The organism is Bradyrhizobium sp. FW305-F6 (assembly GCF_058782905.1).
Genome location: NZ_JBYSYD010000003.1, coordinates 496,994 through 554,664, shown reverse-complemented (window position 1 = coordinate 554,664; position 57,671 = coordinate 496,994). Strand labels below are relative to the sequence as shown.

General features: G+C 63.7%; 40 protein-coding genes and 1 tRNA gene (2 of these 41 running past the window's edge). 17 read left to right on the top strand and 24 right to left on the bottom strand.

Annotated elements, in window-relative coordinates:
* The 3 genes from AC3WLX_RS23015 to AC3WLX_RS23005 form a co-directional block, all read right to left on the bottom strand.
* Positions 1–9,641, bottom strand: the 5' portion of a protein-coding gene (locus AC3WLX_RS23015; protein ID WP_492337702.1) for a filamentous hemagglutinin family protein. 3,466 nt of this gene lie to the left of the window's left edge; only the first 9,641 of its 13,107 coding nucleotides appear in the window; the start codon lies at positions 9,639–9,641; its stop codon lies off the left edge, out of view.
* A gap of 251 nt (positions 9,642–9,892) precedes the next feature.
* Positions 9,893–10,681, bottom strand: coding sequence for a hypothetical protein (locus tag AC3WLX_RS23010; RefSeq protein WP_492337701.1), 789 nt, complete (start codon positions 10,679–10,681; stop codon positions 9,893–9,895).
* Between the two features lie 189 nt (positions 10,682–10,870).
* On the bottom strand, positions 10,871–12,370 hold the full coding sequence (locus AC3WLX_RS23005) for a substrate-binding domain-containing protein (RefSeq protein ID WP_291622335.1): 1,500 nt from the start codon (positions 12,368–12,370) through the stop codon (positions 10,871–10,873).
* A gap of 509 nt (positions 12,371–12,879) precedes the next feature.
* On the opposite strand from AC3WLX_RS23005, the gene AC3WLX_RS23000 reads away from it, so the two are divergent.
* The 3 genes from AC3WLX_RS23000 to AC3WLX_RS22990 all read left to right on the top strand — a co-directional run bounded on the left by AC3WLX_RS23000 (position 12,880) and on the right by AC3WLX_RS22990 (position 17,974).
* The gene (locus AC3WLX_RS23000) at positions 12,880–13,809 is read left to right on the top strand and encodes a peptidylprolyl isomerase (RefSeq protein WP_492337700.1); all 930 of its coding nucleotides are present in this window, start codon (positions 12,880–12,882) and stop codon (positions 13,807–13,809) included.
* Positions 13,810–13,875: 66 nt separating this feature from the next.
* The gene (locus tag AC3WLX_RS22995) at positions 13,876–16,062 is read left to right on the top strand and encodes a glycosyl hydrolase family 28-related protein (protein WP_492337699.1); all 2,187 of its coding nucleotides are present in this window, start codon (positions 13,876–13,878) and stop codon (positions 16,060–16,062) included.
* Between the two features lie 142 nt (positions 16,063–16,204).
* The gene (locus AC3WLX_RS22990; RefSeq protein WP_492337698.1) at positions 16,205–17,974 is read left to right on the top strand and encodes a carbamoyltransferase family protein; all 1,770 of its coding nucleotides are present in this window, start codon (positions 16,205–16,207) and stop codon (positions 17,972–17,974) included.
* Between the two features lie 65 nt (positions 17,975–18,039).
* Here the strand turns inward: AC3WLX_RS22990 and fcl are convergent, their stop codons facing one another.
* The 4 genes from fcl to AC3WLX_RS22970 form a co-directional block, all read right to left on the bottom strand.
* The gene (gene fcl, locus AC3WLX_RS22985; protein ID WP_492337697.1) at positions 18,040–18,984 is read right to left on the bottom strand and encodes a GDP-L-fucose synthase; all 945 of its coding nucleotides are present in this window, start codon (positions 18,982–18,984) and stop codon (positions 18,040–18,042) included.
* The gene (gene gmd, locus AC3WLX_RS22980; protein WP_492337696.1) at positions 18,965–20,035 is read right to left on the bottom strand and encodes a GDP-mannose 4,6-dehydratase; all 1,071 of its coding nucleotides are present in this window, start codon (positions 20,033–20,035) and stop codon (positions 18,965–18,967) included. Before gmd ends, fcl begins: the two co-directional genes overlap by 20 nt.
* Before the next feature lie 127 nt (positions 20,036–20,162).
* Positions 20,163–21,596, bottom strand: coding sequence for an MBOAT family O-acyltransferase (locus AC3WLX_RS22975; RefSeq protein ID WP_492337695.1), 1,434 nt, complete (start codon positions 21,594–21,596; stop codon positions 20,163–20,165).
* On the bottom strand, positions 21,596–22,633 hold the full coding sequence (locus AC3WLX_RS22970; protein WP_492337694.1) for a hypothetical protein: 1,038 nt from the start codon (positions 22,631–22,633) through the stop codon (positions 21,596–21,598). The genes AC3WLX_RS22975 and AC3WLX_RS22970 overlap by 1 nt, the downstream gene beginning before the upstream one ends.
* Positions 22,634–23,250: 617 nt before the next feature.
* Here AC3WLX_RS22970 and asnB point away from each other — a divergent pair.
* The 3 genes from asnB (at position 23,251) to AC3WLX_RS22955 (ending at position 27,928) form a co-directional block, all read left to right on the top strand.
* A complete protein-coding gene (asnB, locus tag AC3WLX_RS22965) occupies positions 23,251–25,035 on the top strand; it encodes an asparagine synthase (glutamine-hydrolyzing) (RefSeq protein ID WP_492337693.1) in 1,785 nt (594 codons plus the stop codon).
* Positions 25,036–25,045: 10 nt separating this feature from the next.
* A complete protein-coding gene (locus AC3WLX_RS22960) occupies positions 25,046–26,215 on the top strand; it encodes a glycosyltransferase (protein ID WP_492337692.1) in 1,170 nt (389 codons plus the stop codon).
* A gap of 318 nt (positions 26,216–26,533) precedes the next feature.
* Positions 26,534–27,928 carry a WcaI family glycosyltransferase gene (locus tag AC3WLX_RS22955; protein ID WP_492337691.1) on the top strand — a complete coding sequence of 465 codons (1,395 nt, stop codon included), beginning with the start codon at positions 26,534–26,536 and terminating at the stop codon, positions 27,926–27,928.
* A 2-nt stretch (positions 27,929–27,930) separates the two neighbouring features.
* On the opposite strand, the gene AC3WLX_RS22950 is transcribed toward AC3WLX_RS22955, so the two are convergent.
* Positions 27,931–29,358 (bottom strand): hypothetical protein, encoded by a 1,428-nt coding sequence (locus AC3WLX_RS22950; protein ID WP_492337690.1) that lies wholly within the window; start codon positions 29,356–29,358, stop codon positions 27,931–27,933.
* Between the two features lie 138 nt (positions 29,359–29,496).
* Here AC3WLX_RS22950 and AC3WLX_RS22945 point away from each other — a divergent pair, with 138 nt between their 5' ends.
* The 3 genes from AC3WLX_RS22945 (at position 29,497) to AC3WLX_RS22935 (ending at position 34,327) form a co-directional block, all read left to right on the top strand.
* Complete coding sequence (locus AC3WLX_RS22945; RefSeq protein WP_492337689.1) at positions 29,497–30,426, top strand: glycosyltransferase family 2 protein; 930 nt, start codon at positions 29,497–29,499, stop codon at positions 30,424–30,426.
* A gap of 170 nt (positions 30,427–30,596) precedes the next feature.
* On the top strand, positions 30,597–33,152 hold the full coding sequence (locus tag AC3WLX_RS22940; RefSeq protein WP_492337688.1) for a tetratricopeptide repeat protein: 2,556 nt from the start codon (positions 30,597–30,599) through the stop codon (positions 33,150–33,152).
* A complete protein-coding gene (locus AC3WLX_RS22935) occupies positions 33,149–34,327 on the top strand; it encodes an O-antigen ligase family protein (protein WP_492337687.1) in 1,179 nt (392 codons plus the stop codon). Before AC3WLX_RS22940 ends, AC3WLX_RS22935 begins: the two co-directional genes overlap by 4 nt.
* A 71-nt stretch (positions 34,328–34,398) precedes the next feature.
* On the opposite strand, the gene AC3WLX_RS22930 is transcribed toward AC3WLX_RS22935, so the two are convergent.
* From AC3WLX_RS22930 to AC3WLX_RS22885, 10 genes are read right to left on the bottom strand one after another with little or no spacing between them, the layout of a single operon-like run.
* Complete coding sequence (locus AC3WLX_RS22930; RefSeq protein ID WP_492337686.1) at positions 34,399–35,733, bottom strand: acyltransferase family protein; 1,335 nt, start codon at positions 35,731–35,733, stop codon at positions 34,399–34,401.
* A 59-nt stretch (positions 35,734–35,792) separates the two neighbouring features.
* Positions 35,793–36,344 (bottom strand): type II secretion system protein GspM, encoded by a 552-nt coding sequence (gene gspM / locus AC3WLX_RS22925; RefSeq protein WP_492337685.1) that lies wholly within the window; start codon positions 36,342–36,344, stop codon positions 35,793–35,795.
* The gene (locus tag AC3WLX_RS22920; protein WP_492337684.1) at positions 36,341–37,408 is read right to left on the bottom strand and encodes a PilN domain-containing protein; all 1,068 of its coding nucleotides are present in this window, start codon (positions 37,406–37,408) and stop codon (positions 36,341–36,343) included. The genes gspM and AC3WLX_RS22920 overlap by 4 nt, the downstream gene beginning before the upstream one ends.
* Entirely contained in the window at positions 37,405–38,361 is a 957-nt protein-coding gene (locus AC3WLX_RS22915) for a type II secretion system minor pseudopilin (protein ID WP_492337683.1), read from the bottom strand. Before AC3WLX_RS22915 ends, AC3WLX_RS22920 begins: the two co-directional genes overlap by 4 nt.
* Positions 38,358–39,032, bottom strand: a complete 675-nt coding sequence (locus AC3WLX_RS22910) for a PulJ/GspJ family protein (protein WP_492337682.1) — start codon at positions 39,030–39,032, stop codon at positions 38,358–38,360. Before AC3WLX_RS22910 ends, AC3WLX_RS22915 begins: the two co-directional genes overlap by 4 nt.
* Positions 39,029–39,436, bottom strand: coding sequence for a prepilin-type N-terminal cleavage/methylation domain-containing protein (locus AC3WLX_RS22905; RefSeq protein WP_492337681.1), 408 nt, complete (start codon positions 39,434–39,436; stop codon positions 39,029–39,031). The genes AC3WLX_RS22910 and AC3WLX_RS22905 overlap by 4 nt, the downstream gene beginning before the upstream one ends.
* A complete protein-coding gene (locus AC3WLX_RS22900; protein WP_492337680.1) occupies positions 39,414–39,920 on the bottom strand; it encodes a prepilin-type N-terminal cleavage/methylation domain-containing protein in 507 nt (168 codons plus the stop codon). Before AC3WLX_RS22900 ends, AC3WLX_RS22905 begins: the two co-directional genes overlap by 23 nt.
* Positions 39,865–40,302: a type II secretion system major pseudopilin GspG gene (gene gspG, locus AC3WLX_RS22895; protein ID WP_492337907.1), complete on the bottom strand. Its 438-nt coding sequence runs from the start codon at positions 40,300–40,302 to the stop codon at positions 39,865–39,867. The genes AC3WLX_RS22900 and gspG overlap by 56 nt, the downstream gene beginning before the upstream one ends.
* Before the next feature lie 48 nt (positions 40,303–40,350).
* Positions 40,351–41,559 (bottom strand): type II secretion system F family protein, encoded by a 1,209-nt coding sequence (locus AC3WLX_RS22890; protein ID WP_492337679.1) that lies wholly within the window; start codon positions 41,557–41,559, stop codon positions 40,351–40,353.
* Between the two features lie 4 nt (positions 41,560–41,563).
* Positions 41,564–43,243, bottom strand: coding sequence for a GspE/PulE family protein (locus AC3WLX_RS22885; protein WP_492337678.1), 1,680 nt, complete (start codon positions 43,241–43,243; stop codon positions 41,564–41,566).
* A gap of 314 nt (positions 43,244–43,557) precedes the next feature.
* Here AC3WLX_RS22885 and gspD point away from each other — a divergent pair, with 314 nt between their 5' ends.
* From gspD to AC3WLX_RS22855, 6 genes are all read left to right on the top strand, one after another.
* Positions 43,558–45,915 carry a type II secretion system secretin GspD gene (gene gspD / locus AC3WLX_RS22880; RefSeq protein WP_492337677.1) on the top strand — a complete coding sequence of 786 codons (2,358 nt, stop codon included), beginning with the start codon at positions 43,558–43,560 and terminating at the stop codon, positions 45,913–45,915.
* Positions 45,916–45,947: 32 nt separating this feature from the next.
* The gene (locus tag AC3WLX_RS22875) at positions 45,948–46,445 is read left to right on the top strand and encodes a tetratricopeptide repeat protein (RefSeq protein WP_291620228.1); all 498 of its coding nucleotides are present in this window, start codon (positions 45,948–45,950) and stop codon (positions 46,443–46,445) included.
* A gap of 420 nt (positions 46,446–46,865) precedes the next feature.
* Complete coding sequence (locus AC3WLX_RS22870; protein ID WP_492337676.1) at positions 46,866–47,498, top strand: transglutaminase-like cysteine peptidase; 633 nt, start codon at positions 46,866–46,868, stop codon at positions 47,496–47,498.
* 214 nt (positions 47,499–47,712) lie between these two features.
* On the top strand, positions 47,713–49,101 hold the full coding sequence (locus tag AC3WLX_RS22865) for a hypothetical protein (protein ID WP_492337675.1): 1,389 nt from the start codon (positions 47,713–47,715) through the stop codon (positions 49,099–49,101).
* 223 nt (positions 49,102–49,324) lie between these two features.
* Positions 49,325–51,511, top strand: a complete 2,187-nt coding sequence (locus AC3WLX_RS22860; protein ID WP_492337674.1) for a type I secretion system permease/ATPase — start codon at positions 49,325–49,327, stop codon at positions 51,509–51,511.
* A gap of 4 nt (positions 51,512–51,515) precedes the next feature.
* The gene (locus tag AC3WLX_RS22855; protein ID WP_492337673.1) at positions 51,516–52,919 is read left to right on the top strand and encodes an HlyD family type I secretion periplasmic adaptor subunit; all 1,404 of its coding nucleotides are present in this window, start codon (positions 51,516–51,518) and stop codon (positions 52,917–52,919) included.
* A gap of 90 nt (positions 52,920–53,009) precedes the next feature.
* On the opposite strand, the gene AC3WLX_RS22850 is transcribed toward AC3WLX_RS22855, so the two are convergent.
* Together AC3WLX_RS22850 and AC3WLX_RS22845 are read right to left on the bottom strand one after the other, a co-directional pair.
* Positions 53,010–53,094, bottom strand: a tRNA-Leu gene (locus AC3WLX_RS22850).
* A 184-nt stretch (positions 53,095–53,278) separates the two neighbouring features.
* Positions 53,279–53,521 (bottom strand): FliM/FliN family flagellar motor switch protein, encoded by a 243-nt coding sequence (locus AC3WLX_RS22845; protein ID WP_028177375.1) that lies wholly within the window; start codon positions 53,519–53,521, stop codon positions 53,279–53,281.
* A gap of 96 nt (positions 53,522–53,617) precedes the next feature.
* Between AC3WLX_RS22845 and lipB the strand changes: the two genes are divergently transcribed.
* On the top strand, positions 53,618–54,355 hold the full coding sequence (gene lipB / locus AC3WLX_RS22840) for a lipoyl(octanoyl) transferase LipB (protein WP_492337672.1): 738 nt from the start codon (positions 53,618–53,620) through the stop codon (positions 54,353–54,355).
* A 13-nt stretch (positions 54,356–54,368) separates the two neighbouring features.
* Here the strand turns inward: lipB and AC3WLX_RS22835 are convergent, their stop codons facing one another.
* Positions 54,369–54,809, bottom strand: coding sequence for a tautomerase family protein (locus AC3WLX_RS22835; RefSeq protein ID WP_492337671.1), 441 nt, complete (start codon positions 54,807–54,809; stop codon positions 54,369–54,371).
* A gap of 109 nt (positions 54,810–54,918) precedes the next feature.
* Between AC3WLX_RS22835 and AC3WLX_RS22830 the strand changes: the two genes are divergently transcribed.
* A complete protein-coding gene (locus AC3WLX_RS22830) occupies positions 54,919–55,770 on the top strand; it encodes a LysR family transcriptional regulator (protein WP_492337670.1) in 852 nt (283 codons plus the stop codon).
* 18 nt (positions 55,771–55,788) lie between these two features.
* Here the strand turns inward: AC3WLX_RS22830 and AC3WLX_RS22825 are convergent, their stop codons facing one another.
* The 3 genes in view from AC3WLX_RS22825 to AC3WLX_RS22815 are tightly spaced (at most 9 nt apart) and all read right to left on the bottom strand, a layout consistent with a single transcriptional unit that may run on beyond the window.
* Complete coding sequence (locus tag AC3WLX_RS22825) at positions 55,789–56,202, bottom strand: hypothetical protein (RefSeq protein WP_492337669.1); 414 nt, start codon at positions 56,200–56,202, stop codon at positions 55,789–55,791.
* Positions 56,203–56,211: 9 nt separating this feature from the next.
* Positions 56,212–57,648, bottom strand: coding sequence for a TIGR01777 family oxidoreductase (locus AC3WLX_RS22820; protein ID WP_492337668.1), 1,437 nt, complete (start codon positions 57,646–57,648; stop codon positions 56,212–56,214).
* A protein-coding gene (locus AC3WLX_RS22815) for a DUF4166 domain-containing protein (RefSeq protein WP_492337667.1) crosses the window boundary here: on the bottom strand, positions 57,645–57,671 show its 3' portion. It continues 639 nt past the right edge of the window; 27 of the gene's 666 nt are visible here — the last part of the coding sequence; its start codon lies off the right edge, out of view; it ends in the stop codon at positions 57,645–57,647. The genes AC3WLX_RS22820 and AC3WLX_RS22815 overlap by 4 nt, the downstream gene beginning before the upstream one ends.

Sequence of the window (57,671 nt, the reverse complement as noted above, 5' to 3'; positions counted from 1 at the left end):
ATCGAGGCGTTGACGTTGATGTTCCCGGCTGCGCGCAGCGTCAGCGCGCCCGCGTCGAAGCCGCCCCAAGGCGTCAGAAGACGGTATTTGAAATCGATATAGCTCGAAGTCGGGTCGAACTCGCCATCCTTGAGTCCGCCTACGGTGCCGGCGGCCAGATTCCAGTTGCTGCTGACGGTGATGTCGCCCTTCGAATTGACGAGATCGACCCCGGGCTGCACATGCACGACATCGGCGCCGAGGCTGGCGGCGAGCGGCGCAAGGCGCGTGAACAAGTTGCTGAAGCCGTAGCTCTGTCCGTTATAGCTCCAGGTGCCCTTGGTGATCTGCGAGACGGTGTCGCCGAAGAACGCGCTCCCGGTGCCGGCGCCCCCGGTAAAGGTTGCGATGCCCGGCTTACCCTGATTTGCCGGATCGAACTTGTCCAAGACTCCGCTCGAACTCAACGGAATGAAATCCTTGGTCTGGCCAATGAAGGTGACCGAACCGTCCGCATTGAGCGTCGAACTGCCGGCCAACGTGTTCGATTGCGAGAATCTGAAGGTGGCGCTGCCGCCGGCCCAAGAGATCAGGGCAGTCGGTTGCGCGTTGCTGGCTCCACCCGGTCCGAGCACCACTTCCGCCGAGACGACGGTCAAGAACGACACAACCGCGCCAGTAAATGGGTTCCTGGTGGGCAGCACCTCTATTCCGCCGACAAACGCGCGGGTCGGAGAACTCGTGTAGCCGCTTCCCGGGTTGGTAATCGTGATCGAGAGAACTCCGTTTGCGTTAACGCTCGCTACGCCTTGCGCCGCGACCCCGCCAGCCGGTGGTGGATCGAATGTTACAGGAATGTTCGTTTGGCCAGCCGCGAAACCAGGATTACTGGCAGGCGAGAATTGGTAGACGCCCATGACGAAGTTCCTGAGAACTGCGCCATTCCCATTGGATATCGCCACCGTGTAGCCGGGATTGCCGCCGCCAACGACGCTGGTGAATCCGTTGTTGGTCGTGACCCCGGAAATCTGCCAGCCAGCGACGTTCGTCCACGAACCGTCGGTCGCGGGGATGAGATTCCCATTGGGATCCACGCCCCTGTACCAGCCGGCCGTGTCGATCGTGCCGAACCAGCCGAGATTCGACCCATCGATGCCGTTCTTGCCGGCCGTGGTGTCGAACGCGATGTAGCCGTTGACGGCGACCGAGCGCGCGCCGACGATGCTGGTCCTGGCGCGATCGTTGACGTTGTTGGTTGCATCGAGCACGGGCAGTTCGTCGAATGTCTGGTTGCCGTCGGCGTAGAACTCGGCGCCGTGCGCGCCGGACGTGTTAGCCACATTGCTGATGGCCGCGATCTTGACGTCGTTATTGCCGTCGAGCGGCGCGCGGAACGTCACCGTGCCGCCGCTGAGGCCGCCCCTGGTGCCGCCGGAGACGTTGATCTGCGTGCCCTGCTGCAGGTAGATTTTCGACTTCGCATCCCAGCCGATCCCGATCGTGACGTCGCCGCCCCGCTCGTCGGCATGCGTCGTCGAGGCGTCGATTACGCCGCTGCTGGCGAGGAGCACCGCGTTGGCGCCGTAGAGTGCAACCTGTCCGCCGGCCTGTCCGGTGCCGTCGGCGGTCTTGCCGCTACGGCCGGTCGCGTCGATCAAGCCGCGGATCTTCACCTGGCCGAACTGCTTGCTCGCGTCGCTGCTGTCCCACGCGGCATCGTCCGCGGTCAGCATGACGGCATTGGCCTTGAGGATATGGCCGGCTGCCAGTTCGAGATTGCCCGTGCGCGTACGGATGTCAACCGAACCGGTGAGACCGCCCGCGAGCAGATTGTCGGCGAGCGAGGTCAGGTCCGCGCTGCCCAGCGTATCGAGCTTGAAACGACCGCCGAGTCCCGGGGCGCCGGCCCCGCGCAGTTCCCCCGCGATCGTGGCGCTGCCGCGGACGGCATTGACTTCGATCTGGCCGCCAAAGCCGAGACCACCTGCAGGCTGCGCCACGTCGACGATACTGCCGGTGTCGACCTTGACCTTGCCCTCGCCGGTGAACGGCAGGAACGCGGTGCCGGTATCGGCATTGAGCACGACCTTGCCGCCGGGGGCGTAGGTATCAATATCGACGAGCGTCTTCTTGTAGCCGGCCGCCGACAGATAGGCGCCCTTCTCGAGCTCGAGATTGCCGGCGATCGCGCTCAGCGTGATCGTGCCGCCCTGCGCCTGGATCGTGCTGGCGACGGTGACGTTGGCGGCCGTGATCTGCAGGTTGCCCCCGACCTCGGTGCTGTCCGCCGGACGCTCGACCGCGCCGGTGCGGGTGCTGCTGTCCCGGATCGTGACGTTGCCGGCATAGCCCGTGATCGAGAAGTTCTGCGACTTCGCACCGCTCGCGCCGGCGACCAGCACGCTCGGCGTCGTGATCGCAAGATCGACCTTGTCGGTGTTGTTGACCCCGAGGGCCAGGGCACCCGGTCCCTTGATGAGAACGCGCCCGCTCGCGGACATGCCGACACTGGAATAGCCGGCGATCGTCATGTAGGCGGCGGGTGTGATGCCGTTGACCGGAGCGTTGCCGAACTCGATGTCCTCAGCGACGAGCTGCAGGCTGTTGCCGCCGGCGGTCGCACCGCCGCTCAAGGCCGGTCCGACCGTGTTCGTCAGCGTAATGGTTTCGCTGGCGGTGATGGTGGCATTTCGGGCGACGCCGCCATCGAGGCCCTGTGCGAGGCCATTTGCGTCGAGGATCAGCTTGCGCGTTCCCGAATTGAAGCTGCCGTAAACCGTGATCGGTGCCGACAAGGCGCGCAGCGCGAGCGTTTGGACGTCGGCAAACTGCGCGCTATTGGCCGGCAGCATCAGGCTCACGCCGGCAACCGGGTTGACGGCGCCGATCCCGATGCTCGGAGCGACCAGGTTGACGCGGCTGGCGTGCAGATCGGCCGTATTGACGGTGATGGCGCTGTTCGCAGCGGTGCCTTGCAGCGTCAGCGTATCGGTCTTGATTGTGACGCCGTCAGCGACCACGACCTTGCCGCTGTCAGCGGTGTTGCCTCCCGGCAGCGTCAGGCTTCCGCTGACCTGCCCGGCCGCAACGTCCCTGAAGCTGATCGTGAGCGACGGCGCGGAAACGCCTGTCTTGGACGGGCCGGTGATCTGGAGGGTCGGATCGTTGCTGGCGGCGAACAATGCGCCACGCCCCGGCTGTTGCGGACCGCCATTGGCATAATAACCCAGGATCGACTGCCCGGCCGCGGTGAGAAGCGGCAGCTTGGTCAGGTCTGCGCCCGTGATCGTCGTGCCCGACAGCGTGCCTCCCAGGGCCGTCGCGATGCTTTCGGCGGTGACGGCGGGCTGCCCGTCGGAGACGACGATGTAGCTGCGCCCGAGCCCGGCATGAACGCTGCCCCTGGTTTCGATGACGCTGCCCGATTTGACCGCGACCGTTCCGCTGCCGTCGACCGGAACATAGACCGGCACATCCAGCAGGACTGAGCTGGATCCGATCGTCACGTATTGCTGGACCTGCTGCCACTCTCCGGTTTGCTGCGCGACGAGCAGGATTTCCGGCGCGGTCAAGGCCTCGCCACGGGTGTCGACCACCACATTGCTCGCCGTCGGCGTGATCAGCGTGCCGGTGGCAACGTCGCTGCGGCTGCCGCCGATCAGGACACTCTCGAAACCGTAGATCTGGCCGACATCCAGCGCGACATAGCCGGCAGGCACGTCTTTGGCCTGGTAGGCGGCGCGGCTGAGCACGGCGAGCTTCGGCGCGCTGATATCCAGCTCGCCGCCCCGCCCGATATTGCCCTTGCCGTCGATGCCGGGCTGGGTCAGCGCAATTCCGTTGAGGATGATGGCCTGCAGGGCCGATACCGAAAGACGGCCGGCGTCCATCGGCAGTCGCGGCGGGATCTTGTTTTGCTTTGTCGCCGCCTGGGTGAAATAGCTGTTGGCACCATTGAAGCTGTACTCGCTGTACTGCTGCCATACCGAGTTGGTCTGCACGGCGAAGACGGTCTGCCCGGACGACTGCTTTCCTGGCGCCGTCGACTGCGTGTAATTGCCCGTGACCAACACGGTGCCGTCGGTCAGTTTGGTGCCGGTCGGGATGTTCTTGCCGGTGTTGTCCTGGGCGTAGACGACGACGCGCATCGCGCCGGGCAGCGTCGCATAGTGCGCGGGATAGAGCGTGTAGGTGCCGGCCGGGATGCCGTTGCCGCCATCGATCGTGATCTGCTGGCCCGCCAGCGGCACGCTGTCCCCGGCCGTGATCGTGGCACCCTTGTCGGCGCTGCGCGCGCTGGCGAAATGGATGTCGTAAGCCGCGACGGAATCGTTGCGCGAAGGCACCAGCGCATAGACGGTCTGGCCCGAGGGCGTCGTCGTCAGCACGTCGCGCGAACCTCCCTTGCCCTGGATCCATTCCGCAGCCTGGAGATCGCCGCCACCGCGCAGATCGATGGTGGAGCCGTCTGCGCGCGTCACCGTCGAACCCGACAGGATGAGTCCCTTGGAGGGCGGCGCCGTCAGCGGATAGAGACTGGCGTTGTAGTACCAATCCGTGCCGTCCGAGGTGGCGCCATAGGGCACGGTTGTGTCGGCCAGGGTGACCGAGGTGAGGCTTCCCGGCGCCAGCACCACCGATTGGGTGATGATCGGCGATACGGCCGCATCGGTATTGCCGAGCGTGATGGTGCCGAGCGGCGCAAACAGATTGCCTGCCTGCTCGATGGTCGCCGCGCGCACGGTGATGCCGCCGCCCGCCGATAGCGGAACGGTAGTGCCGCTGCCTTCAGGCGCGGAGAACTTGACGCTGTCCGGCGCTTCGATGCCGAACGTGACGGCGGTGACGGGATAGATGCGCTGGGCTGAGAGCAGCAGATCGCCTGCCGTCACGAGATTGCCGGTAAAGCTCGACTGCTCGGCGGTCGGGCTGGTGTCCGTCGCCGGGTTAGTCTTGAGCCCGTTGGCGACCTTGAGCGTACCGAGCCGGATGTCCTGGCGGGCGATCAGATTGACCTGGCCGAAGCCTGAGAAATCGAGGCCCCTCGTCGGAGTTCCGCTCTTCGCAACCCCTTGCGCGCCCTGAAGGTCGATGGTGCGCGCGTCGACGGTCAGCGTGCTGCTTCCGCTGGCCGGCTCGCTTCCGCTTCCGGCGAGGAGAACATAAGGCGCGGAGAAGCGGACATCGGCCGCACTCGCGGGCGCGCTGATAACCCCCGCCGCGATTTCGAGACGGCCGTTCACGCTCCAGTTCAGTGGACCCGAGATCGACAGGGTGCTCCATGAGGGCGCAGCGATGCCATAGATGTTGCCGGGGCGGTCGGTGAAGATGCGGCTCGCCCCACCCTGAGCGCCCGCCGCGTAGAGATAGACGTTGTCGAATTGGGCAAGTTGATCTGCCGCTACGAGCAAAGCTCCAGGCTGAGATCCCGCGGCGTAGGCATTCACCGCAGCCATCACCTCCGACGTGTCCTGGCGAAGTTTGATCGCGCCGCCACCGATCAGGACGGTACCACCGCTCGCTCGCGCGTCCGACTTCACGCTGCCATCGCTGGCGGCATATCGGCCGCCAGCCGCTGCAAAGCTGCCACCCCAGGCCAACCCGGTAACATTCGCGCTGACGGTGCCGGCATCGCTCCACGCCCATTGCGTGGTCGGCGAATTCCGGCCATTGGCCACCTGGATGCTGCCGGCCGCCCCGGAGACGTCGACCACGGCGCCGGCGTCGGCAACGAGAAACCCCGCCCCGGCGGCGTAAGCGTAATAGGCCTGACCGAACACCAAGCTGAGGTCACCGGTTTCGACCGCGAACGTTCCGCCTGCGATGTAGCTCCCGCTGGTGAGCGGGCCGTTGACCGTCCCGAACAGCGAATTGGCAACGATCGTTCCCGACAAATCGACCGCAGCGCCGGACGAGAGATGCGTGCTCTTTGAATTGATGAAGACGGATCCGCCGTGATTGATGATGGCCCCGCGCAGTTCGACCGATTGCGCAGCAACGGTCCAAAGCGGATCCGACGGCTTGAGGTCTGCGCGGCTGTCGTTAACAGCCGCCAACACGATGTTCGCCTTGGGATCGGTGGCGATCACCGACCCGGTATCAAGCGTAATATGGTCGGCCTTGAGCGTCAGATCGACGGACTTGCGCTGATTGTCCGGCAGCAGCGCAAGCTGTGTCGCGCCTGACTGGCCGAGCTTGGTGCCGGTCGGCGTCGTGGAATAATCGAACAGACTTGCGAGGTTTCTTTGCTGCAGAGTCAGGTCGGTTCCGCTTGAAACGACGATACTCGCCTTCGCGCCGGACCACTGGTCTTCAACCGATTCGATCGTATACGAGCCGAAGCCGCCGCTCGTGAGCAGCGCAGCAGGCAGCGTCGTCGCAACCCCTCCAATGCGGATCGACGATGTCTCGCCCTGCTGCAATGTGCCGCCGATCCGGATCGTGTTCGCCGCGGCGATCCTCAAGCTCCCGTTGCTCTCGAAGCCGTAGCCACGCAAGGTACCATCGAGAGCAATGAAAGCTTGCGTCGCGACATTCGCGGTTGGTGGTGGCGGGCCAGGATCGACCGTGTAAGGCTTTCCGTTGTAGACGCTGAGAGAGATGCTCCCTGCCCGCCCCTTCATCACCCCGGTTGCAACGGTCTGCGCCTTGCCCGATCCGTCGATGTATCCGCCGCTTGACACATCGAGCAGGCTACCCTGACCGAGCAATATGCTGCCGGTCGTGTCTATAACGCCACCGGTGACACCAAGGCTGTCCTTGGTCGTGCTGATCGTGATCGAACCGCCGTTGATGAAAGCCGGACCAGTTGCATCGATACCGGCCCTGCGCCCGGTGTCGTTGACGAAACGACCGCTGACATCGATCGTGCCCCCGACGAATACATTCGCGGCAATCGTATTGCCCGATGCGTCCTTGGGGGCTTTGAACAAAGATGTCGTGAAATCTTTGCTGACTGCCTCTCGGTCAGTCATGAGGTTGACGTTTCCTCCAGCTGCCGAAACGGTTCCGGCAATATCGATAGCCCCGCCCGCAACGACGGAAAGGCTGCCGCCCGCGGCCAGGTCGAGCGCGCTGCCGGCCGAAAGAACAAAATCGTTCGCCTTCACGGACAAGGAACTCAGGCCGTAGCTCGACAGGATCTCGGCCGAGAGATTTGTGGTGTAGGCGCTCTGCGTGGCGTAGTTGGCCGATGCCGCGGCGCCGATCTGGACGTTCGACGGGATGGTCAGCGACAGGGAGCCCTGCGCCGGCAACTGGCCGCTGCTGATCTGCCGTTCGCCTGCCGCCGAGCCGAAATAAAGGGTGCCCTTGTCGAGCGGTGCAAGATTGACCGTCACGACGCTGACACCGCCGGCGGCATGGCCCTCGCTATAGCCCGGCGAATAGACCTGACTCTGCGTCGACCAGTATTCGGTGACGCCCCACCGCTCATGCTTGCGGATGAACTGCCCGGCAACGCCGAGATAGGTCATGTTCGGGTCGGCTTTGGAGATGTCGTAGATGCGCCCGTCGCTGCCGATCAGACGCGTCGTGTTCACCATGCCAGGCAGGAACTTGACGCTGCCGCCGGCGACGTTCATCACCGAGCCCGTGGTGGTGACACCCGATGCTGCCCCGTTCTCGACCTTCAAATCCGTGTTGAGGCTGATGCTGCCGCCGACCGTCATCAGCTGATAGATGCTGCGCGGCACCTTGTCGACGTAACCGCTGGCATCGGCGATCGGCGTGCCGACCCAGGTCGTGCCGTCGCTGCGCGTGCCGGTCTTGCGGATGTCAATCCACAGCCTCTGCCCATAGACCACGCCGCTGCCGTCCGCCGACACGGTCGCGTAAGGCGGTCGCTGCAGCGGCATGTCGGCGAATTCGGCGAGCAGATTCACGGGGATGACGTTGTAGCCGGCCGGCAACTCGACGTTCTGGAGCCCCGCCACGTCGATGGTCGCACCGGGTGCGAGCAGGACAGACTGGGCATCCTGAGAATTGGGACCAACGCCCGGTATGTTGCCCGACTGACTCCCCGCGCTCGACATCCCCTGCTGAAACAGCCCGGGCGGCAGGTTGTTCGCCCCGTTCGCCAACTCGAATCTTTTGGCGTTGAGCGAGACGCGCGCCGAGGGTGCCGAGATCAGACCGTTCGCGCCAATGGTCACGTTCGCCTGGGCCGAGGCCTCGATGTAGGTCGGTACGAAGCTCTGCGAGCCAGGCAGGCCTGCCGACTCGTCATCTACCGGCAGGCTCGAGATCACGCCGTCCATGGTGACGCTCGTGGCGGCGCGCAGCAGCACGAAGCTGTTGCGGCTGATGCTGGTGTCGGCGGAGACCACGCCCTGGAGCAGATGCCCGGCGCTGTCTGTCAGTGCGCGGCCATTCGCATCGGTTGGATTGGCGATGCTGACCTTGTCGCCGTTCATGACGAGCACGCCGCGGCCGATGTCGATCACGCCGTCGTGGACCGACGCACCGGTGCCCGGGAGATAGCGGTTGTCGATTGGGTAGCCGTCAGGACCATACGCGGGTTGATCGGTTGAACGAGGCGCCGCAAATTGCGACAGCCTGAACTCCGTGCCGGGGAACTTGTTGGCGTTGCCCTTGTCGTCCTTGCCGAGCACGTCCTTGGGAAACACGGAATAACCGTTGGGGATGACGTCGATGGTGCGCGCGGCAACCATCGCCACCTCACCAGTGGTGGCCGCGATGGACCCGGAATTATGGACATTGGCGCCGAACAGGAAGACCGAACCGGGGGAGCCCTGTGCGACCTGATCGTAGCGGATGTTGCCCGTGATCGAGGCGCCGCGCTCGACCTTGATGTCGCCCGCAATCAGATTGGTCGCCGCGCCGCCGTCCTTGTCGTAGATCGAGAAGGAGTTCAGGTTGGCGATGCCCTGGTCCCTGAAGAACTTGTCGCGCTCCTCGAGCGAAGTACCCAGCTTGCCGACGTCGAGGCTGGAGGCGATCAGGGTGTGAACGTTCACCTGCGATCCCGCGCCGAACACGATGCCGTTGCGGTTGATGAGATAGACGCCGCCGAGCGCGTTGATCTGGCCGAGGATGCGGCTGGGCGACGCACTCGAGTCCTGCACCCGGTTAAGCGCAATCCAGTCGGAGGCGGGTTGCTGGAAATTGACGGTGGTGTTAGCGCCGACGTTGAAGCTGTCCCAATAGAGGATGGCCTTCTTCTGGGTCTGCTGGATGTCGACGTCGACCTTCGTGACGCCATTCACATCCTTGGCGATCTGCTTGGGCGCGTTGGCACCGGTCCATTTCGACGGATCGAGCTTGATCCCGGCCAAAGGATCGTTGTCGGTGCCGCCGGTGGGCATCAAGCCTCCCGTGACCAGCCCGTTCGGAACCGACCCGCCGGCGGCCCGCGCTGCAGCGGCAGCATCGACCTGCAGCTTCCGTGCGACCGCGAGCGCGGCTGCCGCGCGGGCCAGCGAGGCCTGAGCCTGCGTCGCCGCTCCCGCTGCCTGCTGCGCGGCCTGGATCGCCGCCTGCTGTGCTCCCTGCGTCGGCGCGACCGTATTGGCGTCCGGAGTGAGGCTGCGCGCGTGGACGAAGCCGCTCGCCAGCGACAAGGCTACCAGACTGACACCGCACAGCAGCGAACGTTCGAAGGCACGGCGAGAGCCACGAGCAGTCGCGCCCGGGGACGGCATAACATTGTCGGGATGAGGCACGCCGCGGCACTTTCAAGTTGAATGGTTCCAGCCGAGCCACCGCGCAGGCAGGCCCGTGCGCCGGATTTACCTTCCGTTTACTAACATTGATATGTCAAATTTGTAGCATTGACTATCTCTCGCCGCACCGATCGTTATGATATTGAATAACACGACAAATCAGCCCGCCCGGCCGGTCCGCGCGCGGATCGGTCGCAGGTACGGACGTCCCAGGACGGCGGCTTGAGGCGTCAGCGCGGCCCCGGATTCGACAGCGGGCTGACCATGCCCGGCGGCAGACGCATGTTGACCGGCGCTCCGCGGCCGATCGGCAGGTTCATGTTGGCGCCCGGGTGCACATAGGTGCCGCCGTTCGCGCCTGTGGGCGGCGCGGCCGCCATCGCCGCGGGAGGCGCGGACGGTATCGGCGGCGGCACCGCCAGCAGCGGCGCGGCCGGCGCCCCGCCGCTCTTCATGTCGGGTGCCGGCAGATCGAGCACGGCCTGGTCGAGGCCCTTTGCCATCTCGACACGACGCCGCTCGACGGCGCGCAACGTCCAACCATCGTGATTTTCGCCGGCCCTGAGTCGGACCACGGACTTGCTCGTGGGATCCACGAACAACCCGATCCTTTCGGGGCCGATGATGGTCCCGACCAGGGACAAGCGCGGCGTCTCCGGCTCAGGCGGCCTGGGCGGCGGCCCAGGCGGAGGCGCGGGCATTGCGACCGGTACGACCGCGGGCGGTCGCCGGGTCGGCGCAAACAACGGCCGTTCGCGCGTCGCGGTCAGCCGCGACAGCGGGATGGCCCAAAGCGGATTGTCGTACCCACGCTGCGACGCCGGCTTGTCGGCAGTCGCGGCCGGGACCACGGGGCCCGGCACCGGCACGGCCGGCGGCAGATTGGCGGGCTTGGGGGCGAACAGGTCCTCGGCCGGCTCGGACGCCAGCGTCTCCATCGGCGCCGACGCACCGATCGCGGGCGTGCCCGCCGCGATGAGGGCACCTCCAAGCAGAATAACGAGGCCGCGCATCGGCATGGCAGGGAAGGTCCTTGGTCAGGTCCGAGCGGTAGCGTTATGTCTTATCAGTGATGTGACATCTGCACAAAAGGCATCACACCGGACGACGGACGATGCCGTAAGGCAAGGCTGGCCAAAAAAAGGCACCCGGCTGACGCCGGGTGCACATAGTCTAGATCGTTGACCGGGCCGGAGCCCGAGCAGTGATCAGTAGGCGCCGACCTTGCCGGAGCAGCCGCTGCCCTGCGGTCCGTTGGCGGGATCGTTGAGCAGGGTGTAGACTTCGCCCACCCACACGTTCGGGACCTGGGCGAAACCGTTCTCGTTGAAGATGCCGGCCGCGCCCGAGCCGTACACGAAGTCGAGCCAGGTCTTGAACCAGAGATAGGCGTTGTTGCCGTTCGCGTGGGGCTGGTAGCACTGGTACATGAAGATCCACGAGAAACCGGAGATCGGGTACGCACCGGCGACGACCGGGTTCGGACTCACGCCCTGAAGGCTCCAGGTCAGCGGGTTGGGGCGGCTCGTGGCGTCCATCTGCGGGATGGCGGTTGCCATTGCCTTCTGCGCGGCAGCCGGGGTCGGCGGCTGGAACTGGCCGGTCGAAGCGGTGATGTCCCACTGCGACTGCACGTTCGCGGTCTTCAGACCCCCGACGCGGACGGGCAGCCAGAAGTCGGACGAGGCGTAACCGATCGCACCGTTGGTGTTGGTGACGAGGGTGACGAGCGCGCCGCTGCCCGAAGCGTTAGCGAAGGTGCCGCCGCCCGGGTTGGCATTCGCGGTGCCGCACTGGTTGGTCGCGAACTGATCGGGCCAGTTGACCTGGTTCGCGCCGCGCGGGACCAGCGGGGAGGAGCAGGACTGCGCGCGATCGGTCCAGGGGAAGGCGTAAGATACGACGGTCGAGTCGGTCTCGTTGTTCGGACCGAACTCGTAACGGCACTGCTCAACCAGGGCATTGGTGAAAAGGAAGGTGGTGCCGCTGCCGTCCGTGCGATGCACGAAGGTGATGTTGCCGGTGCCGAGCACGCCGCCGTTGAGAGCGGTCAGGATCGGGTTGTTCCACTTGGTGATGTGACCCGACGCGATGCCGCAGAGCGCGTTGCGCGACAGGTTGAGACCGGAGCTGCCGCCAGCCGGGGTGGCGGGCAGGATGTTCAGCGTTGCACCGGTTCCGTCCTTGCCGTTGAAGCCCAGCGCGACCGGGCCGACCACGGCCGGAAGAGTGATCATGTTGCCGAACTTCGCCTGCGGGCTGTTGGCGCCGCCGGTGTTCCACGCCGCCATGTCGGCCGCGTTGACGACGTCGTCGCTGCCGACGAACTGAACGCCGTCATAGTCGGCGGTGCTGTTCACGTTCCAGTTCGCGCTGGTGTAGGCCGGGGCGGACGAGGAAGGCGTGCCGATCTGGGTCTTGTCGTTGGTGCGCAGCACGGTCTTGCCGTTGCCGGAGCCCGTCGCGGCGTACAGCATCACGCCGCCGAAGCCGCTGGTGTTGAAGCCAATGCAGTTCGCCGCTTTGGCCATCGGACCCGGCCTGCCGGGGCTGCCCTGGGCCTGGGTGTACATGCAGTCCATCAGCTGACGATAGACGATCTGCGGGAACGTCGCGCCAGCGCCGAACGCAAGCGACTGCGCCTGTGCGGATTCGGAAGCGACGCCCATCGCGGCGAACGCAACCGATCCCATAAGTAGAGCCTTCATGTTTCGCATAGCCTTGCTCTCCCTGTTCGGATCCCCTGGCCTGCCAACCCCGGCAGCCGGGTCCCGGAGCGCGGCGGAAGCTAGTCGCGATATGTGAGACTTTCATTGTTATTTTGTGAATTATGTTATTGCAGTCTCATTGCGATGAGAAACAGGGAATGATCGCATCAACGAACGGCTGGAAAACACGCGAGAAATCGCGGCGCGATCTCGCAACCAAAAATGTTATTCACAGGCAGCATCGTCGCCTTGCAAATGCTCCGACGAAAACCTGCGAGACCTGACGATCGCTGCGCACAACCGGCACTTGCGAGAATCGAGCTTCCGTGGGCGGCTGTGCGAAGAACGTGACTTCACACACATGTCTTGGCGCCATCACATCACCGTCAATGTCATGCCGCTAAAAAGCGGCCCCGCCAAGTGATCGCACCTCGGCATGCAGCCTCGACGAGATTGGACGCATGACGAGTCGCGTGAGTTGCAACGAATGCCCTACGAGAGGAAGTGACATGAGCGTCTCGTCCGCCATCTTCATGGCTCGCCCCTTCGACAAGACACGTGCGGGTGCTGCCTGCGTCTGGTTCGCCTTTCTGCTCGGTGCCGCAACACCGGTGTCCGCCCAGGCTCAAACGCCCGAGACCGTCGTAGCCGTCGTGAACGGCCAGAAGATTCTCGAAAGCGATATCCAGACGGCCGACGACATTCTCGGCCGTAACCTTCTCGCGCGCGAGCCGGCCGAGCGTCGCGAGACGCTCGTCAAAATACTGATCGATGGCGTTCTGCTGTCACAGGCCGCCAAGGATCGCAACATCGTGGACGAGGCGGACCTGCAGCGTCGTGCGACGTTTACGCGCAACCAGGGGCTCGCCAATCATTTCCTGACGGTCATCGGGCAGCAAGCGGTGACTGAGGAGGCGATGCGGAGAGCCTACGAGGACGTCGTGGTGAAGGGAGCGCCGACCGAGCCGGAGCTGCATCTGCGGCATATCGTTTTCATGATTGCACCTCCTGCCGATGATGCCGCGGTGAAGGCGGCGGAGCAGAAGGCGCAGGCGGCAATTGCGCGTATCAACAAGGGCGAGGACTTCGCCCTCGTGGTCGCGGAAATGTCCGAAGATCCGGTGACCAAGAGCCGAGGCGGAGACTACGACTGGCGTGCGCGCGGCGAGATGGGCAAGGAATACGCCGAGATTGCCTTCAAGCTGAAGAAGGGCGAGGTATCCGCACCATTCAAGACGGCTGTAGGCTGGCATATCCTCAAGCTCGATGACATGCGAACCCGGCAGCCTGTCGCCTATGACAGGATCCGTGACCGCCTCGCCGCACTCGTCGCGAGCGCCGCACAGCTCGAGCTCGTCGACAAGATTCGCGCCGAGGCCAAAATCGAGCACGTAAATCCGCCGCATGGAGCAGACAAGGAAACGGTCGGCCGCAACTAGCGTGTGGCGATGACCTGCCCTTCCGTCTCAGGCATGCCCGTCGAGCAGCGCCGCGGGGCATCCGCAATGACGAAGATCCGGTTGGGCATCCTGCTGCACTGTCTGTGGGGCGGGACCGCAGTTGCGCAGCCGGTTGTGTTCTGGTTCAACGACCCCGTTGGCCCGGACGAGACTGTCATGGTCACCGGGGCGGGTCTCGACCAGATCACCTCGGCGACCGTGACGCAGATGACCGGCCTGTCCGATCGCGGCACCGGACGGGAAACGACCATCCCAATTCTCCAGTCCAATCCCCTCTCCGTCAAATTCGTGATCCCGAAGGACTTCAGCCCCGGCCTGTACCGGTTCGCGTTGAGGCATGCGGAAGGCTCGATCGACGGGCGGATCAATCTGCCAACTCTCTATTGGCGGCAGGGAGATCTCGGCGATCATGCATCGCCGGACGGTTGGCTTCAGGTGTTTGGGCGCAACATTGTCCGCGATGCCGGACGGGCACACCTGTGGCTGATCGGGCAAGAAAACCCGCGCCGGATCGATGCTCCTCTGGTCAAGGGCGACATGTGGCGTGGCATCTTCCGCATTCCGAAGGACGTCAGGCCCGGACGCTATGCCTTGCGGCTCACGAACGGAGACGGAGGCGAGAGCGAATCTGTCGACGCCGGAATTCTCACTGTCCAGACGCCACAGGGGCCGGCGCAGCAGCAGTACGATGTCAGAGCTTACGGCGCAAACGGCGATGGGCGCTTCGACAACACGCGAGCGATCAAGGCTACGATCGACGCAGCAAAGGAAGCCGGCGGCGGCACGGTCTATTTCCCGCGAGGACGATATTTCGTCTCCGGTATGATCAGCATCCCGCCCGGCGTGAAGCTCAGGGGAGAGCGCACCGATCTCGTCAATCTCCTGTGGCCGGACTTCGAAAGCCTGCCGGCGGCCCTGATACACGGAACTTCGCGATTTTCCATCGAGGATCTCACGATCTACGCTTCGAATCACCCGCACGTGATTTCGGGTGGATTCCAGTTCGGCGAGCAACAGGCACCCGGCGCCGGCGAGATTGCCATCAGACGCGTTCGCATTCGAGCCTCGGCATTTTTCGGCTTGATGGAGCCAGATGCCGCTTTGCGCCGCATGAACGACTTTCAGCGCATCTACGCAGCCGCGGCACCGGACAGCATTCGGCTGAGCGGCGACCGGATCGAGGTCACGGATTGCGATGTCCTGGGGTCGGGACACTCGTTGAGATTATTCAAGGCAAGCAATGCCGTCATTACCGGCAACATCCTGACCAACGGGCGGTACGGCTCGTATTCGCTGGTCGGATCGCGGCAGATCATCTTCGAGAACAACACCGTGACCTCGGCCGATCTGCAGGGTACCGGTGGCGGCATCACGACCCTGTCGAAATCGGTGAGCGCGTCCGAGAACATCTTCATCGGCGGCAACACGTTCAAGGCCATCTACGGGCACGACCGTGAAGCGATGACGACGGACGGGCCTGGTGGCTATTATTTCGGGCACGCCCGGAGCACGATGCCCGACCGCCTTTCGCTTCAGGATCGCGCAAATCCGTATCCCGCTGCGCTCGATTGGACGGATGCCGCGGTCATGGTGGTGAACGGTCGCGGCACCGGCCAATACGCCCGCCTCAAGGCGCGGGACGGCAAGCCCGGCGATCTGTCGATCACCCTCGACCGGCCGCTTGCGGTAGCGCTCGACGAAACCTCGGAGATCACGGTCACCCAAGCCCAGCAAAACTACCTCGTCGTCGGCAATTCCTTCGAGGACACAGGCGTCGCGGCCCAGGCATACGGAACGGCTGTGGGCCATGTCATCGCCGGCAATCGCTCCAACAGGACCAGCGGCTTTGCCGCCTTTGGCCTGTCCTACGAGCAATTCCAGCCGGTCTGGCGAACGCAGTTCCTGGGCAATCATATCCTCGAAGGCAATGTCTATCGCGCAGGCCCCGAACGCGCGATCTTCTCCAACGAGGCCTCCATCCTGGTACGCGGAAACCAAACTGCGACGAGCGCCAACCGCCCTCCGATGGTCCAGGCGATCGTCATCCGCGGCAATCGTCTCGATCAGGACGCGCATATCGAGATCAAGGGGTTTGCTCCCGCCTCCCCCGGCGTCCGCGATGTCATCATCGAAGACAATATCACCGGCTCATCGCGTGAAGGACTTATCATCGACCGCGGCGTCTCATGGTGGATCGCACGCAAGAACGAGGAGCGCCGCATCCAGAAGTAGCGCAGAGCACCCAGCGCCTGCTAGTCACCTAAATGATAAGTTCCGTTGTTAGTTACCATTCCGATCGTCTTGTTGCCCCCGGTTCTGATGCCGGCAACAGCGCTTTCGTTCCGTCCTGACGAATCATCGAAAGACCGCCCTGATGACCGCAATCCTCGGCCTGAACCTCAACCATCCCGATGCCTCCGCAGCGCTCGTCCTTGACGGCAAAGTGGTCGCAGCCGCAGCCGAGGAACGCTTCGGTCGGCGCATCAAGCATGACCCGTCGTTTCCGCAGCACGCGATCCGCACGGTTCTGTGCATGGGCGGCATCTCGGCCAAGGATTTGGACTTCATTGCGGTCGCCCGCGACCCTTCACAGAACCGGACGGCACAGGTCTCCTACGTGCTGCGCAACCCGATCTCTGGCGGAATGGCAGCCATGGAGCACATGCGCCGCGCGAGAGTCGATCTCGGCATCAGCGACATGGTGGCAGAGGCCTGCGGACAGGCACCCGACGCGGTCAATGCGAAGCTGGTGAATGTCGAACATCATCTCTCGCACATCGCCAGTTCCTATTATTGTTCGCCGTTCGAAGGCCTGACCGCCGGATTTTCCTATGACGGCAGCGGCGACTTCACCAGCATGATGGCGGCCCGCTGCGAGGGCAACCGGATCGAAGTGGTCGACCGCGTCCACCTGCCGCACAGCCTCGGCTTCTTCTACACCGCCTGCTGCCAGTTCATCGGCTTCGACGGCTTTGGGGAGGAGTACAAGGTGATGGGCCTCGCTCCCTACGGCACCGACAAGTATCTGGGCGAGATGCGGGACCTCGTGCAGACAAGGCCCGATGGCTGGTTCAAGCTTGCCGACGGCTATTTCGGAATGCATCGCGGCGGTGAAGGCGGCAAACTGGATGACAACCACCGCATCGACATGTTGCGCCTGTTCACCGACAAATGGACTTCAAGGTTCGGCGATCCACGGGAGCGGAGCGCGGAGATGACGCAGCGGGAGAAGGATATCGCCCGCTCCTGCCAGATGCGATTCGAGGAGATCGCGCTTCATTGCTTCAAGCGGTTGCACGACCTCTTACCGACCCACCAGGTCGCCTATGCCGGCGGCTGTGCGCTCAATGGCGTGATGAATGCGCGCTTGCTGCGCGATACGCGCTTTCAGCAGGCCTACATGCAACCTGCCTCGGCCGATGATGGCTTGTGCGTCGGTGCAGCTCTGTGGGCCTGGCACAACGCCGCAGGCGGACGTGAGCGGTTTCACATGACACACGCTTATTGGGGCCCTTCGCATGCCGACGAGACCATGCGGCGTGCCGCCGAAGATGCCCGATGTCCGATGCGGGAGCTGGAAGATGGACAGGCGCCCAAGGCCGTTGCCGCACTGCTGCACGCCGGCCTGGTCGTCGGCTGGTATCAGGGCCGCTCCGAATGGGGGCCGCGTGCGCTGGGCAATCGCTCCATCCTCGCCGACCCGACGCGTCCCGACATGAAGGACGTGATCAACGCAAAAATCAAGCGGCGCGAGAGCTTCCGTCCGTTTGCCCCGAGCATCCTGCAGCCCGCAGTCGCGACCTATTTCGAGCAGGACATCTTCAGCCCCTTCATGATGCACGTCGTCAAGCTGCGGCGGGAGTGGCGGGAGAAGCTGCCTGCGATCACCCATGTCGACGGGACAGGACGTCTCCAGAGCATCGCGCGTGACACAAATCCGCTTTACTACGAGCTGATCGAGAGCTTCGGCGCGCTGTCGGGCGTCCCGATCGTTCTCAACACCAGCTTCAACGAGAACGAGCCGATCGTCGATACGCCGGAACAGGCGATGAGCTGCTTCCTGAGGACCGGCCTCGACGCGATCTGTCTCGGTCGCTATCTCGTGGTCAAAGCCGAGCACGCACATCTCCTGCCCAAGGCGTGAGACGGATTTACGGGCATCACAAGGGCTGACCGATCTGTCGTAACGCTGCGCGTCGATCGGGCAGCCTATGCCACCGTCTTCCGGTACGCTTCATACGCGCACCGCAGGCCCTGCTCCAGCGAGGTGCTGGCGCGCCAGCCGAACGAGGCGAGCCGGGTGACGTCGAGCAGCTTGCGCGGCGTGCCGTCGGGCCGCGAGGCGTCGAACGAGATCTCGCCGCGATAACCGACGATTTCGGCCACAACGCGCGCAAATGCGGCGATGCTGATGTCCTCGCCGGTACCGATGTTGACGAGATCGGGGGCCGAATAAGTCTTCATCAGATGTACGCAGGCATCCGCCATGTCATCGACGTAGAGAAACTCGCGCCGCGGCGTGCCGGTGCCCCACACAACCACACGGTCAGCGTCCGCGACCCTCGCCTCGTGAAAGCGCCGGATCAGCGCGGCGACGACGTGGCTGTACTCGGGGTGGTAATTGTCGCCGGGCCCGTACAGATTGGTCGGCATGACGCTGATGAAGTCGCTGCCGTACTGGCTGCGGTAGGCCTCGGTCATCTTGATGCCGGCGATCTTGGCGATCGCATAGGGTTCGTTGGTCGGTTCCAACGGGCCGGTCAGCATCGACTGCTCGCGCAGCGGCTGGGCGGCGCACTTCGGATAGATGCAGGACGACCCGAGAAACATCAGCTTTTCCGCGCCATTGAGATGCGCGGCGTGGATCACATTGGAAGCGATCGCGATGTTGTCGTAGATGAACTCGGCGCGCAACGTATCGTTGGCGACAATGCCGCCGACCTTTGCAGCGGCGAGGAATACCACCTGCGGCCGCACCTTCGCGAACCAGTCGAACACGGCGGCCTGGTTGCACAGATCGAGCCCACTGCGGTCGGCGGTGACGAGATCGACGTCCTCTTGCGCCAGCCGCCGCGAGATCGCGCTGCCGACCATACCGCGATGACCGGCGACATAGACGCGTTTGCCCTTCAGCTCAAATGTCACGCTTGCCATTGGCCGCATCCCGTTTCGCCTCGGCGAGATCGCTCGCAACCATCTCCTCGACCAGCTGGGCAAAAGTGCGCGTCGGCTTCCAGCCGAGCACCGCATGCGCCTTGCTGGCGTCGCCGACCAGGATATCCACCTCGGTCGGTCGGAAGTAGGCAGGATCGATCTTGACCACGGTCTTTCCGTTTCGGGCATCGACGCCGGTCTCGTCGACGCCATGACCTCGCCATTCTATGCGGCGGCCGACCTGCGCGAACGCGAGCTCGACCATCTCCCGCACCGAGCGCGTCTCGCCGGTCGCGAGCACGAAATCGCCGGGCTTCTCGGCCTGCAAGATCCTGTGCATGCCTTCGACATAGTCGCGCGCATGACCCCAGTCGCGCTTGGCCTCGAGATTGCCGAGATAGAGTGTCCGGTCCAGCCCCACCTCGATACGGGCAACGCCGCGGGTGATCTTGCGGGTGACGAAGGTCTCGCCGCGGATCGGGCTTTCGTGATTGAACAGGATGCCGTTCGACGCAAACATGCCGTAGGCCTCGCGGTAGTTCACCGTGATCCAATAGCCGTAGAGTTTGGCGACGCCGTAGGGCGAGCGCGGATAGAACGGCGTTGTCTCTTTCTGCGGAATCTCCTGGACGAGACCGTAGAGCTCGGAGGTCGAAGCCTGGTAGAACCGGGCGTCTTTCTCCATACCCAGTATGCGGATCGCCTCCAGGAGCCGTAGCACGCCGACAGCGTCGGCATTGGCAGTATATTCCGGGCTCTCGAATGAGACCGCCACATGGCTCTGGGCGGCGAGATTGTAGATCTCGGTCGGCCGGATCTGCTGCACCAGCCTGATCAGATTGGTTGAGTCGGTCATGTCGCCGTAATGCATCAGGAACGGCACGTCGCCCGCGTGCGGATCCCGATAGAGATGATCGACCCGCGCCGTGTTGAATGAGGACGAGCGCCGCTTTATGCCGTGCACGACATAGCCGCGGGACAACAGATACTCGGCGAGATATGCGCCGTCCTGCCCGGTCACGCCGGTGATGAGAGCGATCCGCTTGCTCATTTCTCACGCCTTACTGCTGCAAATTCGCGATAACGGATGCCGTCGACACCCCCGGACCTGCTTGGCCCACTTGCCAATCCGATCCGCACGCTATCGCTTCCCAAGTGCCGCACATCCGCCTCCCTGCTCAGAACTGGAAGTAGATGAACTCGGCATGACCGAAGATGCCGAAAAGTATGATGTAGTATGCGAGCGCCACCCCCGCGCCCGTTGGAAGCCAGCGCATTTCACCCAGCGCCTCGAGCCGCCGCGGGCGGAATGCGAGGTGAAAGTCGACCACGAACAGAATGAGAAGTGAGACCCCCAGCATCAACAATTCCACGCTCGCGAGCCCAAGCATCTTGAGCGTGCCGTACGACACCGGACCGAACTCGCCCAGACTTCGGAACACGACAAATGCATTCGCGAGGCTGGTCGACCGAAAGAAGACCCAACCTGCCAGTACGATCGCCATCATCCAGAACCAGCCGAACACCCGCCGGGTCGTCGGGTTCAACCAAAGCTCCACCCTGGCCGTTCTCGCGAATGCGCGCTCGAGCACCAGGCCGGTTCCGTGCAGCACGCCCCAGGCGGCGAAGGTCCACGCAGCGCCGTGCCATATCCCGCTGACTGCGAACACGATCATCAGATTGCGCGCGGTCCTCCACTCGCTGCCGCGACTGCCGCCGAGAGGAATGAACAGGTAGTCGCGGAACCAACTCGACAGAGATATATGCCAGCAGCGCCAAAACTCGTTCAGGCTGCAGGTGAAATACGGCTGTCGAAAGTTGATCATGAGATCGAAGCCCATGATGCGGGCCGTTCCGCGGGCAATGTCGGAATATCCGGAGAAATCGCAATAGATCTGGATGGCGAAGAGAATGGCGGCCAGCAGTTGGTAGCTTCCGGAATATTGTTCGGGGGCCGCATAGATCCCATTGACCACCGGCCCGACCACGTCGGCGATGCACATCTTTTTGAACAATCCAAAGCCGATCAAGAACAGGCCGGCATTCAGATCCGGAAATGACAACCGGTGAACCGTGCGAAACTGCGGCAACATGTGCGCGGCACGCTCGATTGGGCCGGCAATCAGCTGCGGAAAGAAGCTCACATATTGAGCGTAGGTGAGGAAGTCGCGCTCGGCCTCGACCTTTCGGTAGTAGACGTCCAGGGTGTAACCGATCGACTGAAACGTGTAGAAGGAGATGCCGAGCGGCAGCGCGAGCCCCAGCGCGTAATCCGGGATGACATAGCCGAACAGTCCGGCCGCACCGATCACATTCGCGATGAAGAAATCCAGATACTTCACCGTTGCGAGAATGCCGAGATTGATGGTCAGCGCCAGGACCATCGCCGCCTTGCGGCCGCCATCGGTCCGGAAACGAGCCATCATCAGCGCGGTCGTGTAATCCACCGCCGTGGTCAGTGCGAGCAAGAGCCCGAAAGACGGACGCCAACTCATGTAAAACACGTAGCTTGCGATCAACAACACGATCGGCTGTGTTCGCTTCCGCAGGCCGAAGAACATCGCAAGAAATGTCGCGAAGAACGCCAGGAACTCGAACGAATTGAAGAGCATCAGTCGAATGCTCCGCTCGCCTTCAGCAGCCTGGCCAGCTCAGACGTATAAACCCTTGCACCGGTCGGATTCATGTGCTGGGGATCGGCAAAGAGTGTGGGCGGATAGACGAAATAGTCCGGCCCGAACACGCGGATGAGTGGCCGCTCGGACATGGTCGTCAGCCGGAACTGGTCGGACGAAGGGCACGGCGCCACCTCGCCTTCACGAAAAAGCCCCGGAACAAATCCCACCTGAAACCCGTGCTGGCGGGCCAGATGTTCGAGGCGATCACGCGCGCGGGATCTTTCGGAAATGAACCGCGGTTGGCTTCGCGCGGCATTGTCGGTCGGCAACGAGTAGTCGGCCGGCAGCCGGTCATCGGGATAATGGCTCTGCGACTTGATGAAGTACCATCCCCTATCGTCGATCATGGCCGACCGTTGCGCTTCGACGTCACGAACTGCTTCCGCAAGTCGCTCCTGATTCTGAAAGAGAAACAGCGCGGCATCGCGAGGCAACGTGCGGAACGGAAAAAGCGTACCGGCAAGCCAGTTGTCGTCGCGCAGCAGTGCTGCAGGCCCGTCGACTTCGGCCTTGTCATCCCATGGTATCGTCAGAAGCACGTGCGTCGGGGTGTTACCCGCGGCCAACGCGGCCTCCAGGATCGGAAGAAAGCGCACTTCCCCGGGCAGTGCCAGATTGTACGAACGAAAATGCGGGCCCATCTCGGCGTCGAGGTCGCGCGCCCGAAAGGCAGACAGGATCTTGCTGTGACCGAACACCATGATGCGATACCGGTCCTGCGGTTCGAACATTGGCATCTTCACCAGCGTGTCGAACTTCGCGTCTGCAATGACCACCGAGCCCGGCTTGAGGAAAGGAAGCAGGACGTAGGCCGCGGCCAGCGCAGCCCAGACGGCGCTGAAGACCAGGACAAATATCCCCGCACGCGCGATCCAGATCCTTGTCTGAGCTGTGCTCGAGCGATTGGCGCGCTCTCCCGAGCCGCCAAGCGCCTCTGTCGCGTCAACTGCCGGCCGCGGCAGGTTCGACACGAGCGATAATCCTTCGGAAGCTGGCTGCCGGCGCGGCTTGGACATTTCCGAGACAACTCACGGGAGACCCTGCAGCAGGACGACGCCGGGCGGTCTTGCCATCTGAGGCGCAGCCGATATCAAAGAAACATTACAGTTTGACGATACCAGATACCGAACATCACATGGTCTCGATGTATTGCGGCAATGAATAACATTGGCTAGATAGGCGCGCCTTTGCTTGTGCAACGGGACGACCGCTGAAAGCGGGTATCGCGCAAATTCGGGGTAGAGCATGGCGATGGGGGCCACGACCTCCGTGGTGTCGGACGGGGCACAAGGGATGCTGACCTCATCGCGCGTCGGGACATATCGTTCTGGTATGACGTTGCCGCCGTTTCCTCGGTATCGGCCCTGCCCGCCTCAGGCATTCCACCCTCATCGAGGTCGTGCTGGGTGCGACCATGAATCCGAGCGCCGAAACCTCAACACCCAGCTTCTCAACGCGGACAGGTCTCATGCCGCCTTGCGCCCGCTTTGCGGGAAGCGCTCAACCCAGCCCCCTCCCATGCGGGCTTAACTTGATGGACCGTCCTGACGCCCCCGCACGACATTTCCCGGCCTGGAAACACTGAGTCATGTGCGCAATCAACGGCTCCTTTGCCTACGGCACCGACGCCCTCCCGGTCGAAAGGTCCGAACTTCTGCGCGTCCGCGATGCGATGACCGCACGCGGCCCCGACGCCGCCGGCCTCTGGTTGTCGGAGGACGCGCGCGTAGGATTCGCGCATCGGCGCCTCGCCATCATCGACCTGAGTGAAGGCGGCGCGCAACCGATGCGTGATCCCGACACCGGCAACTGGATCTGCTTCAACGGCGAGATATACAATCATCAGTCGCTGCGAGCGCGCTTGAACAGCCAGGGCATCACCACGCGCACGCAGTCCGACACCGAAGTCCTGCTCAAGCTCTATGCCCGGGAAGGTACCGGCATGTTCGCGGATCTGCGCGGCATGTATGCCTTTGCGCTCTGGGACGCTGGGCGACGGGAGTTGCTGCTGGCCCGCGACCCGTTCGGCATAAAGCCGCTTTATGTTGCGGACGACGGCCGCACGGTCCGCTTCGCATCGCAGGTCAAGCCGCTTCTGCAAACGCCGATCGACCGCCGGCCCGAAGCGGCCGGCCACGCCGGCTTCCTGCTCTGGGGATCGGTGCCCGAGCCTTACACGTTCTATCGCGGAATTCGCGCGTTGCCACCCGGCCATTGGCAGCGCTTCGCAAACGGTTGTGCCACGCCAGCGGTATGCTTTGCCAATGTGCTCGATACGCTCCGCCAGCTGCCGTCGGCGGCCCAAGGCCACCGGGAGAACGCGCTCGATCAGATCGCCGCTGCGGTCAAGGACAGCGTCGCGGCTCACATGGTCGCGGACGTGCCGGTCGGGGTGTTCCTGTCGGCGGGCCTCGACTCCACCATGCTTGCGGCCTGTGCGGCGCACGCGGGTGAACTGCGCACCCTCACCCTCGGCTTCAACGAATATGCCGGCACGCCGCACGACGAGGCGGAACTGGCCGACGAGGTCGCGCGCCTGCTCAACGCGAAACACGCGCTGAACCGGATCTCCGCCCATGACTTTGAGTGCGACCGAGAAAAGTTGATCGCCGCGATGGACCAGCCCTCGATCGACGGCGTCAACGTCTGGTTCGTGTCAAAGGCCGCGGCCGCGCAAGGTCTCAAGGTTGCCATCTCCGGCCTCGGCGGTGACGAACTGTTCGGCTCCTATCCCAGCTTCGATCAGGTGCCGAAGCTGGTGAAGCTGATGCAGAGAACGCCGATCAGCGAGCGCACCGGCGTTCTCCTGCGCAATCTCGCCCAACCATTTGCATCCCTGATGCCCTCCCCCAAATATGCCGGCTTGGCCGAATACGGCCATACGCTTGCGGGGGCCTATCTGCTCCGGCGAGCCCTCCACATGCCGTGGGAACTCGCTCGCCTGATGGACCCTGCAATGGCGAAGGCGGGCTTGGAGGAGCTGGAGTCAGTGAAACGCCTCGATGGGAGCATCGAGGGGCTCGATAGCGATCGGCTCGCGGTCTCGGCGCTCGAAATGCAATGGTACATGCGCAATCAGTTGCTCCGTGACGCCGACTGGGCAGGCATGGCTCACTCACTCGAAATCCGCGTGCCATTGGTCGACCTGCAGCTGCTTCGCGACTTCGTCGAGCTGCCAGATTTGGATGCAGCCAACGAAAAGCGCACCATCGTTTGCCGGGTGGCGCCGCACCTGCCGGACGCGATCCTCAACCGCCCCAAAACCGGGTTCTCCGTGCCAATTCATCAATGGCTCAATCCCGGGGCGCGCCGCGGAATCATGCAGTACCGCGACTGGGCAAAGCATCTTTACGAACGCTTTGCTGCGGCATGAGGTCTCGGTCATGAAACTGCTGCACGTCATCTCCAGCGTCGATCGGCGATTTGGCGGGCCGATCGAAGGCGTGCTCCAGCGCGGGCTTCGCTTGCGGGAAATGGGCCACGAGGTCGAAGTGGCTTCGTGTGATGATCCCGGGGCAGCGCATGTCGACGCCTTCCCGCTTCCGGTGCACGCTCTTGGCCCGCCGCGCCGCGGCCGGTATTCTTACGCGGCGTCGCTACGCCCTTGGCTGCGCGCCCATGCGGCGGGCTTCGACGCCGTTGTGGTCAATGGCCTCTGGCAATATCACAGCTTTGCCGCCTGGCAGGTGATGCGTGAATTGGGGCGCCCCTATGTGATCTTCACGCATGGCATGCTGGATCCGTGGTTCAACCGGACCTACCCGCTCAAACGCCTCAAGAAGCTCGCTTACTGGCGGTTCGCCGAATACCGGGTGTTGCGCGATGCCGCCGCGGTCCTGTTCACCAGCGAGGACGAGCGGCTGCTGGCGCGTCAATCGTTCTGGCCGTACCGGGCACGCGAGCGTGTCGTCTCCTATGGAACGCGCCTTCCCCCTCAGGACGCGGATCGGCTGCGCGAGTCCTTCCTTGCCGGTCATCCCGAGTTGCGCGGGAAACGCGTGCTGCTGTTCCTCGGACGGCTTCATGTCAAAAAGGGCTGCGACCTCATCATCAACGCCTTTGCGCAGGTCGCCGTCCAGGAACCGCGCCTGCATCTGCTGATGGCGGGGCCAGACCAGACCGGCTTGGTTGCGGATCTCAAGGCCCGCGCGCAAGCGCTTGGCGTTGCCGATAGAATTACGTGGCCCGGCATGCTGGCCGGCGACGCAAAATGGGGCGCATTTTACGCCAGCGAAGCGTTCATGTTGCCATCACATCAGGAGAACTTCGGCATTTCCGTTGCCGAGGCGCTGGGCTGCGGACTGCCGGTGCTGGTCTCGAACAAGGTCAACATCTGGCGAGAGGTCGTCGCAGCGCAGGCCGGGCTCGTCGGCGAGGATTCCGCGGCAGGCACCCTCGATACGCTCCGCTCATGGCTTGCCATGTCGCAGGACGACCGCGCGGCCATGACCCGGCGCACGCGTCCGCTGTTCGATGAGCAATTCAGCGTCGATCGGATGGCGACGGCATTGATCGACGTGATCAGCGACCTGAAGGCCGCGCCACGCAGCTGACGCGCGTATCACGGCAGCGAAATTGTCCCGGCGATCCCCAGCGTCGCGGGCTGACCTGATGCAACGCACCCGCCTCTCCCTAATTGTTATCTGTCTTATCGTTATAGTGATATTGTCACATGATGAATGATATCAGAAGCACCAGGATGCAGGCGGGAACAAGCTGACGTCGAGCAGGACCGGGCGATAGCCCGCTCTGTTTCACGTCCGGCGTGCTTCGCCCTGCAGGCGCCATGCCCGATTGCCCAACTGGTTCGGCAGGCCGGGATTCGAGGCCGGTCGAAGCCAGGCGCTTAGGCCGCGGAAATGAGGGCGGTCATGCGGGTGCTGGTGGTGGGGATCAATTACGCTCCCGATCTGATTGGCGTTGCCAAATACACGACCGAGTTCTGTGAAAGCATGGCCGCGTGGGGTCATGACGTGCGCGTCGTGACCGGCCCGCCTTATTATCCGGATTGGAGCATACCGCGGGAGTATCGCACCTCATGGTATGTCCGTGAACGCTCGAATCTGGTGGACGTCATTAGGGTGCCGATCTATGTACCGGCCCAGCCGTCCGGGTTGAAGCGGCTGCTCCATCACACCTCTTTCCTGATCTCGGCCACAGCCCCGCTCTTGTCGGCGGCTCTGTTCTGGCGGCCAGACATCGTGTTCGTGGTCGCCCCCTCCCTGTTGTCCGCACCGGTCGCCGCTCTTGCCGCGCGCTTGGCCGGCGCTGCGTCCTGGTGCCATGTTCAGGATCTGGAAGTGGACGCCGCTTTCGAAGTCGGCCTGCTGCGCGGAAGCGCCACGCGTCGCGTCATGGCGACGTTCGAACGCTGGATACTGAAGGCTTTCGAGCGAGTGTCGACCATCTCGCCGCAGATGATGGCACAGCTCGAGCACAAGGGGATCGCTCCGACCAGGCTGCGCGAATTCCGCAACTGGATCGATACCAGCAGCGTCGCGCCCGGTTCACGTCAGACACGGCTGCGGACCGCCTTGCATCTCGGACCGGACGATATCGTCGCCCTCTATTCCGGCGCCATGTCGACCAAGCAGGGACTGGAGCTGATCGTCGAAGCAGCGGCTACCGTGGAGGAGAAACACCCGTCCCTGAAGTTCGTCCTGTGCGGCAACGGACCAGCCAGATCTACGCTCATGGAGATGTCCCAGGGCCTGAATAATGTTCGTTTCCTGGACCTTCAGCCACTCGATCGCGTCTCAGAACTGCTCAGCACCGCCGACATCCAGCTTTTACCGCAGAAGGCCGAGATTGCCGATCTGGTGCTTCCATCCAAGCTCGCCGGCATGCTGGCATCGGGCCGTCCGCTCGTTGCAATGGCAAAGCCGGGTACGGGTCTTGCAACTGAGGTCGACGGTGCCGGCCTGGTAATTCCGCCCGGCGACGCCGCCGCGTTGGCGGAAGCCCTCGTGACCCTGGCGGCCGACGCAGCACTGCGCTCCCGACTGGGCGCAGTCGCGCGCGCGCGCGCCGAACAGAAATGGGACCGGACCTCGATTCTGCGGTCGCTGGAGCGCGAGTTCATGACGCTTCCGCAATGGGCGCCATCGCACGCCGCGCGCGTCCCGCCGCCGGCGGCATCAATGCGCTCGATCGAGCAGATTACGACTGGAAGCCGTCGCCGTCCGGACGAAACCGGTCGTCTGGCCTCCGGTCGATCCATGCGGCCGCCTGCCCGCAGCCTGCTCTCCGCCAAGGAGCGCCCCTGAATTCAGGCGCGCTCGGTAGCCTGCGGCCGAGCCGGGCGGGCGCGCTCCAGATAGCGATACCCGATACCAAGCGTGACCAGATTCAAGATCACTTCAGCGGCGGCAAATGCGAAGACGTGGAGCAGCGGCAGCAGCGCGCAGCTCGCAACAACGCCTACCGCGACACCGATGCCCATCGCCCAGGCCGACGCGGCATAAGCTCCCAAAGCGGCAAGACCCTGCGAGCTCATCTGCAGCAGCCCCAATGTGAGGATGGTCGGCGCAAAGCCGACCATGACGATGGCAACCCGATGCAGAGCACCGTCCGACCAGGCGGCAACCAGCCCGGAAAGCAGCGTCGTACCAATGGAGAAGAGCAAGGCGCAGGCGAGCGTCATCTTCTGAGCAGCCATCATGCCGACGAAGCCCTGCCGTTCCGCGCACGCCAGCCGCTCGACCAGACCTGGAAATTCAACCCGAAGGACGAATTGCAGCACCTGCGTGGCGGCGCCAACGATCTGCTTGGCATAGACGAAGACGGCCGTGGTCTCTGCACCGAGCCAGGTCGCGCTCAACACCAGTTGGACGCGCATGCCGATTTGACCCGGCACGATCTGGAACGACAGCGTCAGCCCGTCCCTGAACGCCCTCGACAGCCCTGCCCGTGAAGGCCTGTGAAATCTGGGATACCAACCCTTCCAGGCCAAGGCTGCCCATTGCGCGAAGAGCGTCAAGAGATACCCCAGCGAGAATGCAGCGCCCATGATCGCGCCGGCGGCCTCCAGAGAGCGATGCGAGGCCATGAGCAGTCCGAGCGCGTTCACGACATAAGCGATCGAGCCCGTCAACCCGCTGATCCCGCTCAATCTCAGGCCATCGAGCAGACCGACACCATTGACGGACCACAGCAGCAGGCCGGGCAGCGCGAGGAACGCGTACCAACGTCCCAGCGGGTCGTCAGAGATTTCCGCGGCATAGAGCACAGCAGCCGAGCTGACGGTCAAGGCCATCAACATCCTGATCGTGCTGGTATCAGCAAAGGCCTGCCACATCCTTGGGTTCGGCAGCCCTCCCGGCGACAGATGCACAACAGCGCGGGCCAAGGTGATAGTAGCGCCCGCCTCAACAAGGATGATGCCCAGCATCGCGAAGGAATAATGGGTGGCGAAGGACGAGAGCAGCGCGTATTCGCCCGCGGCCAACAGGCCGGTCTGGACGGCGAAGATGACCCCCTGCCCCAATGCGAGCCCTGCAACCATCAGACCGATATTGACGATCTGGAGCCATCGGCCCTGGTCAAGACGCACTCGCTCCGCCAGCCGGCGGCTGGCTCTTGCGATCGCCCGGTCCGGTTCGCCAGAGGGGCCTGCGACACGCGTTTCAAGCATGACTTTCCCGAAGCGACCGAGGAGCCGGTACAGCGCTTGGCGATAGCCGAGCGAGCTCGTCACGATATGACGTGATACTATTACAAGCCTATAACACAACGTTTGACGTCCCGCCTGCTGAACACCCCTGTCACAATCCTGTTCAGTTGGGACACTAGATCAGGCGACCATCCCCGGATGACAACCAAAAGCAGTACGAGCATGACCAAGGACAGTAAGATGCCGAGCCTTGCCGTCGTGATCCTGACCTACAACGAGGAACGTCACATCACGCGGGCGCTGGCGTCCGTTGGCGGCTTCGCGAGCGAAATCTTCGTCGTCGACAGCTTCTCGACGGATCGAACGGTCGAGCTGGCCCGCGCCAACGGCGCGGTCGTGCTGCAAAACAGGTTCGTCAACTATGCCAGGCAATATCAATGGGCACTCGACAACGCCCCCATCTCCTCCACATGGATCATGCGGCTCGACGCCGACGAAGTGATCGAGCCGGATCTCGCTGCGCGTATTCGCGACGAGTTGCCCCGGCTCGGCGAGGGCGTGGTGGGCGTCAACCTGAAGCGCAAGCACATTTTCCTCGGTCGCTGGATCCGCCATGGCGGCCGTTATCCGCTGGTGCTCCTCCGTATCTGGCGGCGAGGTCATGGCCGGGTGGAGGACCGCTGGATGGACGAGCACGTGATCGTCTGGGGCGGCCGCACCATCACGTTCGAGGGCGGCTTTGCCGATCATAATCTCAACGACCTCACCTACTTCACCGACAAGCACAACAAATACGCGACGCGCGAGGCGATTGATGTGATCAGCAGCCGCACCGGTCTTTCCGCGGAAGCCGGTCCGGCCAACGACAAACAGGGATCGCTTCAAGCTGCGCTCAAGCGCTGGATCAAGGAGCGGCTCTACAACCGGATTCCGTATCAGATCAGCGCGCCCTCCTACTTCCTTTATCGCCTGATCTTCCAGCTCGGGTTTCTGGACGGCAAGCAGGGCCTCGTTTATCACGGCCTGCAGGGTCTCTGGTACCGCTTCCTGGTCGGGGCCAAGGTGGCTGAACTTGAAGCGGCCGTAAGCCACATCAATGATCGATCGGAGCTGCGGGCGGAGCTCCGTCGCCTGACCGGGTTCGACGTGTAGTCTTCCTGAAGCACTCAAAGCGCGCCGAGATTGGCTCGTCATCGCGTACCGTGTCACTCTGCGGTGCGAACGGACGCGGGTACGGGCTGTTGTCACAGTCCTGTTCAATTGGCGAAATAAGGAACGGGGTCCGGCTTGGCGGCCGACATCACACGGACGCTGTTTTCCAGATGCGTAACGAGGCACAACTCCTGGACCAAGCGACCTCCCTGCATAACAAGGGGGATATCGCAGGTGCCGCGAAGTTCTACGAGCGCATCATCAGGAAGAACCCTCGCAATCTGCATGCCCTGCATTTCCTTGGCGTGGCGGAGGCGGCGTCCGGAAATCTCATCCGTGCCAAGCTCCTGATGAAGCAGTCCCTCGGGGCGGCGCTGGCCAACGTGGACTTCGTCGAGAACTATGCGTCCGTACTGCATCGTGCCGGCGAACATGATGAGCTCGTTCAGCTATGCCGGCAGGCGTTGCCTATCGCTCCGGCCAGTCTCGCGCTGCTGCATGCCGGCGCGGCCGGCCATCTCGTACTTGGCCAGTTCAAAGAAGCGATCGATCTGCTGGCGCGGCTCATCAAACATCATCCCCGTCATTTTCCTGCGCACGTCATGCTCGGCTCGGCTCTCGCCAAGAGCCGACGGCACGAGGAGGCGCTCGCGGCTTATGGCCACGCAATCGAGCTGCAACCGAATTTCGCGCAGGCACATCTCGACGTCGGAACAATTCACTATACAGACCAGCGGCATGGTGAGGCGCTCGCCGCCTATGACCGCGCGCTTGCGCTGCAGCCCGCATTGGCCGAAGCGGCGCTCGGCCGCTGCTTTGCCTTGATCCAGCTCGGACGGCGCGAGGAAGCGCTCGCGGCGGCAGACCATGCTTTGAAGCTGCGCCCCGATCTTGCCGAGGCCTGGGTGGGCCGCGGCAACGCGCTGCTCGATCTCGAGCGGCCCAACGAGGCCGACGCGGCCTATCAGCACGCGCTGGAGACCCGGCCCGGGCTTGCCGCGGCCTGGTGCGGCAAGGGCAACGTCCTGCTTCGCGCCGGACGCCAGCGGGATGCGGCGGCAGCATTCGATCGTGCGATCGGCACCGATCCCGGTTTCGCCGAAGCCTGGCTTGGCCGTGGCACGACGGCGCTCGCGCTGGGCTACCATGACGATGCTTTGGCCGCGCTGGACCGTGCGACCGATCTCCATCCGAACTTTGCGGCCGCATGGCTCGCAAAGGGCCAGGTCGCCTACCTCCTGAAACAATATGACACGGCGCTGAGCGCCTGGAAGCGCGCGCTCGCGCTCAAACCGGATCAGCCCGACGTGGTCGCCGCATGTCATCGGGTGAAGATGCATCTCTGCGACTGGGACGGCTTTGACGCGGCATGTGCCGCACTCCGGGCCGCCGTCCGTGGTGGCGGGATCGTCGCGCCCTTCATGTTCGTCGCAGTGCCTTCGACACCGGTCGAACAGCTGCAGTGTGCGCGGAATTGGATCAGTCGTAACTACCGCAGCCAGGCCGCGCAGGTCCCGCGCCGGCCTGACCATGCCCGGATCCGCCTCGGCTATCTGTCCGCCGATTTCCACCAGCACGCGACCTCGCACCTGATGGCTGGCGTGTTCGAACATCATGACAGGACGCGCTTCGAGATCACCGCCCTCTCGATCGGGCCGGACGATAGCTCGGACATGCGCGAACGGATCGTGGCTGCTTTTGACCGTTTCATCGACGCGAGGCCACTCGGCGATACCGAAATCGCCGAGCTCATCGCGCGGTTGGAGATCGACATCCTGATCGACCTGAAGGGCTTTACCCAGGACGCCCGCACCGGCGTCCTGGCGCGGCGTCCCGCGCCGATCCAGGTCAGCTATCTCGGCTTTCCGGGGACCATCGGCGCCGACTTCATCGACTATGTCATCGCCGACCGGGACGTCATTCCCGAACAGGATGCCGTGGCCTATGCCGAGAAGATCGTCTGGCTCCCCGACAGCTATCAGGCGAACGATCGCAGCCGCGCCATCGCCGATGTGCCGGCCGATCGTGCCGCGCACGGGCTTCCCGCCGACGCGTTCGTGTTCTGCTGCTTCAACGACAATTACAAGATAACGCCCGATGTCTTCGCCTCCTGGATGCGGATCCTGAACGCGGTCGACGGCAGCGTCTTATGGTTGTTCGAGGACAATCCGGTGGCCGCTGACAATCTGCGTCGTGAGGCCGCGGCCCGCGGCACCGCACCGGATCGCCTGGTCTTCGCCCGGAGGCTGCCGCCCGCGGACCATCTGGCACGACATCGCTGTGCGGACCTTTTCCTCGACACGCTTCCCTACGGCGCCCACACCACGGCAAGCGATGCGCTGTGGACCTGCCTTCCGGTCCTGACCTGCCTCGGGCAAACGTTTGCCGGTCGCGTCGGAGCGAGTCTGCTGAACGCGATCGGGCTTCCGGAACTGGTGGCGGCGACACCCGCCGCCTACGAGCAACTGGCGATCGACATTGCCCAAGATCCCGCTCGACTGATTGCGCTGCGCACGAAACTTGCCTGCAACCGGCTGCGGTCACCACTTTATGATGCCGAGCAATTCTGCCGCCGTATCGAAGCCGGCTTTATCGCCATGACGGCGCGGCAGCGCGCCGGTCTGGCGCCAGATCATATCCACATACCCCGGTCGATGGCCCAATTTGATCCTGCCGTCATCGCGGCCGTCCCGGCCGGCTCCGCAGCATCGGACTTGCCGGCGTGAACCACGATCGCATCTCCATATTCGCCGCATCGGCTGCCATCTGCGCCTGGCTGTCGCTGCTCAGCTTTCCCATGATCGGAGACAGCGCCCGCGTTTATGCGATCTGCCAAGCCATCGGCCTCTGCCTCTACATGGGAACGGTGGGCCTCGCCTACGCCGGCAATCTGGCTACGATCGCCGCGCGGATCGACCAGCCCCAGCTGATCATTCTTCTCATCGTCTTCACGTCTCCTGTCCTTCAATTGCACGGCGACGAATCGGACGTTATGAGCGGAATTTTCTACACCTCCCTGCTCCCCTTCATGGCGCTTACGCTCTCGGTGCTTTGGACGATGCCAATGGCCGACTTCGAGCGCTGCATGAGCGTTACCTCGATCGTGCTGTGCGTCTTCGGCATCTCCGCCATTGCGATCTATGGATGGCCCGAAGGCCGAACCATCGGCGGACTTCTTCACCCGAACCTCTATTCCGCACCGCTTCTTGCCGCATTCGTGTTCTCGCAGTTCCGTCCCGGCCTGACCGGACAGGCCGTACGCATCATCTGCTTTGGACTGATCGCAACGGTCAGCTCGCGATACGCCCTGATGGGCTGCCTGATCGCGCTGGTCGTGCATGAGATGACATTCGATCCGTTCGGGAAGGCCAAAATCCCAATTGCCGTCCTTGCGCTCGCGGCGGCAATCATCTTCTGGCCTCAGATCTCCTCGATCGTCGCGCTCGACGACCCCGACCGCGGCACAGGCTCCGGCTTTACGGGACGCGACGACCGCTGGCAGAACGCGATGGACGCGATCACCGAAAACCCATTCGGGATCGGGTTCAAGCGCGCCATCGGCGATGACGGCGGCCACAGCGGCTATCTCAAGCTCATCGTGGAGTTCGGCGTCCCCGGCGGATTTGCGCTCGTCTCGCTGCTGGCCTGGTGCATCGCGGTCGCCGGTATCAAGGCCTGCTCTGCCTCCGGAAAAAGCCGCCAGCAGCATCGGTTCGACTGCGCTCGTTTTGCCGGCATGTGCGCAATGTATTTTGGAGCGCTGTTTCAACCGCAGATTTTCAGCCTCGGCGACAGCTTCACCGTCGCCTTCATGCTCCTGCTGTTCAGGCCGAGGGACGAAGCCATGCTGGGCCGCGCGCAGATTGCGGCCAAGAGCGGCGTCTCGCCGCGACGACGTTAGGCGGCTGTGGAACGGTTCACGTAACTCCAGCGACTTGCGCATGCGCAAATCAATCATGCCGCCGGCCGACTTCACGCCTCGGTCGCAGATCGCCGCAGCCTTACGAACCCTCCTCGAACGGCGTGCCAAAGCGCCGTTGGCCACGCCGGGTTCATGCACGGGCGCTCGACCAGCAGGTAGAAGACCATCCCGGCGCCGATCGCGATGGGGATGATGAGGGCCCAGGAGACCAGCCAGGCCTGCGCAATGGAATGGAATTCGACGAACCTGCCCATCAGATGTGCCGAGAAGTGAATCACCGGCAGATGTACCAAGTATATCGAGTAGCACGCTCCTCCGATCAGCGCGATCCAGGGAAAGCCCAGGAACGCCTTCGACCAGGTTCCCCGGGCCGCGGCCATGAACAAGAGCAGGATACAGCCGGCCCGAAAGACATCGTTGAAAATCAGAAGCGCCAAAGGCGGTTGCAGATCGAGATTGAACTGGACCGCTCCCGTGAACAGGATACCGATCAGTCCAACCACGAAGCCGACATCAAAAACGGCTCTCCGTGGCAAGGCGAAGACGTTCTTCCAAATGCTGTAGTCGCAGGCGACGATACCCAGCATGAAACCGTAGGACTCGGAGACCAATGTATTTCTGATGAAACCTGTCCGCTCGAAACGGTCCGTGACGACTTCGCCGAGCACCAGGAGAATGGCCACGACGACCACCCCCACGGCGATACGAGGCCCGCGACCACGAATCCTGCCGTAGAGGTAGAGGACGAACGGAGCAAGGACGTAGAACTGAACCTCTCGTTCCAGCGACCATGTCGGTGGGTTGAGCCGCGGATGTTCGCCGAACACCAGCGAATGCGAATATGTGAGAGAGGCCAGCAGGCTTTGCCAAAGGGGAGCTTGCGTGAAGTAGAAGTTCGGCGCATCCATCGGCGCCGGCCCGACCGCGAGCACCGCAAAACACCCCAGCATTGCCAGAATGTAGGGAGGTTCGAGCCGCGTCAGCCGCCGCAGGAAAAAATGCTTCAGGGCTGGCGGCCGACCCGACAGAAACGGATATGCGATGATGTATCCGCTGATGAAGAAGAACAGTGAAACCCCGAGGGAGCCGTGCGGAAGATACTGCACGATCGCGGTCTCGAGGCTTGATGGAGTCCGGTACAGCCGTTCGCCGCGCGATGCGGCGTGATAGACCAGCACCGCCATGATCGCGAGAAACCGCAGCCCGTCGATTTGCGGGACGTAGGTGGTGCTCGTCGTGACGCGCGACCATCTGTGCGGCAATCCGCGCAACCACGCGAGGAAGTCATTATCCGGTCTTGCGACCGGCGGACCGCTCACCTCAGCCATGCTTCCTGCGGAATCGATCGTACTCGCGACATGATCGGCATTGAATCCGGCTGGCATGACGAACGCTCTTCTCCGATCTCAGCGTGATTGTCCCAGACGGCCTGTCCGGCCACCCGTCACTTGGTGCCCTGCCGTTGCGCCGAAATGCCGAGCACAAGCCGCATCTTGTCGGTGCCGTTCGAGACCGGCTGGATAACCAGCTCGTCAATGAACAGGAACGGCATGCCGGCCTCCAGATCATAGAGAAGCGGCTGCAGCGCGCCGGATGGCAACTCGATGTTGAATGTTGCAGAGACAAATCCGGATTTGGCCAAGGGCCCCTGAATGTCGACCTGCGATGACAGCGTGTTGCCGCTGACGCGCTTGGTTGCCGCAAGCACGCGTTGCAGCAGCATGGCACTCGCGACCGAAGCTGTCGGCCCTTCGAGAAACGGCGATCCCATGGGGACGCCGGCGTCGCTACGCGCCATGGCGCGAGGCAGCGGATGACGCGATTCGAGCGTCTGCAGGATCTCAGCGCTCGACACCACAGCGTCACGGCTGCCCAGGATTTCGATCGTTGTCTGCACCGTGGTGGACACGAACAGCACGACCAGCGCTAGATAGGCTGCCACCGCGGCAACCGGGTAGCGGGCGAGATACGTCTCGAGTTTTGGCATATTCATCATGTGCCCGACCCGGCCGGCGGCTTGAGCTTGGCCTCGATATGAAACCGTTCGCCCGGTTCGCCGGCTGCGCGCGTGGTCGGCGCAAAGAACCCGGCACCGGCCACGCGCGGCGACTGCTCCAGCAGTTGGATCAGCGAGGCGGCATCGGCGGTCATTCCGCTGATCTGCAGCTTTGTGCCTTCGAGCCGCAGCTCTGTCGCGTGGGTATGGTCGGGCAGAAGAGCCGATAGTTCCTCCAGCACCATCACCGCCGATGGCATGGTCTGCTTGCGACGAGCCAGCAATTCGAGCGCACTATTGCCGGAAGCCTGATTGCCGCGGGCCGTGACGCGGATCTGCGTGATCCGCCGCTGAATTTGCTGCTGCGCGGCATCATAGGATTCCGTCACAATCCCGCCCAGTCCGACCGATAGCAGCGCGAGCACGCCCGTCGATCCCAGCACGGCGATGAGGCCGCGTCGCACACGAACTGCACCATTTCCGCCGTCGGCGCTGTGCCTGAGAACCATCACGCGTTCGTTCCCAGCGGCAATCGTCGAGACCTCGACCGCCGCAGCACCCATCTCGATGAATAGCTGGGCCAACGACATAACGCTTTTTCGCGCCGTGGCGATGACCGTCAGTTCGACATGATCATCGGATTTCGCCTGCGGCTTCGTCCAGCGGAAAACAGCGTCGTCCGCAGCCCAAGGTGTCAGCCGGTCGACTTGGGCGCGGACAATGCCTTCGAGAAACTCTACGGCACGCCCCGGCAAATCCAGAGGGCGGAACACGAACCGCGACGGCAGGAGGAGAATATCTACGACAGCCCCCTTCATCGCGGCCGACCATGCCTCCGGGAGCACTTCGCGGACCGCACCATCCCCGAGGTGAATGCGCGCATCGGCCAGATCCGTGGCCTTGCCTACCGTGTGCGCGACGCTCAGGGAAAAGCTGCCGGAGCTGTCCTCGCTGAGAAGAATCCGCCTGGTTTGGCGCACGCGGTCAAACTGCGCACACAGCGTGCGGGCCACGCAATCAATCCAAAGAGACGACGCAGTCGCGATGTCACCGGGAATACTCATCTTCCCTCCCGCGGCCGTGGCCGGCCTGCCCGCTCGGAATCGACCTCGTCCGTCCACGCCAATACGTGGAACGCTTTTGGATCACCTGGCTCGGACATCTGGATGACGGCTTCCGGCATCCGTTGGCGACCGTCCTGCAACGTGATGTGCATCCGCAACCGGTAGGCGCTGCTTGCCGACGTGGTGGCGCCGGGCTGACGTCCTCCGAGGGCGCCGATGACGAATTCCGGATTGTCGCGCGGCAGCTCGGCGCGCTCACTAAGAAAGGCCTCCAGCTTGGCAGAGGTCATATTGGGCAGCGCAGCGAGGACTTCCGGTGCGGCGTCGAGCACGTTGACCTCGCTCATTCCACTGTACACCGTGACAAACGCCATGGTGCGCTCGACGAGCGGCGTCGGAAGGCCGAGCACCAGCCACAATTCGTCGGCGCTGCTGAACGGCCCCTGCCGCGGTACGTAAGGCAAGCCCGCCGCCCTGTAGCTCGCCAGTTCGTTGTCTTGACCATCCGATTTCGGAGGAGTCCGCCAAGCGACGACGCGCATGGCGTACAGGTCCGCCGCCTCGGCCGATGCGCCGACCGCCCTGAACAAGCCTGCGAGCATCGATGCCGGCGCCATGTTGAGATTGATGCGTGCCGATTCCGACATGTATTCGATGCGCACGGTCGCATTCGCAAGCTGGAAATCAAACCGGCCATGGCTCGGGCGCCGCAGCGTAGCCGGGCCCGACAGCTGGTAAGCGGCCAATTCGACCCCCGCGGAACTCAGCATCTCCCATTGCGCCGCCGCATCGAGCGTGGAAAGCGCCAGGGCCGATTGCCCGATGTAAGCGGAGGCAACGGTCGCGAGCGCGGCCAATCCGGCCAGCAGCCAGAGGGTGAAGACGACGATGAATCCGTCTTCTGCGATCGTGACATCCGTGGATCTGGAGCGCCTGAGCCTGGGCATGGTCATGTTGGCCTGTTTCCGGACCGCGGCGTCTCCGGCAGAACGGACGGATCCGGTCGCGGGGCTGCCCTGTCCACATGAATGCGTGCGGCCCCCGAAATGAAAGTGCCACGATGCGCGTCCCTGACGTCGAACCGGACTGCCGCCGGCAATTCCCCGGAGTTGAGCCAACGGCTGCCCCAGTTGCCATCAGTGTCCGCATAGGCGAAGCTCACGCGATAAGGCAGCCGCAACAGCACGACCGGATCGGCGAACTGGATCTGATCCGCGCGCGGATCCCCGGGCGACAACAGAAAGAAGGGCGCCCGCATGCGCACCAATGCCGTTGCACCCTTATCGTTGATCTCCGAAATCCGAACGATCTCCAGCCCGGGTCGGCTGTTCGGGCCGAGCACCGACCGGACGAACGTGACTGATTGCTCACCGCCGCGAAACAACGGCGCGTTGTCCATGCGTGTCACGTACTCGGCCGCAGACAGATCTGCCGCCAACCGATCCAGCGCGACGGCGACCTCTTCACTGCGTTGAGCCCGGATAATTCCTCGGTTCCAGCTCGGCAGCCATTGCGAGGTCACAGAGGTCAAGGCGCCCATGATCAGGCCCATGAGCGCCAGCGCGACCAGCGCCTCGAACAGCGTGAAGCCCTCATCCGAGCGCAGCCGCGTCCGATGTATCATCGCATTGTGCTCCGGCTCTGCAGGCGAACGGTTTCGAACGACATCACTGCTCCTCCGGGGCCTTGAATGCGCAATTGCACGAGCTGCGGGACGAACTGCGACTCCTGGACCAGTGAAATTCGATCCGCGAAGGGTGTCACGCGCATTTGCCACCGATGGCCCGCTACACGGCCCCGGAGGTCGTCCGGCATGGGAGCGCCGGCGTGCGGCAGCATCGCAATCACGACGCGGGCCGCGCTTGCGAGCGCGGCGTGCTGATCGAGTTTCAGGGCCCCGCGCGAATTGGTCGCGACGAGTGTTCCAATCGCAGCCAGTCCGACCGCAACCAAGGCCAGCGCGACCAAGGCCTCGATCAGGGTGAAGCCGCCCTCTGTCCGATATCTAGAGCAGGTCGCTGGCGACAATTTCAACTCCTCCCGTCAGCCAGTTTACCCGTACCTCGACTGCACCCGCGAGACGCGTCAGACGGATCGCACCGCCGCACGACGTGCCGCTGGCGAAAAAGCTGATCGTCGAGAGCGCGGCACGGCCATTGCAGCGCTGCGGCAGCAGCGCGTCGAATACCACGTCCTGTGGCACCTCGACGATCCAGGGACCGGAGCCAGATCTCACCGTCCGCGCGCGGGCGTCGACCACGACATTGACCGTGCCGGAACGCGCCAGCGCGGTAGTCCGGTCCGCCTTCAGCAGAGCAGCGATCTCGATCGCGTAGGCCTGGAGCCGGGGCCGAGATGTCTGCGACGGTGAACGCGGCAACGCGATTGCCGCGAGCATCGCAACGATCGCAAGCACGCAAACCATTTCGAGCAGCGTGAAACCGGCCTCGCCGCCGTTAGCTCTGCCCGGACACGAGATCTGCTGCCGTACCGGTACCGCCTTCCTGGCCATCGGCGCCCAAGGATCGGATTTCATAGGCACCACGCTCTGCCGGCTGCTTGTAGACATAGGGATTGCCCCAGGGGTCGTTGGGAACATTGCCGCCCTTCAAGTAAGGCCCGTTCCACGACGCGATGCCGCTCACGGGATGCGCGAGCGCGCCGAGGCCTTCCGAACTGGTCGGAAAGCGCCCGGCATCGAGATAGAACAGGTCGAGCGCGCTGGTGAAGCTCTGGATCTGGATCTTGGCCGATTTGACACGGGAATCGCTGAGATAGTTGAGCACCCGCGGGCCCACCAACGCCATGATCATGCCGATGATCGTGATGACGACGAGCATCTCCACCAGCGTGAATCCTTCTTCGCCACGCCATCGCCGCGGCCCCGTCGGCAGAGGCCTCGGGTCCTTTCTCGTAAAGCCGATCACAGACAACCTCCCCTATCAACCAACCACTTGAGTCACAGACAGTAGCGCCGTCATCACCGACACGATCAGACCGCCGACGACGACGCTGATCAGGATGATCGCGGCAGGGCCGATGATGGCGACGACGCGATCCAGCTGCCGCTGCAGCTTTTCCTCGTAGAAGTCGGCGACGCGCCCCGACAATGTAGGCAGTTGCCCGGTCTCTTCGCCGAGACGCAACATCCGGACGGCGACCGGCGGCAGGACGGCGGAAGCCGCCAGCGCGTCCGCGAGCCTGCCACCATGTCGCACGCGATCGGCCATCGCCGACCACGCCGGCGCGTTGCCAGTGACGGTCATGATGTCGATGAGGATGCGGAGCGTCGCCGTCAGCGCCACGCCGCTGCCGAGCAGAATGCCGAGATTGCGCGAGAACAAGGCGGCGCGATGAAATTCCACGATGGTCGAAATGACGGGCAATCTCGCGATCTGCGTCAGGAGACCGGCCCGAACGGACGGCCGGCGCCAGGCCATCCCGCCGCCGATCACGCTCACCGCGACCACCACGCCGATTTCCAGTCCATGACCGCGCAGAAGATCCGATAACGCGAGAAAGACCTCGATCACCGGGTCGGTCTTCGCGTTGAAGTCGCGCAACACCGCCGAGAATTGCGGCAGCACGAACGTGACGAAGAAGATCAGTACACCGCCCGCGGCGAGCAGCACGAACGCCGGATATTGCAGGGCGCCGGTGACCTTGCGCCGCAACGCCTCGGCACGCGACCGCTCGATACCGATGGTCTCCAGGATGTGATCCAGACCTCCGGACATCTCGCCGACACGGACCAGAGCAACGTACATCGGCGGAAACAAAGTCGGTTCTCGCGCCAGCGCCTCGGCAAAACTCTCGCCGGACAACAGTGCGGTCTTGATGCCGTTGATCACGGGGCGAAGCCGGCCCGCATCCATGTCGTTGGCGAGCAGTTCGAGTGCATCGTTGAGCCGCGCACCGGCCTTCAGCAACAAGGCCAGGTCGCGGGTGAAGATGGTGACCTCCGCCGGCCCCGGCCTCGAGAGCGCGCGCGACAGCGACCATCCCTCTGTCTGGATCTCGGCATCGGCATCGATCGCCACCAGACCGAGATACTCGATGCGCTGAGCCACTTCGGCGCGGCTGGCAGCCGCGATCGTTCCCGATACCACCTCACCCTTCTGAGTCATCGCCCGATACCGGAAGTTCGGCATGCCATCACCTGACGGTGGTCACGCGCAGGATCTCGGCTGCCGAGGTCATGCCGGACAGGCATTTGGCAAGCCCGTCCTCGATCATCGTCGTCATTCCGTTACGGATGGCGACCTTGTCGATCGACTCCCAATCGGACTGTTCCTCGATCAGCGCGCGGACTTCCTCGCTCATTTCCAGCACCTCGAATACCCCGATCCGACCGCGATATCCGACCTGGCCGCAGCGCTCGCAGCCGCCCGGCTCGAAGATGACGTCGCCCACCGACAGGCCGACCGCCGCATAGCGGGGATCGGCCTCGAGGTCGCCATGAGTCAGCGGCCGACTGCTCTTGCAACGGTCGCAGAGCTGCCGAACCAGCCGCTGCGCTATGACTGCACGCAGGGTCGAGCGCAGCAGGAACGCCTCGACGCCGAGGTCCAGCAGCCGCGGCACCGCCGCGGCGGCTGTCTCGGTATGCAGCGTCGTCAGGACCAGATGGCCGGTGAGAGCGGCATGGATTGCCACATGGGCGGTCTCTGCATCGCGGATCTCGCCGACCATGATGACATCGGGGTCCTGCCGCACGAATGAACGGAGTGCAGTGGCGAATGTCAGGCCGATCGCGGACTTGGTCTGGGATTGCGATACGCCGGGAATTTCATATTCAACGGGATCCTCGATCGTCAGGATCTTCCGTGTCGGCTCATTGAGCAGCGAGAGCACGGTCGCAAGGGTCGTCGTCTTGCCGCTACCGGTAGGACCGGTGACGATGATCATGCCGTGCGGCAATGCCAGCATTCGCCGCAACTTGCTCTGATCGTTCGGCAGGAAGCCGAGCTTGTCGATCGACAGCAACGACCGATCTCGCGGCAGCAGGCGAATGACCGCGGACTCGCCGTGCTGCGTCGGCATGATCGCAACGCGAATATCGACCTCTGAACGGGCCGCGCGCACCCGCGCTCCCCCGTCCTGCGGCAAACGTCGTTCTGCGATATTGAGGCCTGCCAGGATCTTGATCCGCGAGATCACCGCGGCTGGCGGAATGCCGGCCGGCGTCGCGACGCTGCGCAGCAGCCCGTCGATGCGCATGCGTATCGCAAGCGCGTTGCGACCCGGCTCGATGTGGATGTCGCTGGCCCGCAGTTCGACCGCCGTTTCGAACATGTCATTGACGGCCCGCACGACGGGCGCACCGCTGGCGAGGTCGCGGAGATTGTCGATGTCGTCGTCATGCACCGCCGCGTTGGCGACAGCGCCGACGCCCGCGGGTTCTTCGTCGCCGAGGCGCTGGTCGAGCACGGTGGCAATGTCCTCGAACGAGGCCACTTTAAGTGCGGGATCTGCGCCGAACACGATGCAAGCGGCCTGAACCGAGGCGCAGTCCGTGGGATCGGCGAGCGCCAACATCGGTACGCCTTCGGAGGGCTGGTAGGGAAAGACCGCCATCTCTCGCAGGAACCGCCGGGAAAACTGCTGGACCAGCGGCTGGGCCGCCATCATCTCTTGGAGGCTCGCACGTGCGAGGCCGAAGAACGAGGCTGCCTCGTCGGCGAATTCATTCGCCGACAGTTCGCTGGTTTCCCACAAGCGGCGCAACCCGCCTTCGGACATGATTGCCGGGTTTCCGCGAGCATCGACGGCCGTCGTCACTCCCGGATCCAGGGCGAGGCGAGCCGCGAACTCGCGCACATTCGGGAAAGCCATGTACGTCTACCGGAGTCACTCTAATGGCCGCAGAGCGGCGAGCGGGCCGTTTACCTCATTTTTACGAACGGAAATGTGACGCCATGAGCAGTGACGATACTCCTCTCTCATACGATGGAACGCATGTGGAAAAGCTGCTGTGCCAGCTGCGGAAATCCCGGCAGCGGTGGATTTACGATATATCTTGATGTGAACCGACTGGTTGCGATCGGTAACATAACACATGAATGTCACACGAGGGAGATAAGCAAGCGCTTGGCCGGCTCGCCCGCCGCAACGAAAAACCAGTGGCCCGTGCGTGAGTGAGGCAGACAGTGAGCCGAACAGCATTCCGGATCGGCTTTGTCGTCCAGTGCGCCTTCATCTGCGTGCTGCTGGGATCGTGCAACACGGTGAGTGGCGTTGCGGATGCCGATTCCGGCAAGGACCCCGACGTATTCGACAAGGTCCGGTCCATTGACCTGTTGCCGCGCTATCCGAACCAGTTGCCGCAGCGTGAGCTGTCAACCGGCCCGCGTGCCAAGACGGCAATCTATACCGGCGGCTCTGGCGAGGACGCGCCCGTAGCGACGTCGTCGCAGCAGGCCAGCGTCAGTACCGAGCGGTTCGAGCTGAATTTCGACAATTCACCGATTGCCTCCGTCGCCAAGGTCGTCCTCGGAGACATCCTCGGCGTCGGCTATGTGATAGACCCGCGCGTCCAGGGCAATATCAGCCTGTCTTCCGGACGCCCCATACCGAAGTCCGACGTCGCGTTCGCCCTGGAGAATGCGCTGAGAATCGGCGGCGTGGCTCTGGTGCGGGACGATACCGGCTACAGGTTGATGCCGCAGCAGGACGCGGTCGGTACGGGTGCCGCGGATGCATCCGACCGCATGACGCCCGGTTACGGCATCACCGTCGTACCGCTGCAATACGTCTCGGCGCAGACCGTGATCAAGCTGGTGGACAGTTTTGCAACGAAGCAGGGAATGGTCCGCGCCGACACCAGCCGGAATCTGATCCTGGTTCAGGGGTCCGGCAGCGAGCGTCGGAATGCGGTCGACCTCGTGCTCAGTTTCGACGCCGATTTCCTCAAGGGCCAATCGGTCGGCGTCTTTCCGGTCCAGAACAGCAATCCGGGCCCGATTATCGCCGAACTGGAGAAGATCGTTGATTCCGGCGAAGGCGGGATGACGCAGAATCTGATCAAGTTCCAGTCCATCGCCAGGATGAACGCGGTGCTCGCGGTGACAAGACGGCCGGAGTTGCTGAAGCGGGTCGAGACCTGGATACGCCGCCTCGACACCACGAACAGCGGCCGGTCCGCCGTTCACGTGTATCGGGTCAAGTTCGGAGATTCCAAGCAGATCGCGCGCGTCCTCAACGACGTGTTCGGGTCAGGCGGCACGTCGGGTGCGGCGACGTCGCCGCTCGACGGCGCGGGCGGGACAATTGCGCCCGGATCGGGAATTGCGGCGAGCTCCAGCGGAGGATCCGCCCTCAGCCGGCTCTCTGCAGCGCCCGCTTCGTCGGCCAGCGGCTTCAGCTCCAATGCTGGAGGACGTGCGGCAAACGGCGCCTCCGCGGACACCTCGTCCGGTCAGGCCGGCTACGGCGCGTCAGCGAGTGCGCAGGGCGGGACCAGTCTGTTCGACAGCGCCGGCGCTGGGCAAAACACCGGCCGCGGCGGTGCGGGTGCGGGTAACTTGCTCGACGGCGTCCGCATCACCGCCGACAGCGTCAACAACACGCTGCTGATCTATGCCAGTCAGGAACAGTACCGCATCATCGAGCAGACCATCCGGGAGATCGATCAGCCCCAGTTGCAGGTAGCGATCGATGCGACGATTGCCGAAGTGACCCTGACGGACGATCTGCAGTACGGCGTGCAGTCGTACATCATGAGCCGCGATGTCGGCCTCAAGCCGAATACCGGCTCGTTCGGCTACAATGGCGCGACCTCCGTCGCCGCGGCTGCGGCCGACGTCGTGCTTCAACGCGCCATCCCCGGCTTCAACTTCCTGGTGGGCTCGGCGCAAACGCCGCGGGCGGTCCTCAATGCGTTGCATGCGGTCACGGACGTCAAGGTGCTGTCGAACCCCTCGGTGGTCGTGATCGACAACCAGATCGCGACTTTGCAGGTTGGCGACGAAATTCCGATCCAGACGGGAAGCGCGACGGTGCTGACCGGCAACAACACGATCGCCAACACGACCGATTACCGCAGCACGGGCATCATCCTGCGCGTCGTCCCTCGCATCAATGCCAACGGCAATGTCAGGCTCGACGTCGAGCAGGAGATATCGAATCCCGTCAGCAATTCGTCGGGATCACGCTCCTCGTCGACCTCGACCAATTCGCTCACGCCGACGGTGTCGACCCGCAAGGTTCGCAGCTCCGTTGCCGTCGCGAGCGGCCAAACCGTCTTGCTGGCAGGCCTCATCAGCGACACTCAAACCAAGGCCCGCGCCGGAATACCCGGGCTCGATCAGATTCCCGGCCTCGGCGAGGTCGTTTTTGGCCAGACCGACAAGCAGGTCAGGCGCACCGAGTTGATCATTTTCATCCGGCCCCAGATCATTCGCGACGGCGCCGACGCACATTTCATCGCCGAGGAACTGCGCACCAAGCTTCGCGGCACGATCAACGCGATCGGCCCGCAGCCGAACGCAGCAACCACGTACCGTTGACCGGGATTGACTCAGATGCGGGAGCGTTTCGCATGACCAGGCTGCGTACGATAGCGTTGGTCGTGCTCGCGTTCGGTCCGGCCTGGACCTGCGCTGCTCACGCCGATGCGCTCGGCGCCGGTACGCATGCTTTCAACCGCGGTGACTACAACACGGCCGCGCGGCTGTTGTTGCCCCAGGCCGAACGCGGCAGTGCCAGAGCTCAGGGCATGGTGGGCTTCATGTACGCGACGGGTCAGGGCCTCCCCCAAGGCTACGATGCCGCTACATACTGGTACAGGCATGCCGCCGAACAAGGCGATTCCACCTCGCAATATCTGCTGGGCCTCGCTTACGACAAAGGCCAGGGCGTGCCGCAGGACGACGTCGCTGCCTACAAATGGCTTAATCTCGCCACTGCGCGTGCACCGAAGCGAATGCGGGAGAACTACGCGAAGCTGCGCAACGCGGTCGCCTCCAAGATGAGCCGGGGTCAGATCGCCGCCGGGCAATGGCATGCGCTGCGCTGGCCGCAGGACTCGCATTTCTGAGCGGGCGATCAGCCGGCGGTTGCGAGCGCGGACCGGAGCAGCCAGGCCCCGCAAATAGCGGGCGCAAAAAAGAGCCAGCACGGCAAGCCGGGCCCTCCTGCCGCGACGGGCGCGCGCAGCGCCGGCTCGGCGGACCACGTCGGATAGCCATGCCCGAGCACAAGAGCCCGGACCATCTCGGCTTTGCCCGATGCCGTCCGTCACGCCGGCAACTTCAGGCGGAGCTCGTTCGTTGCTCCCCCACAATCAGGTCGGTGATCCGACCTCTATGTGACATCCGTATCGGTTGTTAACGATAGTCGCATTCAGCGCCCGCGCCCCTTGGGCGGGGCATCCAATTGGATACAATTTTAGTCGGCGCCTTAGCCGGATCGCGAGTGGCTTGTGCGAGCCTGTCCTGCGGAGATTGCGGGGGACGGCATGAGCCTGAAGAACACTGTTGGAGTCTTGGCTGCCGCCGGACTGGTCGCAGCCTGCCTCGCCTCACAGCCCGCTCAGGCGTTCCTGGCGCGCCCGGCCCTGTTTGCCGCGATCGGCGCCACGACGAAGCCCCCGACGGGATGGCAGCAATTCTGCGTCGAAAACGCCGCCGACTGCCGTCCCCAGCCGGATCAGACGCGCGACGTGGTGTTGACGCCCGAACTGCTGCAGGAGCTGTACAAGGTCAACAAGCAGGTCAACGATCGCGTGAGCTGGACCAGCGATGAGACCTTGTACGGCAAGGCCGAGCGCTGGACGCTGCCCTTGGATCGTGGCGATTGCGAAGATATCGTTCTGCTCAAGCGCAAGCTGCTCGTCCGGGCTGGCTGGCCACAAGGTTCGCTCCTGGTCACGACGGTCGAACAGCCCGCGCCCGCCTCCGGACATCACGCCGTTCTGACGGTCCGCTCCGACCGCGGCGAAATGATCCTCGACAACCAGACCCCCGAAATCCTCTTCTGGTACGAGACGAAGTATCGCTATCTTTCGCGACAGAGTGCTGCCGATCCCAACGTCTGGGTATCGTTCGGCAGTGAGCAACTGCGACCGCCCGCCTCGCCGCTCGTGCGCTGATCCCGGCCTCACGCCCGATTTTCACGGTTTATCGCCGACAAACACGCTCGGCAGCACGCGCGGTGCCCGCCAATTGGTCGCACAAAGCGTGCCACTTTCACGATAACATTATCAGAGCGCAATGATATATTCGCATCATTAACCTTGGATCGATTCGCTTTTCGAATTGTCCCTATGGCGTGATCACCCCCATTGGCTCTCATCAGAGGCACAAATGACAACTGAACTCGTAACGAGCGGCACAACGACCGTGTCCGCCCCCACCAACATCACCTACATCGTCGTCGGTCCCGGCACTCTCAACGTCGCCGGAGGCGGCACTATCGCCGGCGCGACGGCCGTCGGCCCGGGCAGCAGCATCGTGGTCGAGGCCGGTGGCACGGCCAACGACACGGCAATCGTCGGCGGCGTCCAGTTCAGCTACGGCACCTCCAACGGTGCCGTGATTTCGAACGGCGGCGTTCAGCACGTGTATGGTGGCACGGCCAGCAATGTGCTCGTCAGCGCCGGCAGCTACCAGGACGTCATGAATGCCACCGTGAACGGAACGACACTGGCAGGCTACCGTCAGGTCCATGCCGGCGGCGTGACGTACGCAACAGTGATCGTCAGCGGCGGCAATGATTTCGTCGCCGCCGGGGGTACCACCTACGGCACCGTCATTTCCTCCGGCGGACTGCAATATGTGGACGCCAACGGCACATCGAACGGCACAGAGATCAACAACGCCGGCTTTCAATACGTCCTGGGAACGGCCAGTGATACCGTCGTGTTTGGCGGCGGCGTGCAGCAAGTCGCAGGGACGACCAATAACACGACGGTCACCAGCGGCGGAATTCAGCACGTCGTTCTCAGCGGGACAGCCATCAGCACGACCGTGCAGGCTGGCGGCTTCCAACAGGTCAACAGCGGCAACGTCCAGAGCAGCCAGGTCAACGGCAACCTTCAGGTGCTGGCGACCGGCAGTTCGACCGATACCGTCGTGTTCGCTGGCGGAAACGAGTATATCGGCGCCGGGGCGACCGCTGATGGCACGACCGTGAATGCCGGCGGGCTGCAATATGTCGACGTGGGCGGATCAGCCACGGCGACGATCGTGAATGGCGGCTTCGTGTTCGTGGCGGGCACGGCGTCCGGCGCGCTCGTCAACAGCGGCGAATTCGACGTGGCGGGCTCTGCCAGCGACACGCATCTCGCGGGCGGCATCGGCTACGTTTATGCGGGCGGCGTGCAGAATGGTGTCGACTTCTCGGGCGCGGCATCGAAGCTCTATCTCGAAAGCGCATCAGGACTGACCGGAACCATCTCGAACTTCGAGGTCGGCGACATCATCGACTTCCGCAATCTCCTGGTGTCGTCCTACACGTTCGACGGGGCAAACCTCACATTGAACACGGAAAGCGGATCGTTCAGCTATCTGTTCTCGGGCGTCCAGGCCAATACCGATATCAACGTGGCGTCCGACGGTCAGGGCGGCACCGAGATCTCGCTGGCTCTCCTGAACCAGTTCTCCAGCACCCTGGTCCCGGATGCCGGCGAGGGAAGCATCAACCCTCAGGGCTCCGGCAGCCAAAGCGCCCAACTGGTGCACGCCCAGACCTGAGCTCGAGCGCCTCAGCGGCCGTATCGGGGGTGCCCCGGTACGGCCCTCCTCTCGGCTAGATCGGAATCGACACCGCGTCGCGGCCTTGAAGCAATAACATTGTGTGCTACGCCGGAACGTAGTTATCAAACCGTAACATAGCAGCGTTAGCTATTCGACCGCCTGCCGCCGGCGGGCGATGTCCGATCATCCGGACCCGGTGAGCTCGGATAGCTGCAAGTCCATGAACATCAACGACACCAGGGCGAGCGAGCAGCCGGCGAGCCAGCCGTCAGCCGCCGCGCCTCCCAAGGCTCCGGCCGATCCCGGCCTGACCGCGCTGGTCATGATGCTCCAGTTCCTCGGCGTCCCGGCCGAGCCGGAGCAGCTCCGACATCAGCTCGGCGTCGATGTCGTCGGCATCACCGAGATGCTGCGCTCCACCAGGCAGTTCAACGTCAAGGCACGGCTGGTGAAGACGAGCTGGGGCCGGCTCGACAAGACCCCGCTGCCGGCCATCGTTCCGCTGCGTGACGGCGGCTTCCTCATCCTCGGCAAGGCCGGCGACGGCAAGGCCATCGTGCAATATCCCGGCTCGCCTCGCCCGCAGATGCTGACCAAGGCGCAGTTCGAGGTGCTGTGGGACGGCCGCATCATCCTGATGACCAAGCGGGCGGCTCTGGCCGAATTGTCGCGGCGCTTCGACATCACCTGGTTCATGGGCGCCATCAACCGCTACCGTGGCCTGCTCGGCGAGGTGCTGCTCGCCTCCTTCTTCCTGCAGATCTTCGCGCTGGTCTCGCCACTTTTCTTCCAGGTGGTGATCGACAAGGTCCTCGTTCACCGCAGCATGAGCACGCTGGATGTGCTGGTCGTGGGCATCGTCGCGATATCGATCTTCGAAGTCGTGCTCGGCGGCTTGCGCACCTATCTGTTCGCGCACACCACGAACCGCATCGACGTCGAACTCGGAGCCCGTCTGTTCCGCCACCTGCTGGCGCTCCCGCTCGCCTACTTCCAGGCGCGCCGGGTTGGCGACACCGTTGCGCGCGTTCGCGAACTCGAAAATCTCCGCAACTTCATCACCGGCTCGGCACTGACCCTGCTGATCGACCTTTTCTTCACCTTCGTCTTCCTCGCGCTGATGGCGTTCTATTCCCCGCTCCTGACCGCGATCGTTCTTGCGTCTTTTCCATTCTACATCGCGATCTCCGCAGGCGCCACGCCGCTGTTCCGTCACCGGCTGGACGAGAAATTCAAGCGTGGTGCCGAAAACCAGTCCTTTCTGGTGGAAAGCGTGACGGGGGTGGAGACGCTCAAGGCCATGGCCGTCGAACCGCAGATGCAGCGGCGCTGGGAAGAACAGCTCGCCGGCTACGTGGCTTCGAGCTTCCGCGTCGTCGATCTCGGTAACGTCGCCAGCCAGGCCGTGCAGTTCGTCAGCAAGATCAACATGGCCTTGCTGCTCTATTTCGGCGCCAAGCTCGTCATCGACGGGAGCTTGACCGTCGGCGAACTCGTCGCATTCAACATGCTCTCGGGTCGCGTCACGGCACCGGTTCTGAGGTTGTCCCAGCTCTGGCAGGACTTTCACCAGGCGCGATTGTCGGTCGAGCGGCTCGGCGACATTCTCAATACCGTGCCGGAGCCAACGCATCGGCCCGGCCGCGCGGCGCTGCCAGCCATCCGCGGCGAGATCGTCTTTGAACATGTCGGCTTTCGCTACCGGATCGACGGCCCGAGCATCCTGAACGATGTCAACCTGAGAATACCGGCCGGTCAAATCGTCGGCATCGTCGGCACTTCTGGGTCGGGCAAGAGCACGCTGGGAAAGCTGATTCAGCGGCTCTACCTGCCCGAGTCAGGCCGCGTGCTGGTCGACGGCAACGACCTTGCCGCAGTCGACCCGACCTGGCTGCGCCGGCAGGTCGGCGTCGTGCTGCAGGAGAACATGCTGTTCAACCGGTCGGTGCGCGACAACATCGCGCTCGCGGATCCGGCCCTGCCGATGGAGCGTGTCGTGGCAGCGGCAAGGCTCGCCGGCGCCCACGATTTCATCCTCGAGCTTCAGGACGGCTACGACACGGTCATAGGCGAACGTGGCAGCACGCTGTCCGGCGGCCAGCGCCAGCGCATCGCGATCGCGCGCGCACTGATGACCAATCCGCGCATCCTGATCTTCGACGAAGCCACCTCCGCACTCGACTACGAGAGCGAGCGGGTCATCCAGCAGAACATGCGCGAAATCACGGCAGGCCGTACCGTCCTGATTATCGCGCATCGGCTGTCGACCGTCCGGACCGCGGACCGCATCATCACGATCGAGCGCGGGCGCATCGTCGAGGACGGCTCGCACGATCAGTTGATCCGCAGCGGCGGCCGCTACGCGACACTTCACCGAGTCCAGGCAGGCATCCATGAAGTCGGCTAGGGCGATGCTTGCCTTGCTCCGCAGGCCAACGCGCACGCGCGACGAACTGGCATTCCTCCCGGCCGCCCTCGAGATCGTGGAAACCCCGCCCTCTCCGATCGGCCGGGCCATTTCCGCGGCGATCTCGGTGGCCTTCCTGATCGCGCTGGTTTGGGCCAGCATCGGCACGGTCAATATCATTGCCACCGCGACCGGGAAAATCGTGCCGGATGGTCGCACCAAGGTCATCCAGCCCTTCGAGACCGCCGTTGTGCGTGCCATCCACGTGAAGGACGGTCAACGCGTCAAGGCCGGCGACCTCTTGATCGAACTCGACCCGACCATGAGTCAGGCGGAGCTCAGCCATCTCCAGAGCGACCTCGTTGCCAGCGAACTCGACATTGCACGGCTGCGGGCCGCGCTTGCCGGCGGCGACGAAGGCAAATTTGTCCCACCCCAAGGCGCTACCCCTGAGCAGATCCGGACCGCCAAACGATTTCTTGCTTCGCAAACGGCGGAGCAGGCAGCCAAGCTGACCGCACTGCAATGGCAGGGCACGCAGAAGAAGGCGGAGCGTGCCACCACCGAGGCCTCGATCGGCAAAATCTCCTCGTTGATTCCGATCCTGCAGCAGCGCGTCGACGTACGCAAATATCTCGTGGACCGCGAATTCGGCTCCAAGCTGCAATATCTCACCGAGATGCAGGATCTCGTCTCCTACCAGCAGGAGCTGCTCGTTCAGAAGAGCCACTTCGTCGAGGCCGATGCGGCCGTGGGTGGCATCGAGGAGACCTTGCGGCGGACGGAAGCCGAATATCAACGCGGCCTGTTCGACGAGCTCGCCAAGACCGAGCAGAAGGCGGCAGGCCTGCGACAGGACATCGTCAAGGCCGAGCAGCGCACCAGCCTTCTGCGCCTCAGCGCGCAGGAGGACGGCATCGTCCAGCAGCTCGCCGTACACTCCATCGGCGGCGTCGTCACGCCGGCCCAGACGCTGATGGTCTTGGTGCCGACCAGCGGCGGCCTCGAGATCGAGGCGATGATCTCGAACCGCGACATCGGCTTCGTCCGTCCGGGTGAAGACGCCGCGATCAAGATCGATACCTTCAGCTTCACCCGTTACGGGTTGCGCCAAGGCAAGGTGCTCAGCGTTTCCCAGGATGCCATCGTCCGCAACAAGCCCCCGGAGAAGCCCGGCGACACGCCGACCGGCACCGAAACGGCGTCAAGCGAGCCGAAAGGCCAGGAACTCGTCTATTCCGCCCGCGTTTCGCTCGATCGCCCGGAGATGGACGTCGATGGGCGTACCGTTAATCTGGCGCCCGGCATGGCCGTCACGGTGGAGATCAAGACCGGCACACGGACCATCCTGAGCTATCTGATCTCGCCGCTCGTTCGCTATGGGCAGGAAAGCTTGCGGGAGCGCTGAAACGCGGAGCATGTCGCGCGCGGCGAACGGCTTGCTCCAGTTGCGCCCGTCGCTGGGACACCATCAAACTGGTCCAGAATTTCAAAGACTTGGTGCGCTCGGAGGGACTCGAACCCCCACGGTGTTACCCACTGCCACCTCAAGGCAGCGCGTCTACCAGTTCCGCCACGAGCGCTAGGAGATGCCGGCCTGAGGCTTGAAGGCTGGCCGGATCAGCGGCGCCGATCTAACAAATCCATCAGGGGGATACAAGCCTGCAAAGACCCTGAATTCCACAAGCTTGGCAGGAAAAAGCCGGCCCTCCCCGGGAGATCAGCCCTAGCGGGCGCGTCCAGGCCGTCGGCGCGCGCTTCAGCGCCCTACCGGGTCCCCGCCGATCGAGGCAGCATCTGCTTGACCTCGACCGCGATCCGGTTGCGATCGACCAGCACGACCCCGGAGGCCACCGGCAGATTGTTGGCGAGCACCTTGACCTCGTCGGCCTCGGTTGCGTCCAGCTCGATGATGGCGCCGCGGGAAAGACGTAATACTTGATGGATCGGCATCGTGGTCGTCCCGAGGACGACCATGAGATCCACGGTGACTTTGTCGAGAGTGGGCACTGTCGGGACCGCCGCAACCTGGGACTAAACGATTTGGGACTCGGCCAAGGGACTTGGCATTTGCCCCCGAGATGATCACCACGTTATGGTTAGCCAATGGTTAATTCGCCGCAAAACCCTCGCCAACAGCTCGATTTGAGGTCGTTCTCCGCCTCCGGCGGTGCGCCGGTGGAGTGGCGGATCTCTGACGCGCCGGTGCCCTACCCGGACGCCGTGGCCGCCATGGAGGCGCGCGTTGCGGCGATCGCGGCGGGCGAGGCCCCCGAGCTGATCTGGCTGCTCGAGCACCCCCCGCTCTACACCTCCGGCACCTCGGGCAAGGACAGCGACCTGCTCGACCCCCGCTTCCCGACCTTTGCCACCGGGCGCGGCGGACAGCTGACCTATCACGGTCCCGGTCAGCGGGTGGCCTACATCATGCTCGACCTCAAGCGCCGCCGGCCGGACGTGCGGGCCTATGTCGCCAGCCTCGAGGAATTGATCCTGAAGACGCTCGCCGCCTTCAACGTCCGCGGCGAGCGGCGCGAGGACCGGGTCGGCGTCTGGGTCAGGCGGCCCGACAAGGGCGCCGATCACGAGGACAAGATCGCCGCGATCGGCGTCCGCCTGAAACGCTGGGTCTCGTTCCACGGCATCGCCATCAATGTCGAGCCGGAGCTGTCGCATTTCGCCGGCATCGTTCCTTGCGGTGTCGCCGATCCCCGCTACGGCGTCACCTCGCTGGCCGATCTCGGCCAGCTCGTGACCATGGCCGATGTCGATATCGCGCTGAGACAGGCGTTCGAGGAGCTGTACGGGCCGACCCGCGCGCTGCTGCCGGACGCGGCGGTCTAGGCGCGCGTTTGACTCACCCGCGGCTTCCGGCCTCACCCCCCTCAAGTGACACCTCGAGCTTGCCGGCGATGTAGCGCCGCTCCTGGGTCAGCCCGCCGAAGCCGTAGGCGTCGCCCTTGACCTCGTCGACATGCAGATAGGTCTCGGGATGCAGCGGGCCCAAAATCCCGGCCATGCGCTTGAACATGGCGGCGAGATAGGCGGCCTTCTCGTCCTTGGTGTTGGTGCCCTCGGTGACGTGGATGTCGATCCAGTAGCTGGCGAGAGCTTGCTCGGCGAGCGACTTGCCGCCGGCGAACCAGTCGCCGGCATCCACGGACTTCACGATGATGGCGGTGACCTTGGGATCCTTGTGCAGGATCTCCGCGGTGAGCCCGGAGACCGCGTTGACGATGTCGGCCTTCAGCGAAGGCGACCGGCGGGACGTGGTGTAGGACACGGTGATCAGTGGCATGGTCGTTCTCCTCTAGTGCCGCCAATTGCTGCGGCATTGACGAGAAGCTAGACCTTCCCTCATCATTTCTGTATCTTATCTGTTTTGATATCAGTGATAAGACTTCGAAATGACACCAACCCTCGACATCGCCACCATCAAGGCCTTCCTTCTGGTCGCCGACCTCCAGAGCTTCACCCGCGCCGCCGAAGCGTTGGGCACGACGCAGGCGGCCGTCAGTCTCAAGCTGCAGCGGCTGGAAGCGTTGCTCGAAAAGCGCCTCGTGGAGCGCTCGCCGCGTGCGGTCCGGCTCACTGCCGAGGGCGCTGCGTTTCTCGAACGCGCCCGCACGCTGATGGACGCGCATGATCGCGCGCTGTCGGGCGACGCTTCCGCCGCGCCCTTGCTCACGCTCGGCATCTCCGATCACGCGACGGGACCCGAACTGGTGCCGCTGCTCGAACGGCTGCACGCGATGTCCTCAAACCTCACCCTCGCCGTCACCATCGGCTTCTCGCGGGAGATGCAGGATGCTTATGACGCCGGCGAGCTCGATGCGGTGATCGTGCGCCAGGAAGGCAGTCGCCGCGGCGGCGAGAAGCTGACCGAGGACGAATTCGGCTGGTACGCCGCGCGACGTTTTTCGCTGCCGAAGGGAGAGCCATTGCCGCTCGCAACCCTCGCCCCGCCCTGCGGCGTCCGCGCCGTCGCCGTGCGTGCGCTCGACAAGGCCCGCATCGCCTGGCGCGAACGCTTCGTCGGCGGCGGCGTCACCGCGGTGGTCGCTGCCGCACTCGCCGGGCTCGCCATCGCGCCGCTGGCGCGGCGGATCGCGCCTCCCGGGCTGGTCGATATCGGACCGGCGCTTAGGCTGCCGAAACTCGGCAGCTCGAAAGTGATGCTGCACTCGAAGGTCAGCGATCCCGCCAAGCTCGCCGCGCTGCGTGTGGTGGCAGCGACGTTCCGGAGCGTGGCGGTTTAGCGCTCCGATCGTTTGTCTCTAGTCCTCCCCGACGTACCTGCCCGCCAAGCGCCAATAAACGAGCCCAGCTGGACCGCCGGCGAGAATAAATGCCGCGCCGAACCAACTGATGTCCTTTAAGAGCAACGCGCAAAACAACGCACCAACCACCACGCCGGAGCCTACGTAGAACGCCATGGCACGCGTGCGCAGACGTTCGCCAAGCCAGATCAAAATGGCCGCCGGAATGGCCGTGAGAATAAAAGTCGCGAAAAACGTGAACGGCACGACGAAGAGTGCAGCTCCGAGCATACTAACGACAGTCTGCTTGAGGCTAGGCTCAGGCGATATCACAGCCACGGAGACAAATACCATCGCGTCCAGCACGGCCGTCGCAGTCAGGCATCCGTAAAACCAGCCATCGAACGAGCGAAGACATGCAACGCGAGACATCTCTCCACCTCACAGGATCGCCTCGAACGCACTGCGCAGCGTCTCGTGTCGAAACACAAAACCGCGGCTCAGCGCCTTGTTCGGCAGCACGCGCTGGCCGCCGAGCAGGAGTTCGTCGGCAAACCCGCCGCCGATCCGGCGCAACAAACCGCCTGGAATGCGGAATATCGCAGGCCGGTGCAGTCGCCGACCGAGCTCCTCGGTGAACTTTGCATTGGTCACGGGGATCGGCGCGGTGGCATTGACTGGCCCCGACAGGCCCGGCGTCGCCATCACGTAGGCGATCAGCCGGATCAGATCGTCGCGCTCGATCCAGGACATCCATTGCCGCCCGGTGCCGAGCGGACCGCCGAGGCCGAACTCGAACGGCGTCAGCAACCGCGTGATGAAGCCGCCTTCGGTGCCGAGCACGAGGCCGATGCGCAGATACACCACGCGCACGCCGAGCTCCTCGGCCGGCCGCGCCGCTGTCTCCCAGGCCGCGCACAGCTCGTGGCTGAAGCAGGCGTGAGATTTGGCCGATTCCGTCAGCACCTGGTCCGCCCACAAACCGTACCAGCCGATCGCCGAGCCGCTGATCAGCACCTCGGGCTTGCGCGCGAGCCGCGCGATCAGCTTGACGACCTCGGCGGTCGTGTCGATGCGCGAGCCGATGATCTTCGCACGCTTCGCATCGGTCCACAGGCCGTTGCCGATCGGCTCGCCCGCAAGGTTGACGATGGCGTCGATCTGCGTGTCCGAAGCGAGTTGATCGAGGCTGGTGATCAGCGTCACTGGCGGCGGCAGCATCTCGGATTTCGCGGGATTGCGGATCAGCGCGATGACGTGGTGCCCTGCCCTGCTGAGGCTTGCCGCGAGGCGGCTGCCGATAAATCCGGTGGCACCGGTGATCAGCACGGTCTTGCGGCCGGGCAGCTTTTCGACAAGCCCGGCCGCCGCCACGCTTTGGATGCGGGCGAGCCGGCGCATCGCCGCAAAGTCCCTGACACCACAAAGCGCAGCGCCGAGTGCGCAGGCGGTCGCGGCGATACTGAGCAGACCTTGATAGACGACGACCACGTAGACGGGCTGCATCGCCCATCCGATCAGCACCGGCATCAGCAGCACCAGGATGGCGCCGTAATTGATCGCAAGCAGCGTGTGATTGATACGCTCGCTCGGCGGCAGCTTGCGGCTCAGATCCTCCTCGACGAAATCCATCAAGGTGATGACGATCTCGGCGACCAGCACCGCAACGATCAACAGCGCCAGCACGCCGTGAACCTCGAGCCAGCCGAGCACCAGGAACAGGAGCGCATAGAGCATGTTGCGGATCCCGTGCAGCTTCAGCTCGAAGCGCTGTGACGGACGCCAGGCCAGGCGCTCGGTGAATTCGTGGTGATAGAAGGTGTCGAACACGCCCATCGCAATCTGGATGGCGATGAGCGTCCACAGCAGCGGCGTCATGATAGGGCCTCCCTGAACAAGGC

Excerpts from the sequence above, each read along its gene's own strand:
- AC3WLX_RS23005 (WP_291622335.1), bottom strand. The coding sequence starts at position 12,370 with ATGAAGGCTCTACTTATGGGATCGGTTGCGTTCGCCGCGATGGGCGTC.
- AC3WLX_RS22910 (WP_492337682.1), bottom strand. The coding sequence starts at position 39,032 with ATGATACATCGGACGCGGCTGCGCTCGGATGAGGGCTTCACGCTGTTC.
- AC3WLX_RS22820 (WP_492337668.1), bottom strand. The coding sequence starts at position 57,648 with ATGACGCCGCTGCTGTGGACGCTCATCGCCATCCAGATTGCGATGGGC.
- AC3WLX_RS22835 (WP_492337671.1), bottom strand. The coding sequence starts at position 54,809 with ATGCCACTGATCACCGTGTCCTACACCACGTCCCGCCGGTCGCCTTCG.
- AC3WLX_RS22825 (WP_492337669.1), bottom strand. The coding sequence starts at position 56,202 with ATGTCTCGCGTTGCATGTCTTCGCTCGTTCGATGGCTGGTTTTACGGA.
- AC3WLX_RS22945 (WP_492337689.1), top strand. The coding sequence starts at position 29,497 with ATGACCAAGGACAGTAAGATGCCGAGCCTTGCCGTCGTGATCCTGACC.
- AC3WLX_RS22990 (WP_492337698.1), top strand. The coding sequence starts at position 16,205 with ATGACCGCAATCCTCGGCCTGAACCTCAACCATCCCGATGCCTCCGCA.
- AC3WLX_RS22870 (WP_492337676.1), top strand. The coding sequence starts at position 46,866 with ATGAGCCTGAAGAACACTGTTGGAGTCTTGGCTGCCGCCGGACTGGTC.
- AC3WLX_RS22830 (WP_492337670.1), top strand. The coding sequence starts at position 54,919 with ATGACACCAACCCTCGACATCGCCACCATCAAGGCCTTCCTTCTGGTC.
- AC3WLX_RS22860 (WP_492337674.1), top strand. The coding sequence starts at position 49,325 with ATGAACATCAACGACACCAGGGCGAGCGAGCAGCCGGCGAGCCAGCCG.
- AC3WLX_RS22875 (WP_291620228.1), top strand. The coding sequence starts at position 45,948 with ATGACCAGGCTGCGTACGATAGCGTTGGTCGTGCTCGCGTTCGGTCCG.
- AC3WLX_RS22915 (WP_492337683.1), bottom strand. The coding sequence starts at position 38,361 with ATGACCATGCCCAGGCTCAGGCGCTCCAGATCCACGGATGTCACGATC.
- AC3WLX_RS22930 (WP_492337686.1), bottom strand. The coding sequence starts at position 35,733 with ATGCCAGCCGGATTCAATGCCGATCATGTCGCGAGTACGATCGATTCC.
- AC3WLX_RS22885 (WP_492337678.1), bottom strand. The coding sequence starts at position 43,243 with ATGGCTTTCCCGAATGTGCGCGAGTTCGCGGCTCGCCTCGCCCTGGAT.
- AC3WLX_RS22975 (WP_492337695.1), bottom strand. The coding sequence starts at position 21,596 with ATGCTCTTCAATTCGTTCGAGTTCCTGGCGTTCTTCGCGACATTTCTT.
- AC3WLX_RS22900 (WP_492337680.1), bottom strand. The coding sequence starts at position 39,920 with ATGGCCAGGAAGGCGGTACCGGTACGGCAGCAGATCTCGTGTCCGGGC.
- AC3WLX_RS22890 (WP_492337679.1), bottom strand. The coding sequence starts at position 41,559 with ATGCCGAACTTCCGGTATCGGGCGATGACTCAGAAGGGTGAGGTGGTA.
- AC3WLX_RS22855 (WP_492337673.1), top strand. The coding sequence starts at position 51,516 with ATGCTTGCCTTGCTCCGCAGGCCAACGCGCACGCGCGACGAACTGGCA.
- AC3WLX_RS22960 (WP_492337692.1), top strand. The coding sequence starts at position 25,046 with ATGAAACTGCTGCACGTCATCTCCAGCGTCGATCGGCGATTTGGCGGG.
- gmd (WP_492337696.1), bottom strand. The coding sequence starts at position 20,035 with ATGAGCAAGCGGATCGCTCTCATCACCGGCGTGACCGGGCAGGACGGC.
- AC3WLX_RS22920 (WP_492337684.1), bottom strand. The coding sequence starts at position 37,408 with ATGAGTATTCCCGGTGACATCGCGACTGCGTCGTCTCTTTGGATTGAT.
- AC3WLX_RS22940 (WP_492337688.1), top strand. The coding sequence starts at position 30,597 with ATGCGTAACGAGGCACAACTCCTGGACCAAGCGACCTCCCTGCATAAC.
- lipB (WP_492337672.1), top strand. The coding sequence starts at position 53,618 with ATGGTTAATTCGCCGCAAAACCCTCGCCAACAGCTCGATTTGAGGTCG.
- AC3WLX_RS23010 (WP_492337701.1), bottom strand. The coding sequence starts at position 10,681 with ATGCCGATGCGCGGCCTCGTTATTCTGCTTGGAGGTGCCCTCATCGCG.
- AC3WLX_RS23000 (WP_492337700.1), top strand. The coding sequence starts at position 12,880 with ATGAGCGTCTCGTCCGCCATCTTCATGGCTCGCCCCTTCGACAAGACA.
- asnB (WP_492337693.1), top strand. The coding sequence starts at position 23,251 with ATGTGCGCAATCAACGGCTCCTTTGCCTACGGCACCGACGCCCTCCCG.
- AC3WLX_RS22865 (WP_492337675.1), top strand. The coding sequence starts at position 47,713 with ATGACAACTGAACTCGTAACGAGCGGCACAACGACCGTGTCCGCCCCC.
- fcl (WP_492337697.1), bottom strand. The coding sequence starts at position 18,984 with ATGGCAAGCGTGACATTTGAGCTGAAGGGCAAACGCGTCTATGTCGCC.
- gspM (WP_492337685.1), bottom strand. The coding sequence starts at position 36,344 with ATGATGAATATGCCAAAACTCGAGACGTATCTCGCCCGCTACCCGGTT.
- AC3WLX_RS22995 (WP_492337699.1), top strand. The coding sequence starts at position 13,876 with ATGACGAAGATCCGGTTGGGCATCCTGCTGCACTGTCTGTGGGGCGGG.
- AC3WLX_RS22955 (WP_492337691.1), top strand. The coding sequence starts at position 26,534 with ATGCGGGTGCTGGTGGTGGGGATCAATTACGCTCCCGATCTGATTGGC.